The sequence below is a fragment of the Actinotignum sp. usb-actsch-213 genome, from assembly GCF_059085665.1.
The window spans coordinates 1-50,587 of record NZ_JBHNSQ010000083.1; the positions used below are offsets into that span (position 1 = coordinate 1).

The following is a 50,587-nucleotide window of genomic DNA, read 5'->3' on the forward strand; positions in this document are numbered from 1 at the left end:
TTGATTGTGTGTGGGGTGTGTTTATGTCTTTTGGTGGGGCATAGTACACACCCCACACACTTTTTAATCTCTGCGCGCCAAAATTCAATGCTCAGCGCGCGGCCGAGCTGGAGTCGGCCTAAAATAAGCACAGCATCGTGATTCTTAACAATCGAACTGCGAGGAATGAAATGTCTGACCACGAAGAGTGGAGCGAAGAGCGCTCCGAAGACGACCGCCCGAAAGGACAATGGCGGTCCGCGCGGCAACGGCGCGAACCCTCGCAGCACGATGGAGAGGGCGGCGCGACCCGCGATTCGGGTGATCCCCGCGATGCCTGGAATGACCGCCGCGGAGGCTCACGGCGGCGGGATAATCGAGAGGGAAACTGGAACCGTCACCAAGGGGATCGACGTGGTGGCCGTCGTTATGATCGCGGCCACGACCGTGACTCCTGGGAATCGCGAGATTCCCGTGGCGGGCGCGATGGTGGTTCCCGGCGCTCTTCGTGGAACCGTCAGGGTGAATTCCACGATGGTAGCGGCGAACGCGGACAGAAGGGTGGATTCCACAACCGACGTGACCGTGACAACCATCGTGGATACCGGCGCGATTGGAATGACAGGGATTCGAGTGAATCGCGCGAATCCCGAGGTTCCTGGGATCGCGGCGGTGAAGGCCGCTACGACCGGCGCGGCGGACGCGGTGGCCAGTGGCGCGATAATCGCCGGGACCAGGACAGGCGATTCGGGGGGCGGCGTGATGATCGTTATAATGAGCGTTCCGGGCGCGAAGATCGTCGTCGTACCAACGAAAATGAACCCCGCGATAATGACAACTACGGGCGCCGCGACCACTATGACGACAAGCAGAAGTTTGATCGCGGTGAGCGCCGGCGTGACGACCACCGGCAGGATGACCGGCGCCGTGATGAGCGCCGTCGCGATAGCTACAGGCGTGACGAACGCGGTGGACATCGCGAGGAAGATAAACGGCGGCGTGACGATCGCCGCAGTCGTGGCGTGAAAGATCCCTTTATTCCGGAAACGGTTAATGCTCAGGATCTCGCGGCGGAATCGCGTCGTAAACTCAAGGTTCTCGCGCCAGCGGTGTCCGAGAACGTGGCGCGGCATCTGGTTTATGCCGGATCCATGATGGATCAGAACCCGGAAATCGCCTACGAGCACGCGAAAGCAGCCTACCGGCACGCTGCGCGCATCGACATCGTGCGTGAGGCGCTGGGATTGACGTCCTACTTGACCGGCCGGTACTCCGAAGCTCTGCGTGAGCTGCGCACCTATCGGCGCATGACCGATGATTACTCGCATGTGGCCCTTGAGGCTGATTCCGAGCGCGGATTGGGGCGGCCTGAAAAGGCTCTTGCCTTTATTGCCGAAATTCCGCTCAAGCGGCTCAATACCGCCACCACGTTGGAGTTGGCGCTGGTGACGTCCGGCGCCCGCGCGGACGCAGGGGATTCCGAGGCCGGACTGGCCGTCCTGGAGAAAATCAAGGTTGAAAACCTTGATGAAGAATTACGCGCCCGCGTTGAGCTCATTAAGGCAGATCGTCTCGAAGAACTAGGACGCGTGGAGGAAGCCGAAGATCTGCGTGCGCGCTGGAATCCGGTCTACAATGCAGAAGGCGAAGTCGAGCTTTTCACCGCGGACGAGCCTGAGTCCGAGACAACGGACGTGCCCGATTTTGAAACCGAGACGAACGTAGACGCGGAAAGGGAAGCGGAACAGGCACCGGAAGTGGAGCATAAGGCCGGGGCACTAGCTGAGTCTGATACGACATCCGAGAGTGAACCGGCGTGCGCAGCCGAAGCCGGACCTGAACTGGCGCACGAAGCTGAGGCCGAGGTGCAGGTAATCTCGGAGACGGACCCGAAGCAGGAATCAGAAGAAGAGTAATAGTGAGCCTGATATCGCATTTTGACGGCGCGATTTTCGATCTGGACGGTGTAGTTTACCTCGGGACCGATCCGGCTCCTCACGCTGCCTATGCTTACGGGCGTGCCATCGCTGCTGGTATGCGCCCGCTTTTCCTCACCAATAATGCCTCGCGCACGCAGGAAGAAGTCGCAGCGCACCTCGCGACAGTGGGAATATCAGCCCCGGCAGCAACGGTGCTCACCTCCGCGATGGCGAGCACGCGGCTCGCCGCGTCGCGGGTGCCGGCCGGAGCAAAAGCGCTGGTCATCGGGGGTAACGGTCTGCATCGTGCGGTGAGTGAAACTAGCCTTGTGCCGGTATCATCCGCGGATGATAACCCCGACGTGGTCATTATGGGGTTTTACCCGACAATTGACTGGGCAGCGCTTTCAGAAGTTGCCCTGGCCATTCGCCGCGGCGCCCTTTTCGTGGCCACGAATCTCGATGCTACCCTCCCCATGGAGCGTGGATTTATGGTCGGCTGCGGATCACTCGTGGCCGCGGTAGTTAATGCCACCGGGGTGCAACCACTCTCCGCGGGCAAACCCGATCCTGCGATTTTTGCCATTGGGATGGATATGCTCGGAGCCAGCCATCCTCTCGCTATCGGTGACCGGCTCAATACCGATATTCGTGGAGCGCGTGCCGCAGGTATCGCCAGTCTCCACGTGCTTACCGGAGTGAGTTCTGCTCGCGATATTATGCTGGCTGCACCGGAAGAACGCCCCGATTATCTCGGCGATGATCTGCGGGTCCTCAACGAGGACTACCCGGAGATTCATCGGGAAGGTGAACGCTGGGTGGCAGGCACATCCTGGGCACAGGTTGATAATAGTAACGACGGCGCAGCGGTTCGCCTGGTCACCTCCGATGGATGCGGGCCACATCTGGGGCTGGATACTTACCGAGCCGCGGTGCACGCGGTATGGGAGGCCCGAGATCGCGGGCTGAAGGAGAACGTCACGCTCGGGGAGATCATCGTGGAGCGGCGATGACGGACCAGGAAAGAGCCACGGCACCTGGGGCAACGGTTCCGCTTCCGAGCGCTCCGCTCAATATTGAAGCCGCCTTGGAGAATCTCAACGAGCTCGATCTGCCCGAAAAGATTGAACAGCTGGAGGCGATTCACACCGAACTCGGTCGGCGCTTATCCCGGGCACGGGTCTAAATCAGAAAGGCGAGCCTATGGGGCGTTTAAGGCGCGTTGACGCGGAACTTGTGCGGCGTGGGCTCGCGCGCTCCCGCCAGGATGCTGCGGTGCTCATCCGTGAAGGTCAGGTATTCCTTGACGGAGCTGAGGTAACGAAACCCGCTCGGCAGATGGATCCGGCCCAGGCGCTTCTTGTGAAAGAAGCAGCTCAGGATCGTTACGTTTCCCGCGGAGCATATAAACTGCTGGGTGCCCTCGATTATCTCGGAGACGCCGGCCCACGTGTGGAAGGAGTCCGTGCCCTGGATGCGGGCGCTTCCACGGGTGGATTTACCGATGTGCTGCTGCGGCGCGGTGCTGCCCACGTGGTTGCCGTGGATGTTGGCTACGGCCAACTTGCCTGGAAGCTCCGTGAAGACCCCCGTGTCACCGTGCTGGAACGCACGAATGTGCGCACCCTGGATCCCGCGGCGGTCGCACCCGCGCCTGATCTGGTTGTGGGGGATCTATCTTTTATTTCTTTGCGGCTCCTCGTTGCCCCGCTCGCTGCGGCGAGTTCGCCAACGGCCGATTTTTTGCTTATGGTCAAGCCTCAATTCGAGGTAGGTCGGGAGAAAATCGGTGCGCACGGGGTGGTACGAAACCCGGATTACCACGTTGAGGCGGTATGCGACGTCGCCCTTTCCGCCCGTGCCGCAGGGCTGGCCCTGCAAGCGATCGCTCCTTCGCCTCTTCCCGGGCCGGCGGGGAACGTTGAATACTTTCTTTATATGAAGAAAAATGCTCTTGATCAGCTTGGCGAGAACCTCGAAGAAAGTGTCCGGGCCGCGGTGAAAGCTGGACCAGCGGGGCAAGGACGGCCAGCGCAGTAGCGGGGTAGGATACCTGGGAGAGGGGAGGCATTCGATGGCAGAACCAAAAGTCGCCCTGGTCGTCAATCGCACGTTACCACCGCAGATGGAGCGCGCCGCTCACGATGCGATTGTCGCCCTAGAAGACCGCGGCGTACGGGTGGATACCAGTGAAACTCTGGCGGGTGCCCGCAATGCGGATCTCATCCTCGTCATGGGTGGGGACGGTACGATTTTGCGCGGGGCTGAGTTAGGACGTAGTACCGGCGTGCCCATCCTCGGTATTAACTACGGGCATATGGGTTTTCTTTCCGAAGCTCAACCTGATGAGCTCCCTGCCGTCGTGGAAAGGATTGCCGCGCGCGATTGGGTTATTTCCGAACGAATGACCATTGATGTGCATGTGCAGCGCCCGGATGGCTCCTGTAACGTCCAGTGGGCCCTCAACGAAGTATCGGTGGAAAAGGCTTTTAATTCGCGTCTCATCGAAGCTTCTATCGGTGTGGACGGGCGCGAAATCTCTGCTTTCAAAGCCGACGCGGTGCTACTCTCCACGCCCACCGGTTCTACTGCCTACAATTTTTCGGCGGGTGGACCGGTGGTATGGCCCAGCGTGGAAGCACTTCTTCTCACCCCGGTGGCCGCTCACGCGCTTTTCACCCGTCCTCTGGTGGTTAGCCCCTACTCAACCTTGGAAGTACGGGTTTTGCGTGATGAGGCGATGGTTTCCTGTGATTCACGGCGCCGGCTTGTAGCACCTGAAGGAACCGTGATTACCGCGGTGCGGGGAGAACGTCCCGTCAAGCTCGCCCGACTGAATGAAACACCTTTCTCCGGGCGTCTGGTGGCGCGCTTCCACCTGCCGGTGCGCGGCTGGCGCGAGCGTGAGGTACGGGAATGATCGAACAGGTACGTATCCGCAATCTCGGTGTTATCGCGGAAGCCGAGCTTAATCTATCTCGCGGACTCACCGCACTAACGGGGGAAACCGGGGCGGGAAAAACTATGGCGGTGACCTCCCTTACGTTGCTTCTCGGAGCTAAAGCGAATCCAGCACGGGTGCGGGCCGGGGCCGCCCAAGCGGAAGTGGAAGGAACGTTTCTCGTGGACGCGACTTCCCCAGTGCTAGAACGCATCGCCGAGGCCGGGGGACGGTATGACGTTGAAGGCGATACCGCTGCTGTGATTATTGCTCGGCATATTCCAGCAAAAGGGCGTTCCCGTGCCTTTGTCGGAGGCCGGTCAGTACCCACCGCGGTGCTGACCGATATCGCGGCCGAACTTGTGAGCGTGCACGGCCAATCCGATCAGATTCGGTTGGGTAACCCCGGCCAGCAGCGCGCCGCGGTCGATGAATTCGGAGGTGAAACAATTACGCGGGCTAAAACAACATGGGAACAGGCGTGGAAAAACTACGGTGAAGCCCGCGAAGCCCGCGATACCTTTCAGGCAGGTGCACAGCGTGCTGCGCAACAGCGTTTAGCCTACCGAGCCTTGCTCGACAAAGTTGAGGCGGTCGATCCCCATCCCGGTGAAGAAGAATCTTTGCGGGCGCGCGCCCGGGTGCTTGAAAATGCGGTGGAAATGTACGGGGCATACTCCGCGGCTGCCGAAGCGCTGAGCGGGAGCGACACCGAAAACGGAGCCATATCTGCACTGGGTAGCGCGGCCGCGCAACTCGAGCGTGTTCTTGAACTCAGCGGCCCTGATGTGCCGAATACACAACTTCGGGAGCTACGCGAACGCTTGGAAAATGCCGAAGCCGATATCAACGATATTTATACCGATATCGCAGAATTAGCTCGTGGTACCCAAGCCCAACCCGAGGAGCTCTCTACGATTTATTCGCGCCGCTCCGAACTGGCCGGGCTGCGCAAACAGCTGGGAATGAGCGGCGAAGAAATCCTGCGCGCCGCCGCTGAGGCCCGAGCGGGTCTAGAGAACCTCGATGATCCAGCGGCCACTCTAGAACGTCTTGAGAAGGAGCTTTCGCACGCTCATACGGCCATGGAACAAGCCGGAGCAGCCCTACGTGCCGCGCGTGCCGCTGCCGGGGAAGAACTCGCCCGCGCTGTGGAAACGGAACTTCCCGAGCTCTCGCTGCCCGATGCCCACTTCACCGTGGCTGTCAGCGCCGCGGATCCTGGGCCAGCCGGTGCGGATTCCGTCACTTTTTTGCTTGCTGCCCACCGCGGTGCCCCACTCTCTTCGCTCGCATCGGGTGCTTCAGGTGGTGAGCTCTCGCGGGTTATGCTCGCCCTCGAAGTAGGATTAGCGGCGCGGCGGGCTCAGCGCGGCCACACTTTCCTCTTCGACGAAGTTGATGCCGGGATTGGCGGCCGTGCCGCCACCGCGGTTGGGAAAAGACTGGCGAAACTGGCTGGTAGCGCCCAGGTTATTGTTGTTACTCACCTCGCCCAGGTCGCGGCCTATGCCGAGCACCAACTCGTCGTCGTGAAACAACTTGAAGAAAGTGCCGCGCGCACGGAACTGCGTGACGTCACGGGGCCAGAACGCGAAGCAGAACTCGCCCGTATGCTTTCGGGTAGCGATACCGATGTGGCACGCGCGCACGCCGCTGAGCTACTTAAGGCCGCGAGTGTGGCACTATAAAGCTTGTGGCATCGAAGTTATGGCGAAAAAAGAAGGTCGTTGCGGAAGGCACCCTGGCCGGTCCGGCCAGGGTAGACGCACGCACCAAAAATCTCACTCGTCGTCTCCAAGCCGGCGATGTAGCGATTATTAACCACACGGATCTGGATAGGGTGGCCGCGGAAAACCTTGTCGCCGCGCAGCCCGTTGCCGTGCTCAATGCCGCGAAATCTATCTCGGGGCGCTACCCAAATCTTGGCCCGGCGATCCTGGAAGAAGCCGGTATCCCGCTCATCGATGACCTCGGCCCAGAAATTATGGATATTTCGGAGGGCCAGTGGGTCGATATTGATGGGGCACGCGTGGTGGCAGGCGGACGCGTTATTGCGGAAGGCACTTTACAAACCGCCCAGAGCATCGCGCGTGATAGCGAGGCCGCCCGCGCGGGCATGACCGTGCAACTGCGCGCTTTCGCCGCCAATACCCTCGAATATCTCAACGAAGAACAGGGACTCATCCTCGACGGGGTGGGAATTCCAGATATCCGTACGTCCATGGAGCACCGGCACGTGCTCGTGGTGGTGCGGGGCTACGACTACCGTGAAGACCTGCGCGCCCTGCGTCCCTATATTCGGGAAAATCGCCCGCTCATGATCGGGGTGGATGGCGGAGCGGATGCTCTTCTGGAACTTGGCTACACCCCGGATATTATCGTGGGTGATATGGATTCGGTTTCCGATAAAGCGTTGCGCTGCGGTGCCGAGGTGGTGGTGCACGCCTACCGCGATGGGCGCGCACCCGGCAAGAAGCGGGTGGAGGATCTGGGAGTGGATCACGTGGTCTTCCCGGCTACCGGTACTTCCGAAGACGTTGCCATGCTGCTGGCTGATTCCAAAGGCGCCAAGCTCATTGTCGCGGTGGGAACTCACAATACGATTCTGGAATTCCTCGATAAGGGCCGGGCGGGAATGGCATCAACGTTCCTCACCCGCCTGGTGGTGGGTGGCAAACTCATTGACGCGAAAGGTGTTTCACGCCTTTACCGTTCCTCGATTTCGAACTGGATGCTCGTTGCCCTTATTCTTGCGGGAGTTTTTGCACTCTTCGCGGCCCTGGCTGTTACCGGTGCGGGCCAAACCTTCCTGTCCGTGCTCACCACTCGCCTCGGGGATCTTGCCGAGTGGTTCCGTAATCTCTTCTAGGAAAGTTAGCTGATGGTTGATTTTAGGTATCATCTCGTTTCCCTGGTCTCGGTCTTTTTGGCACTGGCCATCGGAGTGATTCTCGGGGCCGGACCGCTGCAAAATTCCATCGCGCACGGACTTACCGGCCAGGTGGATTCCCTGCGTGAATCGCGTGACAAGATGCGTGTGGAACTCGATCAACGCGGGGCACAGCTTGATGCTGCGTCGACGGCGCTGCTAGGTGCCGGCGAGCAACTCAATGCCGGAACGCTGACCAACCGGCGCGTTGCTATCGTGGCGGCAGCCGGGGCCGACGGAGCTATCGTGGAGAAGACCCGGCAGAGCTTGACCGCGGCCGGGGCTCGTATTACTGGTGAAATCACCCTGGCTCCAGCTTTTACGGATACCGAATACGCTACCTACCGTTCCACCCTTTCCGGTAACCTCGGCTCTTATGTCAAGGACTTGCCGGCCGGTGGTTCCGCGGATGCGATTCTCGGGGCGGCCGTGGATACCGTGGTACGCTCTGCTGCGGAAGATGCGGGGGCGACGACGCTCATCACTCTTCTCACCTCTCCGGAAAATAAGCTGATTGACGTGGCGGTTGCTCCGAGTGAAGCCGCGGAGGTGGTTGTTTTTATCACCTCGGATCCGGCTGAGACCGCACCGGTTCCCGCCGATAAGGCGACCACTTCGCCGCATATCACGGATACCTACCAGGCTGCCTTTGCGGCTATTGCCGGGCGGGGCCCGGCCGTGGCCGTCGGTGCGGGAACAGACGGAAACTCGGTGTTGGGAGCCGTGCGTTCAGCAAAAAACGGATCCACGGTGGATTCTGCGCAAACCGCGCTTGGTGATGTCAATATTCCCATGGCGGCAGCTGCCGAATTGCATGAACGCCACGTACACCTCGGGGTAGCGCCCGGAGCTGATAGTGCGATTGGAGAGCGCCAAAGTGCCTCCGCACCCGCGCAAACAGCGCCCGCTCCGCAGCCTGAACAGGCTCCTGCTCCGGCCCCCGCACCCGCGGAAGGCGGGCAAGCTCCCGAAGGCGGGCAGGCCCCGGCTGGGCAGTAACGGTACCATGGGTGCATGACCCTTTCTGCTTTCTGGAGGAATCAAGTGCGCCTGGGCGTTGCCGCCCTGGCCGGATTCGCCGCGGCCCGCGCAGCCGAGCAGCTGCTCGCCCGGCGCGCCGCGCCCGCCTGGCAGCGTACCGCTAAGGACGGGCGTACCGTGAGTTTGCGGGAAGGTCCGGTTGCGGTAGCAGGCACGATTACCGGAAGTGCGGTGGGTGCTCTACTTTCCGGAGGCACGTGCTCGGCTGGTCCGGTGATCGCGGCACTCAGTGGAGGACTGGCCGGTTATATTGACGACTTTTACGAAGGCGCATTTTCACGTACCTCCAAAGGGTTGCGCGGCCATCTCGGTGCACTTTCCCGGGGCCATCTGACCTCCGGGGCTCTGAAAATAGTCATTATTGGGGCCGGTGCGGCCCTGGCCTCATGCTTCCCCGCTGCTGTCGATCCCTCTGGTAGTAATGCCTCGTGCGCGCGGCAGCTCGCGCTGCGCGGCGAACGCACCATTCTCATCGCTGCTACCGCGAATCTTATTAATCTCCTTGACCTCGCGCCGGGCCGGGCCTGGAAAGGAACGCTCATAGCCGCGGCTCCCTTCTCCCTGGTCAGCTACCCGCCGGCAGGTCCCATTGCCGCGGCTCTCGTGGGCACTGGCGCAGCCTGCCTGCCTGAGGACCTCGCGGGTAGGGTCATGCTCGGCGATACCGGGGCAAATGCGCTGGGAGCGGCACTGGGCTGGACGCTCGCCAGCCGTGGTCCTTGGGTGCGGCGCGGGGCGCTGGGCGTCGTCGTCGCCCTGAATATCGCGAGCGAAAAAATATCATTTTCGCGGGTTATCGCAACCCACCCGTGGCTGCGCGCTCTCGACCAGGCAGGCCGGGCATGAAAAAAGTTCTTGGAACTGCACTTGGAGCAGCCGGAACCATAGCGATTCTTACCCTGCTCTCGCGTGCCATGGGCTTCGTGCGGGCCTGGGTGCAAAATGGGGCGTTGGGAGATTCCCTCGCCGGGGAGGCGTATTCGACGGCGAATACCGTCCCTAATGTGCTTTTTGAAATCGCGGCCGGCGGTGCCTTGGCTGCCGCGGTCATCCCGTTGGTCTCCGGATTCCTAGCGAAGGCACTGGCCGCGGAAGTATCCCGCACTGCCTCGGCCTTGTTCACTTGGGTACTTGCCATCGGAATTCCGGTTGCGGGGATTGTTACCCTGGGTGCCCGGCCGATTATGGACGTGCTCCTGGGGGAGGGCTCGCCGGCAGCCAGCGTGGATTTCGCCGCCACCCTGCTCCGGATTTTCGCCTGGCAAATCCCCCTCTACGGATTGTCGGTGGTGTGCACGGGGCTGTTGCAGGCGCATAAAAAATTTGTGCTTCCCGCTCTCGCCCCACTGCTCTCGTCGGTCACGGTTATTATTACTTTCCTTATTTTCACGCAGCTCGCCGGGGGTAATCAGCACGATCCGGCACGGATTTCTCGGGCGGCCCTCTATGTGCTGGCCTGGGGTACCACGGCGGGGGTCGCGGTTTTCTCCCTACCCCAGCTTATCCCGGTGCTACGCCGCATCAGCTTGCGACCTACATTCCGTTTCCCGCCGGGGGTAGGGCGCCGTGCGCTACGGTTAAGCGCGGCGGGGCTGGCCGGCCTGCTCGCTCAACAGATCCAAATCATCGCGGTCATGCTTTTTGCCAATGCCCGCGGTGATGTGGGAACCTACCCGATTTTCACTTTCGCGAACCAGCTCTATATGGTGCCCTACGCCGTGCTGGCTGTTCCGATCGCCACCGCGGTTTTCCCACGCCTCGCAGAAGCCGCCGCGATCCCCGGGCGCCCGGGTCTGGCTCGGATCACCGCTCGCTCTTCCCGTCTCGTTTTCGATATTGGACTGCTCTGCGTGGCACTGCTGGTGGCGGTTGCAGAGCCTGCCCAGGCACTCTTCGCGGTGGCGCGTCCGGTGGCTCATATGGATATTGCCATGTTGGCTATGGCGCCCGCACTCCTCGGCTATGCCTTTATTTACCATGGGTCGCGGGTTCTCTACGCAGTGGAGGCAGCTCGTGCGGTTATTATTGTCAATTCGGCGGCGTGGCTGATGGTCGTTGTGGTTCTTATCGGGGCGGCGGGCCTGGGGGTGCACGGACGCACCGAAGTGCTCATCAGCATCGGTGTGGCGATGTCCACGGGAATGACCGTTGGAGGTATTGGCCATATTTTCGCGATCCGGCGCGCGGTAGGCCCCGGGGCGCTGCGCGGTGTCGGTTACTCCCTGCGGATCGTGCTGCCTGCCGCTGTAGTAGCTGGCACGGTCGGATATACCAGCGGGCGCGAGATACTACGCTGGTGGGGGGAAGGCGCCCTGAGTGCCCTGGGAGCAACTGCCGTGGCCGGTGCACTCACCCTCGCGATCGGGGGAGTGGCGCTCTACTTCGTTGACCGACGGGCGCTGCGGCTGGCGCGTGACGCGGAGGCGCCGTCGACCCAAGAAATGCCCGCTATTGCCGTGGCTTTCGACGAAGCGAATGCATAAAACTTGGTCTGCGGCCTGCACGCCCGCGCAGGTGGGAAAGGAAATTTTATGTACAACGGTCTGAGTGATGAGTACTGCCCCGAGCATATGCGGCTCCTGGAGCGGCGCAACGTGCTCACGTCTCCGTTCATTAACGTGTACGAGGATACGGTGGAACTGCCCAGCGTAGGAGCTCGAATGGATCGTTACTGGGTGGAGCACCGCGATGCGGTGGCCGTGCTTGCGGTACGGGGCAGTGGCGACGGCGCACCTGAGGAAGTACTGCTTATCCGGCAGTATCGGATTCCGGTTCGCTCGCTCCTGTGGGAAATTCCGGCTGGCATCCTCGATATAGAGGGTGAGGATCCGATGGAGGCCGCTCGCCGGGAACTGCGCGAAGAAACCGATTATGCCGCCGGGGAACTGGAGTTTCTTACCCGTTTCTACACCTCGCCCGGTTTCACTAACGAGCAGCTCACGGTCTATCTCACTCGTAATCCCGAGCCAGCCGCGGCAGCTTTTGCTCGCGAGGATGAAGAGGCCGAAATTGAGGTGCGGTGGGTGCCGCTAGCCCTGGTGCGGGAGGCAATTATGACCGGGCGAGTTGCTAATCCGCAACTGGTGGCAGCGGTACTTGCTTACCTGGCGCGTAGCTCTTAACGACTAGGAGGGTCCGGGCCGATCGCTGTTGCGGTTCAACGCCTGTTTAACAGCGGTTCAACGGCGGTTCTGCACCGCTCTTAGCCACGAGCGTAACTCGTGTGGGCGTGTGGACCCGCGCCGGTAACAACGGTCTTTTTTCCGTCCGGTTAGGCTGTCCAAACTAGATTACGCAACGTTGGTGTTGTTTAATTGGGAGGCGAGGTCCTAGATATGGTCGACCACCGCGTGGTAAGTGGCGGTGCTCAATTCGAAAGAACCTGCGGTCGTGGTCCGGGCGCGCATACGTGCTTGGCGAGGATGTAGAACTGTAACGGGGGTGGTGTTCCAAGTGTCCGAAGATGAAGGCGCAAAGATCCGCCCCCGTGAAGAAACAACCCGCGAAGGTATTCTGCGTCTCATTATGGAACGCGGACCCATTAGCGCCACGGAACTTGCCCGCTTAGCTATCCTTACTCCAGCTGGGGTGCGGCGCCATCTTGTGGCGCTCGAAGATGCGGGTGCTATTACCGAATGTGAGAAACCCGGGCAGCGTGAGGCGCGGGCCGGGCGGCCAGCACGCTACTACGTGGCAACGGATGCCGGGCAGAATGCCGGAGCAACCTCTTATCACACCATGGCGAATGCAGCTCTTGATTTTCTGCGTGAAAATCTGGGGGAGGCCGGAGTGGCGGAATTTGCGCGCCGCCGCGAGCGTGCTTTGGTCGCTCGTTACCGCGATGTGCTTGGGGATACGGAAAATTCGGTGGAACGGTTGCGCCGTCTGGCGCGAGCCCTCACCCAAGATGGTTATGCCGCTTCGGTTCGCGATGTTCCGGGTACCCAGGATGGGCCGCGGCAGATGATCCAGTTGTGTCAGGGGCGCTGCCCCCTGCGCGACGTCGCCACACAGAATAACTTTTTATGCGCGGCGGAAACCCGCGCTTTTCACGAACTACTCGGGGTTCCCGTGCAGCGGTTGGCAACCATTGCATCGGGGAGTCACGTGTGCACGGTGACGCTGCACGCTAACAGCGTTTAAATCGGGAGGAAACACATGGCACAAACACGGCACGAGGCAGCAATTGCGGAGGCCGTGGCGCAGCAGGAACACGTTATTGCGAACCTGTCTGGCGCCTATGAATTTGGGTGGCACGATACCGATACCGCCGGGGCTCACGCGCGCCGCGGTCTAGATGAAGGTGTCGTGCGCGCGATTAGCGCGGCGAAGGAAGAACCGGAATGGATGCTCAAACGGCGCCTGCGCGCTTTGCGCCTTTTTGAGAAACGCCCCATGCCCACGTGGGGAGCTGATCTTTCCGGTATCAACTTTGATGACTTCAAATACTTCGTGCGTGCCACCGACCGCCAGGTGACCGATTGGAACGATCTTCCCCCGGAGATCAAAAACACCTATGACCGGCTCGGCATCCCGGAAGCTGAAAAAGAACGCCTGGTGGCCGGGGTGGCTGCCCAGTACGAATCCGAGGTGGTCTACAACTCGATTCGCGCGGATTTGGAAGAACAGGGCGTTATTTTCGTGGATACCGATACCGCACTGCGTGAGCACGAGGACCTGGTGCGGGAATACTTCGGTACCGTTATTCCGGCCGGCGATAATAAATTCGCATCCCTCAATACCGCGGTATGGTCGGGTGGCTCTTTCATTTATGTCCCGAAGAATGTCCACGTGGATATTCCCTTGCAGGCGTACTTCCGTATCAACACCCAGGCAATGGGGCAGTTTGAACGTACGCTCATTATTTGTGATGAAGGCTCCTACGTGCACTACGTGGAAGGCTGTACCGCCCCGATCTACTCTGAGGACTCCCTCCACGCCGCCATCGTAGAAATCATTGTGAAAAAGAACGCCCACTGCCGTTACACCACGATCCAGAATTGGTCGAATAACGTGCTCAACCTCGTCACCCAGCGTGCGACCGTAGCAGAGGGGGCCACGATGGAATGGGTGGACGGTAATATCGGTTCACGTCTCAATATGAAATACCCGGCTTGTGTGCTCCTGGGTGAACACGCGCACGGGGAAGCGCTTTCCGCGGCTTTCTCCGGCCCCGGCCAGCATCAGGATACCGGCGCGAAAATGCAGCACCTGGCGCCGAATACCACCTCCTCGATTGTCTCGAAGTCGATTTCGCGCGGGGGCGGGCGCTCCTCCTATCGCGGTCTCGTGCAGGTTTCGGAAGATGCTCGTGGCTCGAAATCTAATGTGGTCTGCGATGCGCTGCTCGTAGACGATATTTCCCGCACGGATACCTACCCGTACGTGGACGTACGCACGGACGACGTCGAGATGGGGCACGAAGCCACCGTGACGAAGGTGAGCGAGGAACAGCTCTTCTATCTCATGCAACGTGGCCTATCCGAGCAGGAAGCCATGGGTATGATCGTGCGCGGTTTCGTAGAGCCCATCGCTCGGGAACTGCCTATGGAATACGCACTCGAACTCAATCGTCTTATTGATCTGCAAATGGAAGGGAGTGTGGGCTAATGGTCAGTACTGATCATTCCCAGGCGGTGCTGGCAGATGAAGGATTCCATACCGCGCACGCCGACCGCTCGGATCGCTTCGCCTCCTTTAATCCGGAGGAGTTCCCGATTCCGCGCGGAACCGGAGAGGAAGAAGATTGGCGTTTTACGCCGATGGATCGGGTAGCCCCGTTCATTAAGGACGTGGAGGGGGTGCGAGATGCCACCGTCACCGCCACCGTCGTGGGCGGTGCCTGTGTGGAAGAAGTGGACCGCAGCGATCCGCGCTTAGGTACAGTCGGGAAACCCGACGACCGCGCGGCGGCCCTCGCCTGGTCCGCTTTTCAGCGTGCGCATATCGTCACCCTCGATGGAAGCGAGCACGCGGACGTCGTCGCCATTATCAACGGGGAAGGAAAGCTGAGCGTTGCCCACACCCTTATTACCGCGGCCCCGGAGGCTAGCGGCACCGTAGTGCTCGAGCACACCGGTAGCGGCAACCTCACCGAAACCGTGGAAATTGAGGTGGGGGCGCATGCGGATCTCACCGTTGTTTCCGTGCAGGAACAGGAACGCTGTGCTTCCCAACATTCCGCCCAGCGGATCCGAGTGGGAGAAGGCGCAAAATTCCGGCATATCGTGGTGACCATCGGCGGGGATCTCATCCGCATGACCACCGCGTGCGAATTGGAAGGAGAGCGTTCCGATAGCGAGCTGCTGGGTGCCTATATCACCGAAAGCCACCAGCATCACGAGCACCGCATTTTCGTGGATCACGTGGCCCCGCACTGCAAATCTCGCGCTACCTACAAGGGTGCGCTCCAGGGCGATGAGGCGCATTCGGTGTGGATCGGGGATGTGCTCATCCGGGCTCAGGCCGCCCAGACGGATACCTACGAACTCAACCGCAACCTGGTACTCACCGAGGGAGCCAAGGCCGATTCGGTGCCTAACCTGGAGATTCTCACCGGAGATATCGCTGGGGCTGGGCATGCCTCAGCAACGGGCCGTTTTGATGATGAACAACTCTTCTACCTCATGGCACGGGGAATTCCCGCCGATGTGGCGCGCCGCCTGGTAGTGCGCGGTTTCTTCGCCGAATTGGTGGAGCAGATCGAAGTGGATTCGGTGCGCACCAAGCTCATGGATGCCATCGAACGGGAACTCGATTTAGCCGATGCCGGAAACGGGGAGGATGCATGAGCTGGCAGCAGGTGTGTACCACCGCGGATCTCGAGCCGGAAAGCGCCCTGAGCGTGGAAGTCCGCGCTGCTAACGGCGCCGTCGTACCGGTATGCATCGCACGCGACTGCCACGGCACCTGGCATGCCGTGGGCGATATCTGCACTCACGAAGACGTCAATCTCAGCGACGGCGAAGTTTTTGATACCACAATTGAATGTCCCAAACACGGGGCGGAATTCGACCTGTGTTCCGGGCGTGCGCTCACGCTCCCGGCGGTCACACCCGTGCCCGTCTACCCCTTGACCTGCGATAATGACGGCCGCGTTTTTATTGACGTGGACACAAGACCTGAGGAGAAGTAATGGCTACTCTCGATATTATTGATCTGCACGCCTCGGTGATCACTCCCGAAGGCCCCAAACCGATTCTGCACGGTGTCAACTTGCATATCGGTGATAATGAGATCCACGCGATTATGGGCCCGAACGGTTCGGGTAAATCGACCACGGCGTACGCGCTGGCCGGGCATCCTTCCTATGAGATCACCTCCGGTCAGGTGCTGCTCGACGGCGTGGATATTACGGATATGACCGCTGATGAACGCGCCCGCGAGGGACTTTTCCTCGCCATGCAGTACCCGGTTGAAGTACCGGGGGTATCTGTCTCGAATTTCCTGCGCACCGCGAAAACCGCGATTGACGGAGAAGCTCCGAAACTGCGTGAATGGTCCCAGGCATTGCGCAAGGTCACGGAGAAATTGCGCGTGGATGCCGATTTCATCAAGCGTGATCTCAATGTGGGCTTCTCCGGTGGGGAGAAGAAACGCACCGAAGTGCTCCAGATGGAATTACTGGAACCGAAGATCGCCGTTTTGGACGAAACGGATTCCGGCCTAGACGTAGATGCGCTGCGCGTGGTTTCTGAAGGGATCGTCGATGTGCATGAACGCACCGGTAATTCGCTGTTGCTCATCACCCACTACAACCGAATTTTGCAGTACGTCAAACCCGATTACGTCCACGTTTTCGCCGGCGGCAAGATTGTGCGCACCGGCGGACCTGATCTGGCAAGCGAACTGGAAGCTTCCGGTTACGACAGCTACATCGAAGCGGAGGCGAAGTAGGTGAGCGCCGTGCGCCCGCTGGTGGCGCGGGAAGATTTCCCGATCCTCGCCCGCCCGATGCGCGCCGGCCAGACCCTCGTGTACTTAGATTCCGGGGCGACGGCGCAGCGTCCGCGCGCCGTTCTGGACGCGATGGTGGATTTCGATACGCGCTCCAACGGAGCGGTCAAACGCGGCAGCCACCTTCTCGCGGAGGAATCTACCGTGGCTTACGAAGAAGCCCGCGCGAAAGTGGCGGTCTTCATCGGGGCGGCGCCCCAGGAAATAGTGTGGACCAGCGGGAGCACCCAGTCCCTCAATCTCCTCGCCTACGCGATCTCCAATGCCACGGCGGGACGCGGATGGGGTAATGCGGATCGTTTTCTGCTGCGTGCCGGTGACGACATTGTGGTCACCCGGGCCGAACACCACGCGAATCTGCTGCCTTGGCAAGAGCTGTGTGAACGTACCGGCGCCCGACTCACGTGGCTTGAGCTGGATAGCGAAGGACGAATTGACCCGGCTAGTCTCGGGGTTATCGGGCGGCGCACTCGTATCGTTGCTTTCACCCACGTTTCGAATGTGACCGGGGCGGTATCTCCGGTAGCGCAGATCGTGGAAGCTGCCCGCGCGGTGGGTGCTTTTACAGTTCTGGATGCCTGTCAATCGGTGCCGCACCTGCCCGTGAATGTCCGGGAGCTGGACGTGGATTTCGCTGCTTTTTCAGGACATAAAATGTACGGGCCCACCGGTGTGGGTGTGCTGTACGGGCGTGAAGAACTCCTCGCGGATCTGCCGCCTTACCAATTCGGTGGCTCGATGATCGAACGGGTGACGATGGAAAAAACGCGCTATGCGCGTCCGCCGGCGCGTTTTGAGGCGGGAAGTCAGCCGGTCACCCAGATTGTGGGCCTTGCGCGTGCGGTTGATTACCTCAGCGCTATCGGCATGGAGAAGGTGGCACGCTATGAAGATGCGCTGACGGTCCAGCTCCTCGAAGGCCTCGGGCAAATCCCGGGGATTCGGGTGCTCGGACCGCGCGGGGGAGTTGGTCGTACCGGGATCGCGGCTTTTACCGTTGACGGTGTGCACCCGCATGACGTGGGGCAATTCTTGGATGCGCGCGGTATTGCCGTGCGGGTGGGGCACCATTGTGCCCAGCCCATCCACGATTTCTTCGGGGTGCCTGCCTCGGTGCGTGCCTCCGTGGGGATATATACAACAAGCTCGGATATCGACGTGTTTCTGGAGGCGTTGAGCCAGGTCCGCGGCTATTTCCGGGCGGAAGGATAGGTACGTGAGCGAACTCGATGAGCTCTACCAGCAGATTATTCTTGACGCGGCGCGTGAACGTCACGGGGAAGGCGAGCTGGCGCCGGTGGGAGCCGGCGCGGGTGCGGCTACCGGGGGCAACGCGGCTGATGCGGCCCTGCAGGCCGGGCCGCATGGGGAGTCCACCCAGGTCAATCCCATGTGCGGGGATGAAGTGACCCTTGAGGTGCGCCTGTCCCCGGATGGGGAGAAGATCGCCGAGCTTGCTTGGCGAGGGCAGGGGTGTTCTATTTCCCAGGCCTCGATTTCCATTATGAATGACCTGGTCGCCGGGCAGTCTATCGAGCATCTCGCCGCGCTCTACACTTATTTCCGCGAGATGATGGATAGCCGCGGGGCGGAGCTGTCGGAGGCAGCCGCGGATGCGCTGGAAGATGCCGCCGCTTTTCACGGTGTCGCGCGGTTCCCCATGCGTATCAAATGCGCGCTGCTTGGCTGGATGGCGGTCCGCGAAGCAACTGACGAAGCTCTTCAGCATCTCGGCAATTCCAACGGGCAGGAGAGCATCTCCGCGACGAAGGACGTCGCGGGACATGTGTCGCAGAACACGAAGGAGACCCCGGAACAATGACGGAGAAGGACACAACCTCGCCGGTACCCGAGGCCACAGTGCCCGTAGCGGAAACCTTGAGCGCGACGAGCATTCCTCAAGCGACTCCGACGGCGGCCGAGGAACATATTGGTGAAGTTATTTACACGGATGGCGATAGCCCGGTGGATGACGTCGACCCTTACCTCGTCCTCGAGGCGATGAAAGAGGTTATCGATCCGGAGCTGGGCGTCAATATCGTCGACCTCGGCCTGGTCTACGGCGTGACCACGAACGGCCGCCACCTCCACCTCGATATGACTCTCACTTCGCCGGCCTGCCCGCTTACAGATGCCATTACTGACGGCATCATTATCGCCACGGAGGATCTTGTTGACGACGTGGATATTAACTGGGTGTGGCTACCGCCGTGGGGCCCCGAACGCATTACCGAAGACGGCCGCGATGACCTGCGCGCCCTCGGTTTCAATATTTAGTACGACGACGCCCGTGCGCCCAGAAAACTCTGGGCGCACGCCGCTTCCGCCAGCGCCCCTTTAGCGCCAGGTATTGCAGGCATGGAAATCGCCTGTTTCATAGCCGGTTGTCAGTGCATCCATCCGCTGGGCAGATGACCCATGGGAGAATTTTTCCGGGTTGACAGCCATCCCGGCGCTTTCTTGGATATGGTCATCGCCGATCGCTGCCGCGGCATCAATCGCGCTGGCGAGCTGCTCACGGGTGGGGGCTTGCAGAATCGGTATCCCGCTGGCCGGATCCACCGTGCTTGCAGCGTGATGCAGCCAGAGGCCAGCGAAGCAATCAGCTTGCAACTCCGAGCGTACCTGCGAAGAACCGGGGCCGGTATCACGCGGATTAATACGCTCGAATACCCCGGTGAGATTTTGGATATGATGCCCGAATTCGTGGGCCACCACATAGGCCTGTACCAGGGTGGTGTTCTCTGCCCCAAAATTAGCTTCTAGCTCGTCAAAAAAGGTGGTGTCGAGGTAGACGGTTCTATCGGCGGGGCAGTAGAAGGGACCCACCTTACTGGAGGCATTCCCGCACCCGGTGCTTACTCCCTCGGAAAAGAGTGCGAATCCGGGAAGCTCATAGGGGGTGCGAGCCGAGCGGGGAAGTTCACCTTCCCAAAAAGTGTCGAGGGATTGAGCTATCGCCACCATAAAACACTCGGTGGAGGCATTGGCATCCGCCCCGGTACGGCACTTGTCCGCAAAATCGGACGTGGTGGATTGCTGGGCGGAGTTTTCCTGAGGTGACCCGCCGGGGGAGAGGGCCGCCGGCGGGGGAGTGCCGGTTACTATGTACCACACCAGGGCAATAATGATGCCGGTCACGCCCATGCCACCGCCGATGAAGGCACCGCGTCCGCGGCCGCGATTTTGTACTCTCGCCCCGTCGAGGCGCACGCCGTCGTTAACACTCATGACGTCGAGCCTACCCTTCTGCTCCGCACCCCGTACCCGTTTCCGCAACCGCGGGTCAGTATTGCGCGATGGCGTACCCGAGGGGGAGCGCGGCTACGATCACACAAAGGACACAGGCGAGGAAACTCCATCCGGCTGCCCTGCGGAACCGTAGTTGTCCGGGAGTAGCGCGCTGTTCGCGCGAGAGGGTGACGGCGGTGAGTACTAGGCCTGCCACGGTGCCGAGCCAGGCGAGGAGTTGGACGAGCAGGCGACCGTGTCCGAGAAATACGCAGGCGGCAGCGCAGACGGATATCATCACGGGTAGCACATAGGCGGTGTGGTTCTCCGGCTGTTCGCCGGGATTCGGATCGGGTGCGGAAGATGCTGTCGTCACCTCTCCATTGTCTCGCGCGCGGGCTACGTGCACCAGTGGTGCCTGACCGTGACAGCATATGCAGGCCGGGTTCACCGGTGGCGCGCTGACGTGATGAGCAATGCGGCTCGGAGATGGTTTTCTCGGTAAAGTAGGCCCTTGTGATTACGGCTTCTGATCTCACGATCCGCATCGGCACGCGTGAACTTGTCCAGCACGCCAGTTTTCAGGTCCACAAGGGTATGCGCGTGGGCCTCGTGGGGCGCAATGGCGCCGGCAAAACCACGATGACTCGCCTGCTGGCGGGTGAGGGCACCACGTCGGATGCCGTTGACTACGAAGGAACCCTGCACCGCAGCGGTACCATCGCCTACCTCCCGCAAGATACCCATGATGGGGACCCGAATCAGATAGCTCGGGATCGTATCCTGGAAGCCCGCGGAATTGACGCCACGATTCGCCGGATTCGCAAAGCGGAAAAGGATATGGCGGAATGTACCGGAACGCGCCAGCAAAAAGCCATGGAACGCTACGTGCGTCTCGATCAGGAGTTCACCGCGGCTGGGGGCTGGGCTGCGAATGCGCAGGCCTCCCAGATGGCTGCCGCGCTGGGCTTGGATGAGCGGATTCTCAACCAACCGCTGGGGACACTTTCAGGTGGGCAGCGCCGGCGCGTTGATTTGGCACGGGTGCTCTTTTCCCAGGCAGATACGCTGCTTTTAGACGAACCGACCAATCACCTCGACCATGATTCTCTGCTGTGGCTGCGCGATTACCTCTCCACATATTCGGGTGGTTTCGTGGTGATTTCCCACTCGGTGGATTTGCTAGAAGAAACGGTCACGGCGGTGTGGCATTTGGATGCCAACCGTGCGGTTCTTGACCAGTACGCGATGGGTTGGTCGGCCTATCTTAAACAGCGCGAAACCGATGAACGCCGACGCCGGCAGATGCGTGCCAATGCCGAAAAGAAAGCGGATCAGCTACTGGCGCAGGCTAATAAGATGCGCGCGAAGGCCACGAAGGCGGTGGCCGCCCAAAATATGGCGAAACGCGCGGAGAAGCTGCTTGAGGGGCTGGAAGAAGAACGCGCGGATGATAAGGTCGCAGCGTTACGCTTCCCCGAGCCGTCCCCGTGCGGAAAAACACCGTTGCGGGCCCGCGGCCTGTCGAAATCCTACGGTTCGCTGGAGGTTTTCACCGGTGTTGATCTGGCAATTGATCGCGGTTCGCGCGTCGTCGTTCTGGGCCTCAACGGCGCGGGTAAAACTACACTTTTGCGTTTACTGTACGGAACGGAAACCCCGGATACCGGCGAAATAATCCCGGGGCACGGTCTCAAGCTGGGCTATTACGCACAGGAACACGATTTCATCGATACGGATAAAACTGTGGTGGATAATTTGCGCTATGTCGCCCCCGAGTTCGATGAAACAGGCTTACGTACCGTGCTCGGTTCGTTTTTGTTTTCGGGCGACGACGCCGATAAGCCCGCACGTGTCCTTTCCGGCGGTGAAAAGACCCGTTTAGCGCTGGCCATGCTGGTAGTCTCGCGCGCCAACGTGCTGTTGCTGGACGAACCGACGAATAATCTTGACCCGGCATCTCGAGAAAAAATCCTGGGTGCCCTGGGTAAATATGAGGGAGCCGTCGTGCTCGTCACGCACGACGAAGGTGCCGTGACCGCACTTGATCCCGAGCGGGTGCTTCTCCTCCCGGACGGCGATGAAGACTTGTGGAGCGACGACTATTTGGAGTTGGTCTCCCTCGCCTAGGTGCCGGTGAGCATTCGCGGAGCTGTCACGCGGGCAAATCTGGCTGCGGGTACGCCTGTGCCCGGTATCGGAAACCGATACCGGGCACAGATACTGGTTTGCGGCTAGCCGCCCAGGGTGCGTGCCGAGCAATTCACGTGCTTAGCGGCGCACCACCGCATTCTTGGGAACAACAACCACGCCGCCTTCGGAAACATAGAAACCGCGTTCGCGATCATAATCGTGATTGACACCCAGCTGCGCGCCTTCTTCGATCTGGACGTTCTTATCCACGATGGCGCGGATAACGGTGGCATTGCGGCCAACGTTCACCCCGTCCAGCAGCACCGATTCGCGCACCGAGGACCAGGAATTCACCCGCACCCCGGGGGAGAGTACCGATCCGATCACTTCGCCACCGGAGACGATCACCCCGGGGGAAACGATGGAATCCAGGGCGTGTCCGAGGCGTTCGTGATGCCCGTACACGAATTTTGCGGGCGGTAACCCGGTGTAGCCGGTCAGGATGGGCCAGCGCTCGTTGTACAGGTTGAAATCCGGGGTAACGGAAATAAGATCCATATTCGCCGCGTAGTAGGCATCAATGGTACCCACATCACGCCAGTAGTCCTTATCGCGCTCACCTTCACCGGGGATGCGGTTGTAGGTGAAATCGTAGACACCGCAATTACCGGCTTCCACGAACCTCGGAACAATGCTCCCGCCCATATCATGCGCAGAGCTGGGATCGGCGGCATCATTCTGGAGAGCTTCGACCAGTGCATCGGTGTTGAAAATGTAGTTCCCCATGGATGCCAGGAACTGGTCCGGAGCTTCTTCCAGACCCAGGCCGGTAGTATCCTGCGGTTTTTCTAGGAACCGGGAAACCTTCTGGTGGTTTTCCTCATCCACATCGATAACACCGAAGGACGGTGCCAGTTCCAGCGGCTGGCGGATACCGGCGATGGTCAGGTCAAAACCGGATTCCACGTGCTGGTCCATCATCTGGGAAAAGTCCATGCGGTAGATATTGTCGGCACCGGTCACGAGCACAACATCGGGCCGTTCATCATCAATAACGTTCATGGACTGATAGATGGCATCCGCACTTCCGGAGAACCAACCCTTACCGCGCCGCTGCTGGGCGGGAACCGGGGCTACATAATTGCCCAAGAGGTTGGACATACGCCAGGTTCTCGTAATATGGCGGTCCAGCGAATGCGACTTGTACTGGGTAAGCACGATGATCTGGAGGTATCCAGAATTCACGATGTTACTCAACGCGAAGTCGATCAACCGGTAAATGCCCCCGAAAGGAACCGCGGGTTTCGCTCGATCTTCAGTGAGCGGCATTAGACGCTTGCCTTCGCCTCCCGCAAGGACGATGGCCAGAACGCGTAAATCTCTCCTCATGCCTACAGCGTACCGTAAAACGTGAAGTTGAACACCCGCCTCTCGAGGTGCGTGTGGACAAGCTGAGCGTAGGTCCACGCTGTGGATAGATGAGCGCTACGGCTGTGTTTCCCCGTGCGGTGGGATACCCTTGAGATAGTACGCACGCATGATTCGCTTCGTGGGGAAGCGGACGGCGGCGAAGAAGCCGGAGGCAGCCATGCGCATTGATTTACTGACTCGCGAATACCCCCCGCACGTGTACGGAGGCGCGGGAGTTCACGTTACGGAGCTTTCCCGTGTTCTCGCCCAGCACGCTGATATTCACGTGCGTGCTTTTGACGGTCCGCGTGCCCCCGCGGAGAACAACGATGTTCCCGCGGGTGTGGCGCTGCAAGGCTATAACTACCTCACCGAACTCGAGGGGGCTAACGCGGCTGTGCGCACCATGGGCGTTGATCTCGCTATGGTCACGGATGTTGAGGGAGCGGATCTGGTGCACTCCCATACCTGGTACGCGAATTTCGCCGGGCATATTGCCTCGATTCTTTACGGAATTCCGCACGTGATTTCGGCTCACTCCCTCGAACCGCTGCGCCCGTGGAAGCGCGAACAGCTCGGGGGTGGCTACCACTTGAGCTCCTGGCTGGAAAAGACTGCGTACGAATCCGCGGCCGGGATCGTTGCGGTATCTCACGCGATGCGCTCTGATATTTTGCGTTGCTACCCGAATATTGCCCCCGAACGGGTGCGGGTGATCCACAACGGTATTGATTTGAACGCGTGGAAAGCTCCGCAAACCAGCGCGGATAGGGAAGAAGCCCGCCGGTATTTCGCCAGCTACGGTCTGGATCCGGACCGGCCTACCATTATGTTCGTCGGGCGTATCACCCGTCAGAAGGGGGTGCCGGGCCTGCTGCGTGCCCTCCGCCAGGTAGATAAGGGGATCCAGGTGGTACTGTGTGCCGGGGCTCCCGATACTCCTGAAATTCTGGAGGAAACAAAGGAACTCGTGGCCGAGCTGCAGGCCGAACGCGAGGGCGTGGTGTGGATTGACGATATGCTCAGTCAGGATCGTATTGTTGCCCTGGAATCATGCTGCACCACTTTCGTTACCCCCTCCATTTATGAGCCCCTCGGCATTGTCAATCTCGAGGCTATGGCGGTGGGGTTACCGGTGGTTGGCACCGAAACCGGGGGGATTCCCGATTGCATTGTCCACGGGGCTACCGGGCTCCTCGTTCCCATCGAACAAGCCCAGGACGGTACGGGTACTCCGCTCAACCCCGAGCAATTCGAGGCAGATCTGGCTGCGGCTCTCAACGAGGTGTGCTCCGATCCGGAACGGGCCGCGCAGATGGGAGCTGCGGGCAGGCGCCGGGTGGAAGATCATTTCTCCTGGGAAGCTATTGGCGAAAAAACTATGGAGTTCTACCGTGAACTCGTGGATAACTATCCGCGGCGCTAACTCGACCTGTCGTAGCAGCACGCTATTCTAGAACCATGGGTGACGTGCTGTCGTTGAAAGATGTAACGATACGCCGCGGGGCCACGGAAATTCTCCGCTCGGTATCCTGGGATGTTAATTCCGGGGAACGCTGGGTGATTTTCGGGCCGAACGGCGCCGGGAAAACCACGCTTATACAGGTGGCTGCCGCGCGACTCTTCCCCAGTTCGGGAAGCGTAGAGCTCATGGGCGAACGCCTCGGCACGGTGGACGTGCGGGAACTGCGCAGCGCCGTGGGCGTGACCTCGGCCGGGATTGATGCTCGTATTCCCGGTGGTGAAACGGTTTTCCAGGCGGTGCGCAGCGCCGCGTATGGGCACCTAGCCGCGTGGAATGAAGAGTACGACGCCGCAGATGACGCCCGCGCCCGTGCCATGTTGCGCCGGCTCGGTTTGCGTGACCTTGAGGAACGCAAGGTCACGCACCTATCCTCCGGGGAACGTAAACGCTTAGGGATTGCGCGGGCCCTCATGCCCAATCCGGAAGTCCTCATTTTGGATGAACCAACCTCGGGCCTGGATCTGGGCGGGCGCGAACGCCTGCTGGCTACCCTTTCGCGGCTGGCCGGGGAAGTATACGCCCCGGCCATGCTTCTGGTCACCCACCACGTGGAGGAAATCCCGGTTGGATTTACCCATATGCTGCTTCTTAAAGCGGGTAATGTTGTGGCGGCCGGGCCGCTAGCGGAGGTTTTAACCTCCGCGCGCCTCTCGGATACTTTTGATTACCCGTTGCAGGTGGAGGAAAACGCGGGTCGGTATACCGCGCGCGCTGCCCGCTAAGGGATCTGGCGCTCGGTATATCCGAGGCACAGTGCGTCCGGTAGCATGGCACCAGAGGACGAAGAGGCCCGGAGTCGGAGAACCGGCGGTACGGAACTCTCAGGAAAGGGAGAACAATGACGTGGCAAATTTGGGTCATCGCCGGGTTGGCACTCGCAATTGTTGAGATGTTTACCCTCGATTTCACTTTCCTTATGCTGGGACTATCTGCCCTGGCTACCGCGGGTGTGGCCCTGGGAACAGAGATTCTGTGGATTCAGATTGTGGCCTACGGGGTTTTCGCTCTTATTCTCTTGCTTTTCGCGCGCCCCTGGGCGCGCCGCCACGTCAATCCGCGCGGAGCTGCCGTCGGCAATGTGGAAGCGCAGGTGGGTCGGCGGGCATACGCGCTCACGGAAATTAACGAGCGCAGCGGGCGCGTGAAAATTGGTGGAGATGAATGGAGTGCGCGTACCGCTGCGGGGCGCATCCCGGAGGGCGGCGTCGTACTTGTACAAGCAATTGACGGTGCTACCGCAATCGTGACACCAGAATCGTAAATTGTATCTACTCAGGTATCACCGAAAAGTCACCGAGGCCGCCTAGCGGCACAAAGGAACAATCATGGATGTTGATCTCAACGCGAGCACGATTATTGGCGTGCTCCTGCTCTTACTCCTTCTCCTTGTGGTGGTGGCGGTGTTCCGTTCCGTCATCAAGGTGCAGCAAGGCTACCAGGTAGTTGTGGAACGCCTGGGACGCTACCACTCCGTGCTGCAACCGGGGCTGCACTTCTTGGTGCCGTTCTTCGACGCGGTACGCCAGCGCATCGATATGCGTGAGCAGGTGGTGCCCTTCCCACCTCAGCCGGTTATTACCTCCGATAACATCAACGTCTCCATTGATACGGTTATTTACTATCAGGTGACGAACGCGTATTCCGCAACTTACGAAATTGCCGACCCGATGACGGGTATTGAGCAGCTGGCCGTAACCACCTTGCGTAATATTATCGGCACGATGGATATGGAACAGGCCCTCACCGGCCGTGACCGTATTAATGATCAGCTCCGCAGCGTGCTGGACGATGCTACCGGGCGCTGGGGCATTCGCGTCTCGCGCGTGGAGTTGAAGGCGATTGATCCGCCGGCCACGGTCCAGGGTGCGATGGAGCAGCAGATGAAGGCGGAACGTGACCGCCGTGCCGCGATTCTCACCGCGGAAGGTATTAAGCAATCCCAGATTCTGACCGCTGAAGGTGAAAAACAATCCGCTATTCTCAAGGCCGAAGGTCAAGCTCAGGCCACTGTTCTCAAGGCTCAGGGTGAGTCCCGCGCTATCCTCCAAGTCTTCGACGCTATCCACAAGGGCAATGCTGATCCGAAGCTGCTCTCCTACGAATACATCAAGACGCTGCCGCAGATCGCTAATTCGCAGTCTTCGAAGCTGTGGATTGTTCCTACCGAGCTCACCGCCGCGCTCGATGCGGTGCAGAAGGGTTTCGGCGGCGGCCGTAGCGGCGGGGGAGACGAACCCGGCCCGACAGGGCCCACCGGGGTCGATTTTGAGAACGCGGCCGATGTAGCGGATGTTCTCAAGGAAACAACCCTCCCCGATATTGATTCGGCGCTGGCAGATGCGCGCGGAGAAGCCAATCGAGCTGTTGACGATGCGCGCGGTTCCGTTTCCGATCCCACCCAGATCCCGAAGAACTAGGCACATAAGGAGAGCTCATCCGCGGCGTAAAGTTGCGGAGCCTGCGCAGGATTACTGACCGGGGCCGCCCAGCGTGCGAAACGCGCGGGGCGGCCCCGGTGATTTGTATCCGGTACCGACGCGGTGGCACGCTTGCTATGTGTTGATTTACCTCGATAACGTTGCCGCTCCCGAACTCGATGATTATTTCCGGCTCACCGATGTGCACCTGCGCCGCTTACTCGAACCCGAGCGGGGAGTGTATATGGCCGAATCAACGAAAGTTATTGAGCGGGCTTTACAGGCCGGCCACCAGCCGCGCTCCTTTCTCACCTCCCCCCGCTGGCTCCCGGATTTGCAATCCTGCTTGGAACGCTGCGGTTGGGAGGCAGACGGAGCGGCGGCGCCCATCTACGTGGGTACCGATGAGATGCTCCAGGCAGTAACCGGCTTCAAAGTTCATCGGGGTGCCCTGGCCGCGATGCACCGCCCGGAATTGGCCGATGTGGCAACGCTGTTATCGCAGGCACGCGAGGGGCGCGGGGCACGGCGCGTCGTCGTTCTAGAAGGCCTGGTGGACCACACAAATGTGGGCGCTATTTTTCGTTCCTGCGCCGGACTCGGGGTCGATGCGGTGCTGGTGACCGATACCTGTGCCGATCCGCTGTATCGTCGCTCGGTCCGAGTATCCATGGGGACCGTGTTCCAGGTGCCGTGGACGCGGATCCACGAATGGCCGCGCAGTATCGAAAAATTGCACGGTCTCGGTTTCCTCACGGCCGCCCTAGCTTTGGAGGACGACGCCGAAACTCTGGACGATTTTGCGAACCGAGCTGATGTGTTGGCCCCGGATTCGCGGGTCGCGCTTATTCTCGGAACGGAAGGGGACGGCCTGAGCGCACGCACCGTCGCGAGCGCGGATGCCCGGGTCATTATTCCCATGGCCGGGCACGTGGACTCCCTCAATGTGGCTGCTGCGAGCGCGGTGGCCTGCTGGGCGCTGCGCACCCGCAACTGAGGCAGAAGCAAGCGGGCCCGTGCTGATACTGCCCCGGGGCGGAAGAGTCACTGAGAGAAGCGGAGCGTAACGAAGCGGCACGTAGAGCGGCTAATTGAGAAAATAATTACTGTTAATGCCGGGTATACCCGGTGGAAAGAAGGTGCTACGCACGACGAAAGTGGAAGGGTGCAGGACAGTTCCCGAATTGATTCGCTCGTCGCGTGGCGCTTGGCGAAAACAGTACGTGACCGGCGTGAAAGCCTGGGAATGTCGCAAGAAGATCTCGCTTTGCGCGCCAATCTCAACCGCACCACGTTGCAATCGCTAGAAAGTGGGCGCTCCGATCATAAAACCGGAAAGCCATCTAATCCGCAGCTGCGCACACTGCTCCAATTGGCCCGAGCGCTCGAAATGTCCGCCGGGGAACTCCTCGGTGAAGCCGAGCGCCTCTACGATCAGGCGCTTCGCGAGGAGGGCTTGTAGCCTGAGTCCCGGCCAGCGTTGGTGTGAGGTAGTTTGATATACCGGACATAAGGCGCGGGCCGTTACGCTGGGATGCGTCAGTGAAATACCTTAGGAAAATTGGGCGGCGCCGGGGTATCCGAGCTGACGCCAGGCTTCGTAAACGGCGATGGATGCCGCATTAGCAAGATTAAGAGATCGTAGGTGGGGGAGCATTGGTATGCGCACCGCCGCGGTGATACGTTCGTGGGCGACGACGCGCGCGGGCAAGCCGGTTGGTTCCGGCCCGAAAAGGAGATAGTCGTTGGGCTGGTAGGAGACTTCGGCGAAGTTATTTTGGGTGTGTCCGGTAAAAGCAAAGATGCGAGCATCGGGTGCGCTGGTGAGAAACTCCTCAAAATTCGGGTGAATAACGAGGTTGGCGAGGTCGTGGTAGTCCAAGCCGGCGCGTTTGAGATGCGCGTCAGAGAAATCGAAACCGAGGGGCTCAATCAGGTGCAAGGTGGCGCCGGTGCACGCCGCTAGGCGAATGGCCGCGCCGGTATTACCAGGAATGCGCGGCTCGAAGAAAACAATATGAAGCACCCATCTAGGGTACTAGCCTGAGAATTTCGCGCGCGATTTTTGTGTCGTATCCCTTCGGTAGAGTAAAGCCGTACCGTAAAATCGAACACGTGTTCTAGTATGTTGTGGGGGTGCTATGAGGGCGCAGAAATTAGCGGCCGCGCGGGCCGCGCTTGCCCGGGCGGAATCCGCGGTGGGATTAGCCGGCTCGCAACCGCAAGTACAACCGCAGTCGGGCGGGAAAGGCTGGGATCTTCCCCCGGAACTTTCTCCGCTTTTTCCGCGGGGCCTCGCCCCGGGAATGACGCTCGGAGTCAGCGGTTCGCGTATTGCACTGGCCTTGGTAGCCTCCCTGGTGAGCGCACAAGGCGCGTGGTGCATCTACTTGGGTATGCCTGATATGGGCTGGGAGGCCTGCGTCGGGTTAGGCAGTGATCTCAATCGGATTGTTACTATTCCCTACCTCCCGCCGGCGCGGAGCGGGGCAGTCCTTTCAGCCGCTATTGATCTTTTTGACGTGGTGATTGTGGGGAGTGCGCTGCGCCTAGATACGCGGGAGCAGCGCCGGCTTGCACAGCGGGCACGTAACCGGGAAACGCTTCTTATTGCGGAAAATTGGCAGGTTCGGGATCGGGTGAATGCGCGCTATAAATCGGTGAGGGGCCCGGCTAACGGAAGCGGGCATATAGCGTATATCACTGTGGAGCTTCGCTCCGGGCACGGTGCGCGCCTGCGTATTGAATGGGATGCTACTGGCTGGCATCCGGCCGCGGGCCTGCGTGCGGTGCCATCTGTACGCGAAGCTACTCCGGCACCCCGGGTTCCGCGCGGGCAGGTTACCGGGGGCGGGCTCCGTTTGGTACCCGTCAACGGTACGCGGGGAGGGGTGAAAATTAATGCGCCAGGCAACGGTATGGGTTCCTAACTGGCCCATCATCGCGGCGGAAATGGCAGGGATCGTTAGCAGAGAAATTCCCGTAGCTGTTGTGGAACGCCATCGGGTGGCCAGTCTCAATATCTGGGCCTGGCAGCAAGGCGCCCGGGTGGATATGTCTACCCGGCAGCTGCAATCTCTCGTACCTCAATGCCAGGTTATTCAACGTGATGGGGCGCGTGAACTGCGTTTCTTCGATCCGGTGCTGCGTGCTATCTCCACTAGAGTGGCGCGTTTTTCGCTGGTGGAACCGGGGGTGGTTATCTTTTCAGCGGCGGGGCCGGCGCGTACCGAAGGGGGAGAAGAACGCCTGTGTGAAAACCTCGTGGGAGATATTGTTGATGCCGCCGGGTGCGAAGTCCGGGTTGGAATCGCGGAAGGAACTCTTCCTAGCTTGTGGGCAGCTCGCACTTCGCGCATTATTGCTCCGGGTGCTTCGGAACAGGCGCTGGCCAGCCAACCGATCTCACTTTTTCTTCTTGCCGCGACACCAGCAACACGCCCCGCGCTTCGCGATTGTGTGGAGTTACTTCATGATCTGGGTATCACTACTATCGCTGATGCTATCGGGCTGGGGCAGCGTTCCCTTGTCACGCGTTTCGGCAATATGGGGCAATACCTGTGGGACCTGGCTACAGCGCGCACCCTACCCGCGCATAAATCAACTCCGGGTACGCGTGATATATCCGTGGTAGCCACCTTTGATCCTCCTCTCACTCACGCGGAGCATGCGGCCTTTGCCGCGCGTAATCTCGCCGGGCAGCTCGAAACAAAAATGCGTGCCGGCGCGGCCGGTTCTGCTCGCCTGGATATTCGGGCGAATGCTGCACACGGAGAAGTGAGGACACGCAGCTGGCACCTCGAACTCCTCACCCAAGAAGATGTGGTGGATCGGGTGCGGTGGCAAATCTCCGCCTGGATAGCGCAGCCTCGGGAAAACAACGAATCCTTAGCGGGAAGTCCCGGCGGTGATGGCGATGTGGAAGCCGATGCGGCCGATGTGGAAAACCGCGGAGGTATTACTCAATTAGAGCTGATAGCACGGGATATTACCCTCGTGGGCAACCATCCGGCGCCCCTCTGGGGCGCGCGCACCGCCAGCGATGCGGCGGCCGCTCGTGGGGCTCACCGCCTCCAAAGTCTCCTCGGTGAAGAATACGTGCGGGTACCCCGCAGGGTGGGCGGGCGCCTCCCCGAAGAAGATATACAAGAAATTCCCTGGGGCCAGGCGGTAGATACCTCCCGGGCTCAGCTTCCCTGGCCGGGCCGGCTGCCCGAACCCGCTCCGGTACAACTCCTGCGCACCCCCTATCCGGTGACTGTACTGTGTGCCTGCGGGCAACCACTTGCCATTGCCGCTACCACCGCGCTGCAGTGCCCGGGGGAGTGCTGGCATCCCTTTCCCGTTACTGTCTGTGCGGCTTTGCCCGCGGAACATGCCGCTCCAGGTGTCGGAAGTGCTGCTGTATTCGGCGGTGCCACCTCAGCTACGGGTAGCACCAGACCTCCCACCGCATCGCTCCACCCTCTTTTCGGTGCGGAAGGTTTCCTCAGGGTGCTCGACTACGCCGGCCCCTGGGTTAGTGAACAGCGCTGGTGGGCACGCGCTACCCGGCGTGCCTATATCCAGGCGGTCACCACCGCCGGGTCTGTACTTCTCTACGCAGAACAGGAGTGCTGGTATCTTGCTGCCAGCTACATCTAGCCATGACCACTTTTATTCGCAGCTCTCCCTATGTGCCATACGCGGAACTGCACGCTCACTCAGCTTTTAGTTTTCTCGACGGAGCTAGCTTGCCCGAAGATCTCGTGCACCGTTGCTTAGATCTGCGTATCGAAGCCCTAGCTCTTACCGATCACGATGGTTTTCCAGGTGTCATGCAGCTCGCGCAAGCTGGGCGGGATACCGGCCTTCCCACCATCACCGGCACCGAAATAACGTTGAACAGTACTCAGATGCGCGAAGGTCCGGATCCGGATGGTGACCATCTTGTTTTCCTTTCCCGAACCCCGGCCGGATACCAGCATCTCTCCCGCAGTATCGGAAACGCTATGCTCGCCAGCGGTGCGAAAGGAATCGCGCACCATACTCTAACTCAGCTTGCGCGTAATAATGGCGATATTCTTGTTCTCACCGGTGGCTGCCGGAAAAGCGCACTCCGCCGAATCCTTGATACCCAGCGAGGCAGCTGGGCTCGCAGCGCGGCCCGGCAGGAACTATCCCTACTTATCGATACCTTCGGGAAAGATAACGTCGTTGTGGAACTTACCTCCCATGCCGGGCCTCTTGATGCGCAGCGGTGTGATTTTCTCGAAGATCTGGCCCGGGAAGCTGGGATTCGCGCGGCGGTCACCGGAAACATCCACTATGCACGTCCCGCGGACCGTCCGATTGCCGATATATTCGCGGCCACCCGGGCCCGCCGCACTCTCGATGAGATAGATCCCTACCTGCCCGCCGCCGGAAGCTATCTGCGCTCCGGCCAGGACTTGCGTATTCTGCACCGCGGGCGTGAACGTTACCTAGAAGCCGCGGCTCGCATCGCAGCGGAATGTGCCTTTGACCTCTCCCTCGTCGCGCCGAATCTTCCACCTTTCCCAGTCCCGGAAGGATATACCGAAGCCACATGGCTGAGGGAACTGGTGATGCGTAAAGCCCGCGAACGCTACGGAACACCCGCGCAATACCCGCGGGCTTGGGAAGTGATTGAGCACGAACTTGAGGTCATCACCACCTTAGGGTTCCCCGGATACTTTCTCATCGTTGAAGAAATAGTTTCCTTTTGCCATTCTCGTGATATTTGGTGTCAAGGTCGCGGTTCCGCAGCTAATTCTGCCGTGTGTTTTGCCCTGGGAATCACCGCCGTAGATGCCGTGAAATACTCCATGCTTTTTGAACGATTTTTATCTCCGGGGCGTTCGGGGCCACCCGATATCGATATAGATATCGAATCCTCACGCCGCGAAGAAGTCATCCAGCATGTGTACGAACGGTACGGACGCTCCCGCGCTGCCCAGGTTGCCAATGTTATCTCCTATCGGCCCCGCTCTGCTCTCCGCGATGTGGCTCGGGCTTTCGGATATCCGGAGGGCCATATCGACCAGTGGGCATCAGCATTCCACCATCGCAGTATCAGCTCGGGCAGTGGCGCACAGCTCCAGCCAGCCGGGCTGCCCGAACGCGTTGCCACGTTGGCTACTCGGATACAGCGGCTCCCGCGGCATCTTAGTATTCATTCCTCCGGAATGGTGCTCTGTGACCGCCCGGTCATTGACGTTTGCCCGGTAGGTTGGGCCTCCAAGGCCGGAAGAACAGTACTGCAATGGGATAAAGATGATTGCGCTACCGCCGGGCTCGTGAAATTCGATCTTCTCGGGCTCGGAATGCTCACCGCCTTGCGTATCAGCTTCACCGAACTCGCGCACCGCGGAATTCTGGCTCCTAATGGCCACCCCCTCAGCTTGCACAATGTGCCGGCAGAAGATCCGGACGTTTATAAGCTCCTCCAAGCAGCCGATACCGTCGGAGTGTTCCAGGTGGAATCTCGCGCGCAAATCGCTACCCTGCCGCGCCTGAAACCCGAATGCTTCTATGACCTTGTTATCGAGGTGGCTCTCATCCGACCCGGACCTATCCAAGGTGGATCCGTCAACCCGTATATTCGGCGTAAACAAGGCAAAGAAAAAGTTACCTATCCCCATCCACTCCTGAAAAACGCGCTGGAAAAAACCCTGGGGGTGCCGCTTTTCCAAGAACAGCTCATGCATATTGCCATTGACGCCGCGGGCTTCACCCCCGCGCAGGCCGATCAACTCCGCAAAGCCATGGGCTCCAAACGCTCAGCTGCCCGCATGGAACGCCTGCGCGGCCAACTCATGGAAGGCATGGAAAAACAGGGGATAGCTGATCCGGTGGTGCGCGCAGAAATCTATGAGAAACTCGCCGCCTTCGCCGAATTCGGTTTCCCCGAATCACACGCCTTTTCCTTCGCCTACCTCGTTTATGCTTCCGCCTGGCTCAAAGTTCACCACCCGGAAGAGTTCTATATGGGTTTGCTGAATGCGCAACCGATGGGCTTTTACTCCCCGCAATCCCTCGTTGCCGATGCGCGGCGGCATCACCTCGTGGTGCGGCGGGCGGATGTCACGCGTTCGCAAGAACACGCAAGTGTGGAAAAACTGTGCGATACGGAGCCGCATCCGAAACGGGAACACCCGCGTGTCCACGTGGATAGCCAGCGCTACCTCCAGCTCGGGCTCACGAGCATCAAGGGCCTCGGGAATGCAGCAGTCCAGCGAATTCTCGCGGCCCGCTCCCACGCGCCTTTCCGTGACCTCGCGGATCTGGCGCAGCGAGCCCGGCTGAAAACAGCGGATATCGAAATTCTCTCCCGCGCCGGAGCCACGGATAGTCTGGGGCTGAGCCGACGGGCAGGTGTCTGGATTGCCCAAGCCGTGAGCAATGCTGATATCGCACGGGGCACCACATATCAGCCCGCGATTCCCGGAACCGAACCTTTCGGAGCGGTACCGGAGTTCCCGGAACTCACCGCCGTGGAACAAGCTCATGCGGATCTGCGCGCTACCGGTATTTCTCCCGACTCCTACCCGACGGAATTTATTCGCCCGGCTCTTAGCGCGCGTGGAATTCTTACGGTTGCCGCAGCGTCCACGCATCCGGAAAAAAGCCGGTGCAAAGTGGCCGGGCTTGTTACTCACCGCCAGCGTCCCCATACCGCGAAAGGCATCACCTTCCTCAACCTTGAGGACGAAACCGGGATGCTCAACGTCCTCATTACCCCGCAGCTGTGGGAACGATACCGGGAGATTGCGCGCACCTCGAACGCCCTGGTCATCCGCGGAATGGTTGAACGTGATGGCGGAGCCGCAGTGTTCCACGCGGATGGAATCACAGCGATCCCGCTGGGGATCAACCTTCCCTCCCGGGATTTCCGCTAGCCGCAGCGGCGAAGCTGGCAGCGAAAACGTATCGGCGTCGTCGCTTAAAACCTCTTAGCGAAAAGAACGCAACCGGCCGTGAACAATCGATACGATAACTGAAGTTGCTCCCTACCCGGAGCATCACCCGCACAGAATCTGGAGGCACAAGGTAATGGGTAAATATCGGGCACTGTTGCGGCTTGCGCGTCGGATCGGCCCCGCCATCGTTTTCGTGATCACGCGCTACGGACCGCAACTACGCGCCCTCATCCGCGAGAATCCGCAAATTGTGTCCAAACTCCAGAATCGTATGCATCAGCTTGCCGGGAAAAACCCAAACGAGCGGGAATCGCACAGTCTGGCAGGCCGCATCGAGATCCTCAAGGAGCACGTTACCTATCTCTACGCCTCGGCTAACACTCCGGAAATTGCCGAAAAAGCTGCGGCCTGGCGTGCAGAACTCGACTCTATTGAACGGGCTATTCCCGTCCTTGACGCGATGGCTCGCCCCCAGCGACTCACCGAACGGCGCAAGATTTCCAAGCGGATCGACGTGCTATCTCAAAATATTCTCTCCGCCAGCCTCAGCGATTACATTGAAGACGCCATTATTGACGACGACGCAGCTAGCCCCGAGCAGGGTGCTCCGGAAGAGAATACTGCGCCCGGAGCGAGACAACCGCACGTACCGGGAACCACCGAAACTGATACCTCAGGAGCGAATCTCGATTAGCGCGAGTTCTCCGAGGAATTGCGCGGAGACAGCCCCAAAACACGCGGGATATCCGGATTGAAGAAATTCGGGCCTTTGAGAACTTTGCCGTCCTCCCGATAGATCGGCCGGCCGTCCGCCCCCAGTTTTGATAGATTCGAAGCCTGCACCTCGGCAAGCACATCCGCCATCGGAATACCCAGTTCTAAAGCCATCCCGTAGATGACATACACCAAATCCGCGAGCGCATCAGAAATTTCAACGATATCGCGGCTCTCGTCATCAAGAGCAACAGCGCGCGCAAAAGCTGTGCTGATCTGTTCACCAGCCGCCCTACCGTAGGCCGCTGTCACCAATTCGGTAAATTCCTCGGCGATAAGGGACATACGCATCGGCAGGCGCGGCCGATCCGCATTCGGCCCGTCGGTGACGATAGGAAGAGCGTATGTTTCGTGGAACTGCCGTACCAGATCCTCCGGCCGGCGTGGATCGGAAAAAGCCGGATGCTTCTCGCTGGGACCAAACCAGGCATGCGCAGGCTCCATGGCCTCCCCACGCTGGAGAGTTGCCTGGAATAAACCATGGACCTCGCCCTTATTCACCGTGGCCGCCGGGCGAATACCAACGAAGGAAAAACCGAGCTTCCACGCGATCTTCGCCGACGCCCAATTAATATCCGAGCCTTGCACTTCACAATCCCAATGCATGGCGGCAAGATCAGTCTTATCGAAGAAGTATTCCAATACTGCGCGAACGGCCTCCGTCACCATCCCGGTATTACGGGCCTCTTTGGCGGCCCAAAAACCGAGCCGACCGATGCGTCCGTTCCCTGCTACATCCACCTGAACACATCCCAGCGGTATTGATGCACAGTTGTGGCGGATCAACCACACCGGTGAACCTTCTGCCCATTTTTGCGGCGCGAACTCCGTGACGAAAGTTTCGGCATCAGAGCGCGAATACCCGGCCGGAATCGTGGTCCAGCGTTGAATATCCGGATCTGCGCATATCGTGGCCAGCGCGGGAACATCCGCGGGGCGCGGAGCGCTGAGAAAGTACGACGGCGTGGTTAGTGTGAACTCCTGCATGGCTTTAGTGTACGCAGGCCAGCAAGCCTACAAAAACGCGAGGCCCGAACCGCCAGACAGTTCGGGCCTCGCGCCAGTTCCCGACGCTCCTCACGGAATCCTAGAAGCACCGCGAGAAGCAGCCGATCTCAGAGCTTAGGCTTCCACCAGGCCGTGCCGCTTGAGCAGGGCGGTGGCATCGACATCCCGCCCGAGGAGCGCCGCGAAAGACTCCTTCGGATCACGTGAATTACCCCGCGAGAGAACCTCGCGACGCAACTTTTCGCCAGCCTCCCGATTGAGGCCGAGATCGCCTTCCCGTGCGGCATCGTTCTGGAACCACGCCACCGTATCCGCGTCCAGGGCTTCACACCAGGTGTACGAGTAGTACCCGGCAGAATAGCCACCGGAGAAAACGTGGTTAAAGTAGGCGCTACGGTACCGCGGGGGCACCAGCTCATGCTGGACGCCCGTGGCTCGCAAAGCCTTCTCTTCGAAAGCTTCGAAGTCCGCGGGGCTTGCGGGGACTTCGGCTTCACTGAGCCGATGCCAGGCCTGATCCAGGAGCACCGCCTGCTCGATTTCGCACATGCGGAAGCCTGCACCGTAGCCGCGCGAGGCAACGAGTGCCTCAGTTTGGGCGGCGGGAAGAACCTCCCCGGTCTGGTAGTGGCGAGCGTAGCGCGAGAGTACCTCCGGATGCCGCGCCCAAATCTCGTTGACTTGGGAGGGGTATTCCACGAAATCGCGCGGAACATTCGTTCCGGCCACCGAGGGCCAACGCACGTCGGAGAGGAATCCATGCAGGGCGTGCCCGAATTCGTGGAAGGCGGTTTCCACTTCGTCCCAGCTCAGCAAGGTGGGCTCGCCGGGAGCCGGCTTGGTGATATTGAGGTTATTGCAGATAACCGAAGCCGGGGCGCCCTCCGCGGACTTCTGCACGATAGCGTGCATCCACGCGCCCCCGCGCTTACCGGGCCGCGCGTAGTAATCACCGAGGAAGTAGCCGAGGAAGGTGCCATCTTCTTCAGTGACCTTCCAGACGACCACGTCATCGGTATACCCGTGTTCTTCGGTGCGGGTGAAAGTCAGGCCATAAAGCTTATTCGCCGCGTAGAAAACACCCTTTTCCAACACATTATCGAGCTCGAGATACGGGGTGAGGGCCTCGTCATCAATGCTGAACTTTTCGGCACGCGCCTGGTTCTGGGCCCGCACCCAATCGCTAGCGGTGAAGCTATCCTTCGCCCAGCGTTCCTTGACGAAAGCGGCCAGCTCCTCAGCTTCGGCAGCAACATTGCGGGCAATGGGGGCCATCATGGGGGAGAGGAGCGCATCGATATTCTCCAGCGTCCCGGCCGAAGAATTCGCGGCCACGTAGGCGGCATGGTTCGGGTAGCCGAGCAGCTTGGCCGCCCGGGCCCGCAGTCGCACCAGTTCCAGAATGGACTCGCGGGTATCGGTAGCCGCGTCATGGCCATCACAGCGCCGCAGGGAAGCATCCAGGAGGCGGGTACGGGCTGCGGCGTCGTCCAAATTATCGAGCAGGGGCTGCTGGGTGGGAAGACGCAGCGTGGCAAGATAAGCGGCCGAGCTATCCGCCGCGGCGGCCTCCCCGGCCAAGCCTTCGCGCTGCGAAGCCGAAAGTCCGCTCAGCTCTGCTTCGGTGAATTCCACCGCATCATCCAGGCCGGCCTGCACGATGCGCTGACCGATCTCGGTAGAAAGTTTGGCCATGCGGTTATTGATAGTCGCCAGTTCGCCCCGGGCCGCTTCATCGAGCCCGGCACCGGACTGCTGGCAGCGCTTGAGGTGCTCGCGGGCGGTATACGCGGTTTCCGGATCCAGATCCGCCTGGCACAGCTGTTCAAAACGCCGGTACAACCGCGGATCCATATACAGCGCGTCCTCGTGTGCGGTCATTTTCGGGCTGAGCTCGGCCTCAACACGATCCCACTCCGCCCCGCCAATCGAGGAACAATAGGTGTAGAAAATCGAGGCTTCCACCTCGAGTTGCGCGCCGGAAAGCTCAAAGGGGCGCAGGAAATTATCAACGGTGGGCGCATCTGTAACCTCGAGAAGAGAGGCGACGACGCCGCGCTGGTGCTCCATCAAATCAAGGACCGTGGCAAGTTGAGATGCCGGGATCACATGCGAAAAATCAGGTAAGAGAGTACTCATAGGCTTAACGGTAGCGGGCCGGGCCGAACAAGTACTAGCGTGGCCCGCGTACAAGTACCGGCGGGGCCCGCACCAGAACCCGCACCAGGGTGCGTAAGTGGAATCACACCATGTCCCGGCCCTAGGATTTGAAAAAACGGGCGCGGGCCTGGTAGATTCTTCTCTGTTGCTCAGCACGGTGTGCTGAATGGCAATCACCGCGCGGGTGGCGGAATAGGCAGACGCGCTAGCTTGAGGTGCTAGTCCTCGTATAGAGGGTGGGGGTTCAAGTCCCCCTCCGCGCACGGTGAGAAAGCCCTGGAAAATACCAACTTCCGGGGCTTTTCGCATGCCCGGTGTTTTGCCGGCCTACTCTGTGGAGAGACCCGGTGCCGAAGAGGTTAGCTAATCGCGTGCCTTTCGGGGTATTCTAGGGCCATGGCTACGAATCCGCGCGCTGCGCTTGACCGTCTCATCGGTGCTTTCGAGGATTTCCACCAGGCGGCTACTACCGCTGATGACCCGGAAGCTCCCGCGGTGCTGGAAGCCGCCGATAAGCTGGCGGATGCTTACACCATTTACGATGACGTCATCTTCACGAATTTTGATGTCGAAACACCGCTGGATGTTTTCGATAACGATAGTGACGATTTCTACGATGATGATGACGATTCCGGGGACTACCTCTACGACACCGATGATTACGACGATCTGGACGACGATGATGACGATTCGGACGTTGATTACGATGACGACGAGGATGATGACGACGAGGATGATGAGGACGATTATCCCGGTCTCGATGATGAAGAGGATGAGGACTCGGCAGGGTCTCGCTCCTAAGAAATATCGTTGAGTGCCTCGATCACCAGATCGGGCAGTTCCTCACCACCCGCTAGGTTTCCCCCGAGCAGACTTGTTAATTGGCTGGCGGTACGTGCGCCCACCAGAGCTGCGCTCACCGGGGTGGCTAGGAGCCATCCCAGCGCAACTTCGGCGGGATTCCAGTTCAGCCCGTCAGCAGCTTTAGCTACTGCCTCCACGATCCGGCGCGGCCTTTCAGCCAAATAGGGGGCGATGAAGGCAGCAAGGTGATCGGAGGCAGCCCGCGAGGTGGCGGGAATGGAGTGCCGGTATTTCCCGGTGAGCACGCCTCGCCCGAGGGCTGAGGTGGCGAGCAGCCCGATCCCCATAGCTTCACACATGGGGAGCGTGGATTTTTCTACACTCCGCTCCACAAGCGAATACTCTTCTTCTACCACGGTCAGCGGAGGCAGGTGGCGTTCGCGCAAGAGGGTGTGCATCGCCGCTACCCGCCAGGGTTCATAACCCGATACTCCGATGTAGCGAGCTTTACCGTGCGTTACCAGCCCGGCCAGGGCCATAGCAGTTTCCTCATCCGGGGTCACGCCATCGGGGCCGCCTGCCACCGCGATATCTACTGTTTCGATACCGAGCCGGGAGAGAGATGCCTCGAGGGAACGTTCAATACCGGCCCGCGATACGCTATAGGCGGGACCGCTTGGATTATCGAGGAAACCTACCCGGGTGCAGATAGCGAGCTGGGAGCGAGCGGCGGCGTCGCCAAAAAAAGAGCTAAGCAAGGAGCCGAGCAGTGCTTCTGCCGCGCCATCACCGAAAGCCGGTGACGTATCCACGAGGGTGCCGCCCGCGTCGAGGAAAGCACGCAACTGCCCGCGGGCCTCGTCCTCATCGGTATCACGACCCCACGTGAGCGTTCCCAAGCCGAGAGCGGATACAAGAAGTCCGCTGGTACCAACCGCACGATAATCCATGGCTCCACTCTAAACCACCGCACTGTACAGCGCCGCCGCGCTCTGCTGGTCGCGACGACAGTAGCGGCTATCGAGGCACGCGGCCGACAGTGCCCGGACACTTCCCCGTGCCCGCGCGCCCCGCCCGCTATGCTTAGGCCCCGTGGGTTATCTAGAAGCAGCCATTCTTGGCATTGTGCAAGCGCTTACGGAATTCTTGCCGATTTCGTCCTCGGCGCATATCCGTATTATCGGTGATCTTTTCGGCTGGGGAGATCCGGGTGCGGCTTTCACCGCGATTATTCAACTGGGCACCGAAGCAGCGGTCCTCTGCTATTTCTGGAAAGATATTGTGCGCATCATCCGGAAGTGGTTGTGTTCGTGGACCGGGCGGGTGGCACGGACGGACGCGGATGTACGGATGGGCTGGGTGGTCATTATTGGTACGCTTCCGATTGGCATTCTCGGCCTCCTTTTCGCGGATACCATCGAGACGTCGCTGCGTAATCTCTATATCACCGCGGCTGTGTTGGCGCTGTTCGCAATTTTCCTCGGGCTGGCAGATCGATGGGCGAGCCAGCGTAAAGAGCTGCGCGATATGAGCTACCGTGACGGTTTGCTTCTCGGTTTCGGGCAGGCTCTCGCGCTTATTCCGGGAGTGTCCCGTTCGGGCGGAACGATTACCACCGGGCTACTCCTCGGCTATACGCGCGAAGCTGCGGCACGGGTATCTTTCCTCATGGCGGTGCCCGCGGTGCTGCTCTCCGGTTTCTACCAGTTGGTCAAATACGCCGGAGACGCCTCGATTCCGGCCGGGCCCACGATTCTTGCCACGGTAATTTCTTTCGTTTTGGGGTACGCGGTGATCGTGTGGTTCTTGCGTTTGGTGTCCACGCGTTCGTACCTGCCATTCGTGATCTATCGTCTTGGATTGGCGGTACTCGTGGTGGTGCTGCTGGGCACCGGTACGCTTTCTGTTTTTTAACGACGACGCCGTGACGGCTCGCCTCGCACGGCTGTTCTCTGAGAGCTAGCGGCGTACTGGGTAGACTGTGCGTGGGTTCCTCGCGGGGAGGACCTGTGAAGTAGGAGACTAACGGATAACCAGATGGAGACTTGGACACGCCCGGAGGTACCACCACTGGGATTCACCCCGGACCTCAACCTTTACGATTCTGATAATGAGGACATTTGCCGGGTAGAAACGCGGCACCCTACCCTCTATACCTGCGGAATCACACCCTACGATGCCACCCACTTGGGCCATGCTTTTACTTACGTGAGCGCCGACACCCTGGTGCGGTATTGGCTGGCGGCCGGACTTCCGGTTCGCTATGCCCAAAACATCACGGATATCGACGATCCGCTTTTCGAACGCGCCGAGCAAACGCAGGTGGATTGGCGTGAACTTGCCGATTCTCAGATAGCGCTTTTCCGTTCCGATATGGATGCCCTCCGGGTTGTCCCGCCCGGTAACTGGGTTGCGGTGTCCGAGGTGCTGGACGAGGTGGAGGCGGTCGTCCGCGATTTTGAGGCTCGCGGTCTCACGTACCGACTTCCCAATGGGGATGGCTCGGAAGATATCTATGTTGATCTCACCCGCGATCCGAGTTTTGCCGCCGCGCCGGTATTTGAGTATTTGGATCTCGAGCAGATTTTTGACGAGCACGGTGGCGACTCAACTCGCCCCGGCAAACGCCGCACCCTGGACCCGCTGGTGTGGAAGGGTGTGCGTGGCAATGACTTCAGGCCCGCGGGGGAGAAGCCCGGGTTCTGGCGGCCGGGCTGGCATGTGGAATGCGCGCTGATAGCCCGTACCTACCTGGGGGAACATATCACCGTGCAGGCCGGCGGGCGTGATCTGCTGTTCCCGCACCATGAAATGAGCGAGAGTCATCTGCGGGAGATGACCGATGATCGCGGCCGGGTAGATATCCACTTCCACGTGGGTATGGTGGCCTACCAGGGTGAAAAAATGTCCAAGTCGCTGGGCAATCTGGTTCGAGTTTCGGAGTTGACCGCGGCAGGTGCGCACCCGAATGCCATTCGGCTGGTTCTTTTGGCGAATCACTATCGCTCGGATTGGGAATACGAGGCGAGTGCGCTCCGGGATGCCGAAGCACGTTTGGAATCCTGGCAGCAGGCAGCCCGTAACGCGCTTGGAAAGTCCGTGGCCGCCGAGCCGGGCGATATGCCCGCGGAGCCTGAGCTGGCTCCCACCTGCCGGGCAGTCATTGAGGCTATTTCCGATGATCTGGACACTCCGCAAGCCCTGCGCATCCTGGATGACTGGGCGGCATCCGGAGCGCCCGATGCGGGGCAGGTAGTGCGCGCGGTCGATGCCCTTCTGGGTATCCAGTTGCTTGCTGGCTAGCTAGCGACCCCAGTTCCCTGCGTGGCTAATTGCCGAATCCAGCTCCACGCTATTTAGCTATGTGCCGTGCGCATGTGCTCCACCCCCTCTGTGCTGAGCGGCGGGGGAGTTCCACCGTAGGCCGGGCAGATCTGCTGGAAATAGCACCAATCGCACAGCCGGGAGGTACGCGGTTCGAATTCCCCGGAATCCAGGCGCGCGGCGATAGCCCGCCAGGTTTCCTCCAGATCCAAGGCGATACGCCGGGTATCTTCCGGGAGCGGATCATAGGTGAGGGTGCGCCCATCTTTGAGGTAGACAAGCTGGGTACGGGCTGGGCGCTGCCCTTCCGTCAGCTCCAAAATCAGCGCATAAAAGCGCATCTGGTACAGTGCTTCGTTCTGGTAGCGCGGGTGCGGTGACTTCCCGGTTTTATAATCCACCACCCGCAAGGCGCCATCGGGAGCAGCATCGATACGATCAACGATTCCGCGTAGGGCCAAACCGGAAGGCAGGCGGGCATTGATGAACTTCTCCCGATCCCGCGGTGCCAAAAACTGCGGATTCTCCATGTGGAAATAATTGCTAATAAGAGCGCGGGCCTGCTCCAGCCACTCCGAAAGCGCATCCGCGGACTCAAAAAGATCGGCATCCTGCGGGGACTTTTCCAGGTGGGCTTCCCAGCGCGGGAGAAGGAGGGACTGAGCGTATTCTTCGGTGCGTTCTTGCTGCGGAGCGGCGTACAGGTACTCCAAAACCGAATGCACGAGAGTGCCGCGTAGCGCGGCGAGGGAAGGGGCTTCGGGCAGGCGATCAACGCTCCGGAAACGGAAGAGCAGCGGGCACTGCTTGAAATCTTTGGCACGTGATGGTGATAGTGCGGCGTGACGAGTCATGCTTCCACTTTAACAACTCGCTGCGACAGAAAAATCTATCGCAAGGACAAACTACACTGGAGGAATGACATTACGACGAGGCCCCTTCCGCCCCGGTGAACGCGTGCAACTCACCGATCCTAAAGGGCGGCATTACACCATCAATCTCACGCTTGATGGCTATTTCCAGTCCACGCGGGGCTCTTTCCGCCACAGCGAACTTATTGGACAAGAGGAAGGTAGCCTCATTACCACTGAGGAAGGCCGTGAATTCCTCGCTTTGCGCCCGCTGCTGAGCGATTACGTGCTTTCCATGCCGCGTGGGGCCACCATTGTGTACCCGAAAGATGCGGCGCAAATCATCCACGCCGCGGATATCTACCCCGGGTCGCGAGTTTTTGAAGCCGGGGTGGGTTCCGGTGCTCTCTCCGTTTCTCTGCTCCAAGCGGTAGGAGCCGAAGGATTTCTTCTGAGCGCGGAACGACGCCCGGAATTCGCGGAGATTGCGCAGGCCAACCTGGTGTCCTGGTGGGGTAAGCGGCCAGATAATTGGCGGGTGGAATGCGGGGAAGCCGCTGATATTTTGGCTGATCACCCGGCCGGTTTTGATCGCGTTATTCTCGATATGCTCGCTCCCTGGGAAATCATTCCGGCGGCCGCGCAGGCTCTGGTACCCGGCGGCGTTTTCCTCTCCTACGTTGCAACCACAACGCAGCTCTCCCGCTGCGCCGAAGATCTCAAAGCCACCGGACTTTTCACCGGCCCTGAGGCCAGTGAAACCCTGGTGCGCACCTGGCACCTAGAGGGACTCGCGGTGCGCCCCGACCACCGCATGGTCGCGCATACCGGTTTCCTCATTGTGGCGCGCCGGCTAGCGGGGCCCACCCGGCTTTCTCCGGCATCCCGACCTGCTAAGGGTGCCTACGCCGAACCCATGCCCTGGGAAAACCCAGAAGCTGAACCACTTCAAGAACGCACTATTGCGGAAAAGAAACTTCGTAAGGTCCGCCGCGATCTCGCACACCGGGCGGATGTAGAAGAAAGCGGGGTCTCCACTCCGGGAGAACATTCCCGCGAGATAGCGGAGAAAATCGCGGCGGAAATCGCGCACCGCGAAGCGGAAAAGCAACGGCACGCGAAGGAATCACGGGAAGTGGCCAAGCGACGGGATGTGGAGCACGCACAGCACGTCGAGGACTAGTGACCTAACCGTGCGGGCACCCGGGATGCTATCTCCCGGGGTGGGCGGTAAGGTAGGCCTGTCCTAGAATAAAGGGACGATCAGAAAGGAAGCCATGAGCACACCGGAGTCGAGCGCGGCTCTTGCCGAAATCGCGTCCTTGCGTGAGAAAAATGAACGGCTCTCCACCTCGCTGGTCGCCGCCCGCAAACGCATCCAGGAATTGGGGGAGAAACTCGATTCCCTCTCCCGGCCTCCGGCTACCTTCGCCACCTTTATTCGTGGGCATTCCTCCGATCATTCCATTGATGCCCTCGTGGGCGGCCGGAAAATGAATGTGGCCGTGTCCCCGTATGTTGCTTTGGAACAATTGCGCCCCGGCCAAGAAGTACGCCTCAATGAAGAACTCGTAGTGGTCGGCATCGGAGGCTACGAAAATATCGGGCAACTCGTTGCTGTTGAACTCGTGCTGGACCCCCAGCGGGTACTCGTGCGGGTGCACGCGGATGAAACAAAAGTGCTGCGCATCGGCGGGAAGCTTTCGGCTGCGCAACTGCGGGTCGGGGATACCTGCATGGCGGATCTAAAAACCGGATTTCTGGTAGAAAAAGTGGAACGCCCGGATGTTGAGCACCTCTTACTCGAAGAAGTCCCGGATGTTTCCTACGCGGATATTGGTGGCTTGGATGCTCAGATTGAGGAAATTCGCGACAGTATCGAATTGCCTTTCCAGCAACCCGACCTCTATCGGGAGCACGGCCTGCGCCCACCCAAGGGAATTTTGCTGTACGGGCCTCCGGGAACCGGGAAAACCATGATCGCGAAAGCGGTGGCCACCTCTCTCGCGGAGAATGCTGCGCGTGCCCAAGGAGTGGCGAAAGCCTCCTCGTACTTCCTCAATATCAAGGGCCCGCAGCTCCTCGATAAATACGTGGGGGAAACCGAACGCCAGATCCGCGAAATCTTTTCGCGGGCCCGCGATCGGGCCTCCTCGGGTATTCCCGTTGTTATTTTCTTCGACGAAATGGAAGCCCTGTTCCGCACCCGCGGTTCCGGGATTTCTTCCGATGTGGAAACAACCGTGGTACCCCAGCTGCTGGCCGAAATTGACGGGGTGGAACAACTCTCCAACGTTATCGTTATTGGCGCCTCCAACCGGGAAGATATGATCGACCCGGCTATTTTGCGGCCCGGCCGGCTCGACGTGAAAATCCGGGTAGAACGCCCCGATTACGCGGGGAGTGTGGATATTCTCTCCAAGTACCTCACGCCTGATCTGCCCTATACACCAGCCGATGTGGAGGCCTACGGTGGTGGGGCGGGAGCCGCCGCACATCTGGCCCGCCTCATCGCGGATAAGGTTTTCGAGGCATCACCGGAGAACCGCTTCGTGGATGTCACCTATGCATCGGGTCGGAAAGAAACTCTCTATCTTGCCGATTTTGTTTCCGGGGCCCTCCTGGCCGGCATCGTTGATCGCGCGAAAAAGGCAGCTATCAAAACGTATTTGACAACCGGGGCGCGCGGAATTACCGCGCAGCACGCTATCGCCGCCGTGCATGCCGAAGCCCGTGATAGCTCGGAACTGGACCAGATCTCCAACCCGGATGAATGGGCCAAAGTCAACGGTAAAAACCGCGGGGAGCGGATCGTGGCGGTGCGGCCACGCCAGAGTGATCAGGCACGCCAGGCACGTGCGTCCGGCCATGCCCAACCAAGTGTGCCGCCCGCGCAGAACACAACAGGGGAGGAACCACGGTGACAGCACGTCGAGTCATCGGCCTGGAAACAGAATTCGGGATTATGGAACCCGCTGATCTGCGGGCAAATCCTGTGGTGCTCTCGGCTGATTTTGTAGAAACCTACGGGCATGCCGGGGAAGGGGCCGGCACGCACGGCCCGGTGGCCTGGGATTACACCGGAGAAGATCCCCTCAATGACGCCCGCGGTTTCCGGATGAGCCGGGAGGAGGCGGACCCTTCTCAGCTCACCGATGATCCTGAAAATCCTGCCCCGCCAGCTGGCGTCGTCGTCGCACCTCTAACGGAAGATGAGGCAGAACTGCGCCGCCCGCGCGCCGCGAACGCGGTTCTTACTAACGGCGGGCGTCTCTACGTGGATCATGCCCACCCGGAATATTCTTCGCCGGAAACCTCCACCCCGCGCGAAGCCGTGCTCTGGGACCGCGCCGGAGAGCTTATCGCGCGGCGTGGAATCGAGCTGTTGCGCAAAAACGGCCGCGAATTTGCCATCTACAAAAACAACGTGGACGGAAAAGGAGCGGCGTACGGCTCCCACGAAAACTACCTGGTTGATCGCTCCCTGCCCTTCACGGAGATCATCCGCTACCTCATTCCTTTTTTCGTGACCCGGCCGATTCTGTGCGGCACCGGCCGCGTGGGGCTCGGCCCGCGCTCGGAACAGCCCGGATTCCAAATTTCACAACGCGCCGATTACGTGGAAAATGACATCGGGTTGGAAACTACTTTCAACCGGCCCATTATCAATACCCGCGATGAACCCCACGCGGCGGCGCAACGCTTCCGGCGCCTTCACGTCATCGGGGGAGATGCCAACCAATTTGACGTGTCTATCCTGCTCAAGGTGGGGACCACCTCGCTGGTGCTGTGGATGCTAGAACGTGACGCTGTGCCTCTCGGGCTGGAATCGGTCATCATGGATAATCCCGTGCCGCTCACGTGGACGGTATCCCAAGATCCCACTCTCTCCACCAAACTCGAAGTGCACGAAGGCGAACCGCGCACCGCGCTGGAGATTCAACAGATATACCTCGATGCGGTGCGCGATGCGCTGGCCGAACACGGTGAGGTGGACGCGGATACCGCCGAGATCCTCGAGCGGTGGCAAAATGTTCTTGATCTGCTGTCCCGTGATATTTTTTCCGCCGCATCCCAGGTGGAATGGGTAGCGAAATACCAGGTTCTCAACGAATTACGTGAACGCGGTGGGGGAAGCTGGGATTCGGATAAGCTGCGCGCCCTCGATGTGCAATGGCATGATGTGCGCCCCGAACGCTCCATCGTAGCGAAACTACGGGCCGCGGGGCGGGTAGAGGAGCTGTTCTCGGAGGCGGAGATAGCCAAGGCTACCCGGCAGGCCCCGGGCTCCACCCGCGCCTACCTACGCGGGCAGCTCATTTCCCGCTTTTCCGATCAGGTGGCCGCGGCCAGCTGGTCAAGCGTGCTGCTACGCGATAGCGCCGGCCAGCTTCATCGTCTCAACTTGCCCGATCCGAATGCCGCGAACGAAGCAAGGCTGGGAGCTACCCTGACCGCCGCACACACGATAGACGATGTTATTGCCGCGCTCACCGCGGCGGGTTCCTAGGGGACACCTTGCCGACGCGTCCGGTCCGGCATCCTGCCTCGGCCGCAAACTCGGCCGGCAGCATCCGGACACCCGTGAACATCACTACCAGAGAAGAGGAAGGAAGAAATGTCCAGTCAAGAATTCCTGCAGCCCCAACGCCGGCAGGAAGAACATACCGAAGTGGACGCCCCGCAGGCGCAAAATCAAGATTTTGGTATCGATGCGCTGCTCGACGATATTGACGCCGTGCTAGAAAGCAACGCGTCCTCCTTCGTACAGGGCTTCGTACAGAAAGGCGGACAGTGATACCCCGTCGCGTTATGGGCATTGAGACCGAGTACGGGATTACCTGCGCGGCGCAACGCGGCACACGCCCACCGCTGGATGCCGAAGAATCCGCGCAGCGGCTATTCGCGCCGGTACTGGCCCTGCATCGGTCAACGAACACCTTCCTAGAAAACGGGTCACGCCTCTACCTGGACGTGGGTGCCCACCCGGAATACGCCACCGCTGAATGCGATAATATCGACGACCTCCTCGCCCACGACCGCGCCGGAGAACTCATTTTTGCGCGACTTGCGAAAGGCGCCAATGAAAAATTACAGGACGACGGCGTACCTGGGGCCATCCACCTCCTGAAAAACAATGTTGATTCAGAAGGGCACTCTTTCGGGTGCCACGAAAACTACATGGTGCACCGGCGCCCTGACTACCGCCAGCGCATTGCCAGGCTCATCCCCTTCTTCGTGACCAGGCAGATCGTAGCGGGAGCCGGTAGCCTGCACCGCGGGGAAGACGGGCAGGTACGCTACGAATTTTCCCAACGCTCCCACCAAATGTGGGAGGCTATCTCTTCGGCATCCACGCGGTCCCGGCCCATGATCAATACCCGCGATGAACCCCACGCTGATGCGGAACTCTACCGGCGCATGCATGTTATCGTGGGGGATTCCAATATTTCCCAGGCAACAACCGGCCTCAAAGTCGCGGCCACCGAAGCTCTCCTTACCCTCGTGGAAGAAGGCGCAATCCTTCCGGACCTGGAACTCGCCGACCCCATGCACGCTATCCGGATCACGGGCGCGGACCTATCGGGGCGAGCTAATTTGGAACTGGCCAGCGGCGGATTGACCGATCCGATTTCAGTACAGCGGCGAATGTATGAAGCCGCGATGAACCACCTGGATCGGAAAGGATACCTAGCGGAGCTCGATCCCACCCGGCGCTATCTCCTCGAGCTGTGGGAGCGCGCCATTGACGCGGTGGAACGCCGCGATCCGAGCACTATTGCCACCGAAATCGACTGGGCTGCCAAACTCGCCCTCCTCACCCGCTACCGGGAACGCACCGGGGCGAAACTCTGCGATGCCCGAGTGGCACGCCTGGATTTGGCATATCACGATATCACCGCGGGCGGTTTGCGCGACCGGATGGAAGAATCCGGGCTCCTACACCGTGTTATCGCGCCCGAACGCGCTGCCAGAGCCATCACGGTTCCGCCGCAAACCACCCGGGCCGCGCTACGGGGGCGCTTCCTGGCCGCGGCGCGGCGAGCCCGGCGCGATGTGGCGGTGGACTGGTCCACCCTGCGCCTCATGGAGGCCAATGGGAATTCCAGCGTGGTCCTCAACGACCCACTCGCCACTGAAAACCCCGAGGTCGAAGCACTTATCGAGGAGATCACCGCGTGAGGCACCCCGTGAGATACCGAACGATCCTGGCGGGCATCGCGGTGGCCGCTACCGCGCTGGCGGGCTGTAGCGGCCACCGC

General features: G+C 60.2%; 47 protein-coding genes and 1 tRNA gene. 40 read left to right on the forward strand and 8 right to left on the reverse strand.

Annotated elements, in window-relative coordinates:
• Positions 1 to 321 precede the first annotated feature (321 nt).
• The 20 genes from AC5RK6_RS08745 (at position 322) to AC5RK6_RS08840 (ending at position 19,045) form a co-directional block, all read left to right on the forward strand.
• Entirely contained in the window at positions 322 to 1,005 is a 684-nt protein-coding gene (locus AC5RK6_RS08745; RefSeq protein ID WP_320757213.1) for a hypothetical protein, read from the forward strand.
• The gene (locus AC5RK6_RS08750; RefSeq protein WP_320757212.1) at positions 1,002 to 1,895 is read left to right on the forward strand and encodes a hypothetical protein; all 894 of its coding nucleotides are present in this window, start codon (positions 1,002 to 1,004) and stop codon (positions 1,893 to 1,895) included. The genes AC5RK6_RS08745 and AC5RK6_RS08750 overlap by 4 nt, the downstream gene beginning before the upstream one ends.
• 2 nt (positions 1,896 to 1,897) lie before the next feature.
• Positions 1,898 to 2,911 (forward strand): HAD-IIA family hydrolase, encoded by a 1,014-nt coding sequence (locus AC5RK6_RS08755; protein WP_320757211.1) that lies wholly within the window; start codon positions 1,898 to 1,900, stop codon positions 2,909 to 2,911.
• The gene (locus AC5RK6_RS08760) at positions 2,908 to 3,084 is read left to right on the forward strand and encodes a hypothetical protein (RefSeq protein WP_320757210.1); all 177 of its coding nucleotides are present in this window, start codon (positions 2,908 to 2,910) and stop codon (positions 3,082 to 3,084) included. The genes AC5RK6_RS08755 and AC5RK6_RS08760 overlap by 4 nt, the downstream gene beginning before the upstream one ends.
• A 17-nt stretch (positions 3,085 to 3,101) precedes the next feature.
• The gene (locus AC5RK6_RS08765; RefSeq protein ID WP_320757209.1) at positions 3,102 to 3,938 is read left to right on the forward strand and encodes a TlyA family RNA methyltransferase; all 837 of its coding nucleotides are present in this window, start codon (positions 3,102 to 3,104) and stop codon (positions 3,936 to 3,938) included.
• Positions 3,939 to 3,972: 34 nt separating this feature from the next.
• Complete coding sequence (locus tag AC5RK6_RS08770; RefSeq protein ID WP_016442696.1) at positions 3,973 to 4,818, forward strand: NAD kinase; 846 nt, start codon at positions 3,973 to 3,975, stop codon at positions 4,816 to 4,818.
• Positions 4,815 to 6,530 (forward strand): DNA repair protein RecN, encoded by a 1,716-nt coding sequence (gene recN / locus AC5RK6_RS08775; protein WP_320757208.1) that lies wholly within the window; start codon positions 4,815 to 4,817, stop codon positions 6,528 to 6,530. Before AC5RK6_RS08770 ends, recN begins: the two co-directional genes overlap by 4 nt.
• Positions 6,531 to 6,535: 5 nt before the next feature.
• Positions 6,536 to 7,711, forward strand: coding sequence for a putative cytokinetic ring protein SteA (gene steA / locus AC5RK6_RS08780; protein ID WP_016442698.1), 1,176 nt, complete (start codon positions 6,536 to 6,538; stop codon positions 7,709 to 7,711).
• 12 nt (positions 7,712 to 7,723) lie between these two features.
• Positions 7,724 to 8,770, forward strand: coding sequence for a copper transporter (locus AC5RK6_RS08785; protein WP_320757207.1), 1,047 nt, complete (start codon positions 7,724 to 7,726; stop codon positions 8,768 to 8,770).
• A gap of 15 nt (positions 8,771 to 8,785) precedes the next feature.
• Positions 8,786 to 9,658, forward strand: a complete 873-nt coding sequence (locus AC5RK6_RS08790; RefSeq protein WP_320757206.1) for a hypothetical protein — start codon at positions 8,786 to 8,788, stop codon at positions 9,656 to 9,658.
• On the forward strand, positions 9,655 to 11,295 hold the full coding sequence (gene murJ / locus AC5RK6_RS08795; protein ID WP_320757205.1) for a murein biosynthesis integral membrane protein MurJ: 1,641 nt from the start codon (positions 9,655 to 9,657) through the stop codon (positions 11,293 to 11,295). The genes AC5RK6_RS08790 and murJ overlap by 4 nt, the downstream gene beginning before the upstream one ends.
• A 48-nt stretch (positions 11,296 to 11,343) precedes the next feature.
• A complete protein-coding gene (locus AC5RK6_RS08800) occupies positions 11,344 to 11,934 on the forward strand; it encodes an NUDIX domain-containing protein (RefSeq protein WP_016442702.1) in 591 nt (196 codons plus the stop codon).
• Positions 11,935 to 12,253: 319 nt separating this feature from the next.
• Positions 12,254 to 12,955: a helix-turn-helix transcriptional regulator gene (locus AC5RK6_RS08805; RefSeq protein ID WP_435730852.1), complete on the forward strand. Its 702-nt coding sequence runs from the start codon at positions 12,254 to 12,256 to the stop codon at positions 12,953 to 12,955.
• A gap of 15 nt (positions 12,956 to 12,970) precedes the next feature.
• Positions 12,971 to 14,422: a Fe-S cluster assembly protein SufB gene (sufB, locus tag AC5RK6_RS08810; RefSeq protein ID WP_016442704.1), complete on the forward strand. Its 1,452-nt coding sequence runs from the start codon at positions 12,971 to 12,973 to the stop codon at positions 14,420 to 14,422.
• Entirely contained in the window at positions 14,422 to 15,603 is a 1,182-nt protein-coding gene (sufD, locus tag AC5RK6_RS08815; RefSeq protein WP_320757204.1) for a Fe-S cluster assembly protein SufD, read from the forward strand. The genes sufB and sufD overlap by 1 nt, the downstream gene beginning before the upstream one ends.
• Positions 15,600 to 15,947, forward strand: a complete 348-nt coding sequence (locus AC5RK6_RS08820) for a Rieske (2Fe-2S) protein (protein WP_274735466.1) — start codon at positions 15,600 to 15,602, stop codon at positions 15,945 to 15,947. Before sufD ends, AC5RK6_RS08820 begins: the two co-directional genes overlap by 4 nt.
• Positions 15,947 to 16,708 carry a Fe-S cluster assembly ATPase SufC gene (gene sufC / locus AC5RK6_RS08825; RefSeq protein ID WP_016442707.1) on the forward strand — a complete coding sequence of 254 codons (762 nt, stop codon included), beginning with the start codon at positions 15,947 to 15,949 and terminating at the stop codon, positions 16,706 to 16,708. Before AC5RK6_RS08820 ends, sufC begins: the two co-directional genes overlap by 1 nt.
• Positions 16,709 to 17,980, forward strand: a complete 1,272-nt coding sequence (locus tag AC5RK6_RS08830; protein ID WP_320757203.1) for a SufS family cysteine desulfurase — start codon at positions 16,709 to 16,711, stop codon at positions 17,978 to 17,980. It begins immediately after the preceding gene.
• Between the two features lie 4 nt (positions 17,981 to 17,984).
• Positions 17,985 to 18,590 (forward strand): Fe-S cluster assembly sulfur transfer protein SufU, encoded by a 606-nt coding sequence (sufU, locus tag AC5RK6_RS08835; protein WP_320757202.1) that lies wholly within the window; start codon positions 17,985 to 17,987, stop codon positions 18,588 to 18,590.
• The gene (locus tag AC5RK6_RS08840) at positions 18,587 to 19,045 is read left to right on the forward strand and encodes a metal-sulfur cluster assembly factor (RefSeq protein ID WP_320757201.1); all 459 of its coding nucleotides are present in this window, start codon (positions 18,587 to 18,589) and stop codon (positions 19,043 to 19,045) included. The genes sufU and AC5RK6_RS08840 overlap by 4 nt, the downstream gene beginning before the upstream one ends.
• 60 nt (positions 19,046 to 19,105) lie before the next feature.
• Here AC5RK6_RS08840 and ypfJ read toward each other — a convergent pair whose 3' ends face one another.
• Both ypfJ and AC5RK6_RS08850 read right to left on the reverse strand, forming a co-directional pair.
• A complete protein-coding gene (gene ypfJ / locus AC5RK6_RS08845) occupies positions 19,106 to 19,999 on the reverse strand; it encodes a KPN_02809 family neutral zinc metallopeptidase (RefSeq protein ID WP_435730856.1) in 894 nt (297 codons plus the stop codon).
• 55 nt (positions 20,000 to 20,054) lie between these two features.
• Positions 20,055 to 20,375: a hypothetical protein gene (locus tag AC5RK6_RS08850; protein ID WP_320757199.1), complete on the reverse strand. Its 321-nt coding sequence runs from the start codon at positions 20,373 to 20,375 to the stop codon at positions 20,055 to 20,057.
• Positions 20,376 to 20,515: 140 nt separating this feature from the next.
• On the opposite strand from AC5RK6_RS08850, the gene AC5RK6_RS08855 reads away from it, so the two are divergent.
• Positions 20,516 to 22,129, forward strand: a complete 1,614-nt coding sequence (locus AC5RK6_RS08855) for an ABC-F family ATP-binding cassette domain-containing protein (protein WP_320757198.1) — start codon at positions 20,516 to 20,518, stop codon at positions 22,127 to 22,129.
• Between the two features lie 141 nt (positions 22,130 to 22,270).
• On the opposite strand, the gene glgC is transcribed toward AC5RK6_RS08855, so the two are convergent.
• Complete coding sequence (glgC, locus tag AC5RK6_RS08860; protein ID WP_320757197.1) at positions 22,271 to 23,521, reverse strand: glucose-1-phosphate adenylyltransferase; 1,251 nt, start codon at positions 23,519 to 23,521, stop codon at positions 22,271 to 22,273.
• 199 nt (positions 23,522 to 23,720) lie between these two features.
• Here glgC and glgA point away from each other — a divergent pair, with 199 nt between their 5' ends.
• The 6 genes from glgA (at position 23,721) to AC5RK6_RS08890 (ending at position 28,946) form a co-directional block, all read left to right on the forward strand.
• Positions 23,721 to 24,968 (forward strand): glycogen synthase, encoded by a 1,248-nt coding sequence (gene glgA / locus AC5RK6_RS08865; protein ID WP_320757217.1) that lies wholly within the window; start codon positions 23,721 to 23,723, stop codon positions 24,966 to 24,968.
• Between the two features lie 35 nt (positions 24,969 to 25,003).
• Complete coding sequence (locus tag AC5RK6_RS08870; protein WP_320757196.1) at positions 25,004 to 25,789, forward strand: ABC transporter ATP-binding protein; 786 nt, start codon at positions 25,004 to 25,006, stop codon at positions 25,787 to 25,789.
• Between the two features lie 116 nt (positions 25,790 to 25,905).
• Entirely contained in the window at positions 25,906 to 26,328 is a 423-nt protein-coding gene (locus AC5RK6_RS08875; RefSeq protein ID WP_016442717.1) for an NfeD family protein, read from the forward strand.
• Positions 26,329 to 26,392: 64 nt separating this feature from the next.
• Positions 26,393 to 27,484, forward strand: a complete 1,092-nt coding sequence (locus AC5RK6_RS08880; protein ID WP_320757195.1) for an SPFH domain-containing protein — start codon at positions 26,393 to 26,395, stop codon at positions 27,482 to 27,484.
• A gap of 139 nt (positions 27,485 to 27,623) precedes the next feature.
• Positions 27,624 to 28,481 (forward strand): TrmH family RNA methyltransferase, encoded by an 858-nt coding sequence (locus tag AC5RK6_RS08885; protein WP_320757194.1) that lies wholly within the window; start codon positions 27,624 to 27,626, stop codon positions 28,479 to 28,481.
• A gap of 168 nt (positions 28,482 to 28,649) precedes the next feature.
• Positions 28,650 to 28,946 (forward strand): helix-turn-helix transcriptional regulator, encoded by a 297-nt coding sequence (locus tag AC5RK6_RS08890; RefSeq protein WP_016442720.1) that lies wholly within the window; start codon positions 28,650 to 28,652, stop codon positions 28,944 to 28,946.
• 90 nt (positions 28,947 to 29,036) lie between these two features.
• Here the strand turns inward: AC5RK6_RS08890 and AC5RK6_RS08895 are convergent, their stop codons facing one another.
• Positions 29,037 to 29,510, reverse strand: a complete 474-nt coding sequence (locus AC5RK6_RS08895) for a tRNA (cytidine(34)-2'-O)-methyltransferase (RefSeq protein ID WP_320757193.1) — start codon at positions 29,508 to 29,510, stop codon at positions 29,037 to 29,039.
• Positions 29,511 to 29,625: 115 nt separating this feature from the next.
• On the opposite strand from AC5RK6_RS08895, the gene imuA' reads away from it, so the two are divergent.
• The 4 genes from imuA' to AC5RK6_RS08915 all read left to right on the forward strand — a co-directional run bounded on the left by imuA' (position 29,626) and on the right by AC5RK6_RS08915 (position 36,097).
• Positions 29,626 to 30,414 (forward strand): DnaE2-dependent mutagenesis accessory factor ImuA', encoded by a 789-nt coding sequence (gene imuA' / locus AC5RK6_RS08900; protein ID WP_320757192.1) that lies wholly within the window; start codon positions 29,626 to 29,628, stop codon positions 30,412 to 30,414.
• Entirely contained in the window at positions 30,386 to 32,128 is a 1,743-nt protein-coding gene (locus tag AC5RK6_RS08905; protein ID WP_320757191.1) for a DNA polymerase Y family protein, read from the forward strand. The genes imuA' and AC5RK6_RS08905 overlap by 29 nt, the downstream gene beginning before the upstream one ends.
• 2 nt (positions 32,129 to 32,130) lie before the next feature.
• Positions 32,131 to 35,382: an error-prone DNA polymerase gene (locus AC5RK6_RS08910; RefSeq protein ID WP_320757190.1), complete on the forward strand. Its 3,252-nt coding sequence runs from the start codon at positions 32,131 to 32,133 to the stop codon at positions 35,380 to 35,382.
• Between the two features lie 154 nt (positions 35,383 to 35,536).
• Complete coding sequence (locus AC5RK6_RS08915) at positions 35,537 to 36,097, forward strand: hypothetical protein (protein WP_320757189.1); 561 nt, start codon at positions 35,537 to 35,539, stop codon at positions 36,095 to 36,097.
• On the opposite strand, the gene AC5RK6_RS08920 is transcribed toward AC5RK6_RS08915, so the two are convergent.
• Both AC5RK6_RS08920 and AC5RK6_RS08925 read right to left on the reverse strand, forming a co-directional pair.
• Positions 36,094 to 37,164 (reverse strand): GNAT family N-acetyltransferase, encoded by a 1,071-nt coding sequence (locus tag AC5RK6_RS08920; RefSeq protein ID WP_320757188.1) that lies wholly within the window; start codon positions 37,162 to 37,164, stop codon positions 36,094 to 36,096. The genes AC5RK6_RS08915 and AC5RK6_RS08920 overlap by 4 nt on opposite strands.
• A gap of 135 nt (positions 37,165 to 37,299) precedes the next feature.
• Positions 37,300 to 39,324, reverse strand: coding sequence for a M3 family metallopeptidase (locus AC5RK6_RS08925; RefSeq protein ID WP_320757187.1), 2,025 nt, complete (start codon positions 39,322 to 39,324; stop codon positions 37,300 to 37,302).
• Positions 39,325 to 39,523: 199 nt separating this feature from the next.
• Here AC5RK6_RS08925 and AC5RK6_RS08930 point away from each other — a divergent pair.
• Positions 39,524 to 39,608: transfer RNA gene (locus AC5RK6_RS08930), tRNA-Leu, on the forward strand.
• Between the two features lie 133 nt (positions 39,609 to 39,741).
• Positions 39,742 to 40,146: a hypothetical protein gene (locus AC5RK6_RS08935; protein WP_320757186.1), complete on the forward strand. Its 405-nt coding sequence runs from the start codon at positions 39,742 to 39,744 to the stop codon at positions 40,144 to 40,146.
• Here the strand turns inward: AC5RK6_RS08935 and AC5RK6_RS08940 are convergent.
• A complete protein-coding gene (locus AC5RK6_RS08940; RefSeq protein WP_320757185.1) occupies positions 40,143 to 41,099 on the reverse strand; it encodes an aldo/keto reductase in 957 nt (318 codons plus the stop codon). The two genes, AC5RK6_RS08935 and AC5RK6_RS08940, sit on opposite strands and share 4 nt — an antisense overlap.
• 142 nt (positions 41,100 to 41,241) lie before the next feature.
• Here AC5RK6_RS08940 and AC5RK6_RS08945 point away from each other — a divergent pair, with 142 nt between their 5' ends.
• Together AC5RK6_RS08945 and AC5RK6_RS08950 are read left to right on the forward strand one after the other, a co-directional pair.
• Positions 41,242 to 42,063 (forward strand): undecaprenyl-diphosphate phosphatase, encoded by an 822-nt coding sequence (locus AC5RK6_RS08945; RefSeq protein ID WP_016442730.1) that lies wholly within the window; start codon positions 41,242 to 41,244, stop codon positions 42,061 to 42,063.
• Positions 42,064 to 42,186: 123 nt separating this feature from the next.
• The gene (locus AC5RK6_RS08950) at positions 42,187 to 43,452 is read left to right on the forward strand and encodes a hypothetical protein (protein ID WP_320757184.1); all 1,266 of its coding nucleotides are present in this window, start codon (positions 42,187 to 42,189) and stop codon (positions 43,450 to 43,452) included.
• 53 nt (positions 43,453 to 43,505) lie between these two features.
• On the opposite strand, the gene AC5RK6_RS08955 is transcribed toward AC5RK6_RS08950, so the two are convergent.
• Positions 43,506 to 44,327 carry a RecB family exonuclease gene (locus AC5RK6_RS08955; RefSeq protein ID WP_320757183.1) on the reverse strand — a complete coding sequence of 274 codons (822 nt, stop codon included), beginning with the start codon at positions 44,325 to 44,327 and terminating at the stop codon, positions 43,506 to 43,508.
• Positions 44,328 to 44,391: 64 nt separating this feature from the next.
• Here AC5RK6_RS08955 and AC5RK6_RS08960 point away from each other — a divergent pair, with 64 nt between their 5' ends.
• From AC5RK6_RS08960 to pafA, 5 genes are all read left to right on the forward strand, one after another.
• Positions 44,392 to 45,507, forward strand: a complete 1,116-nt coding sequence (locus AC5RK6_RS08960) for a tRNA (adenine-N1)-methyltransferase (RefSeq protein WP_435730863.1) — start codon at positions 44,392 to 44,394, stop codon at positions 45,505 to 45,507.
• A 94-nt stretch (positions 45,508 to 45,601) separates the two neighbouring features.
• The gene (gene arc, locus AC5RK6_RS08965) at positions 45,602 to 47,248 is read left to right on the forward strand and encodes a proteasome ATPase (RefSeq protein WP_320757181.1); all 1,647 of its coding nucleotides are present in this window, start codon (positions 45,602 to 45,604) and stop codon (positions 47,246 to 47,248) included.
• Positions 47,245 to 48,834 (forward strand): depupylase/deamidase Dop, encoded by a 1,590-nt coding sequence (dop, locus tag AC5RK6_RS08970; RefSeq protein ID WP_320757180.1) that lies wholly within the window; start codon positions 47,245 to 47,247, stop codon positions 48,832 to 48,834. Before arc ends, dop begins: the two co-directional genes overlap by 4 nt.
• Before the next feature lie 108 nt (positions 48,835 to 48,942).
• The gene (locus AC5RK6_RS08975) at positions 48,943 to 49,122 is read left to right on the forward strand and encodes a ubiquitin-like protein Pup (protein ID WP_320757179.1); all 180 of its coding nucleotides are present in this window, start codon (positions 48,943 to 48,945) and stop codon (positions 49,120 to 49,122) included.
• Between the two features lie 14 nt (positions 49,123 to 49,136).
• Positions 49,137 to 50,507: a Pup--protein ligase gene (pafA, locus tag AC5RK6_RS08980; protein ID WP_320757216.1), complete on the forward strand. Its 1,371-nt coding sequence runs from the start codon at positions 49,137 to 49,139 to the stop codon at positions 50,505 to 50,507.
• Positions 50,508 to 50,587 lie beyond the last annotated feature (80 nt).

Coding starts and splice junctions, on each gene's coding strand:
- murJ (WP_320757205.1), top strand. CDS start 9,655: ATGAAAAAAGTTCTTGGAACTGCACTTGGAGCAGCCGGAACCATAGCG.
- pafA (WP_320757216.1), top strand. CDS start 49,137: ATGGGCATTGAGACCGAGTACGGGATTACCTGCGCGGCGCAACGCGGC.
- AC5RK6_RS08870 (WP_320757196.1), top strand. CDS start 25,004: ATGGGTGACGTGCTGTCGTTGAAAGATGTAACGATACGCCGCGGGGCC.
- AC5RK6_RS08820 (WP_274735466.1), top strand. CDS start 15,600: ATGAGCTGGCAGCAGGTGTGTACCACCGCGGATCTCGAGCCGGAAAGC.
- AC5RK6_RS08975 (WP_320757179.1), top strand. CDS start 48,943: ATGTCCAGTCAAGAATTCCTGCAGCCCCAACGCCGGCAGGAAGAACAT.
- AC5RK6_RS08940 (WP_320757185.1), bottom strand. CDS start 41,099: ATGGATTATCGTGCGGTTGGTACCAGCGGACTTCTTGTATCCGCTCTC.
- AC5RK6_RS08935 (WP_320757186.1), top strand. CDS start 39,742: ATGGCTACGAATCCGCGCGCTGCGCTTGACCGTCTCATCGGTGCTTTC.
- AC5RK6_RS08950 (WP_320757184.1), top strand. CDS start 42,187: ATGGAGACTTGGACACGCCCGGAGGTACCACCACTGGGATTCACCCCG.
- sufD (WP_320757204.1), top strand. CDS start 14,422: ATGGTCAGTACTGATCATTCCCAGGCGGTGCTGGCAGATGAAGGATTC.
- sufB (WP_016442704.1), top strand. CDS start 12,971: ATGGCACAAACACGGCACGAGGCAGCAATTGCGGAGGCCGTGGCGCAG.
- ypfJ (WP_435730856.1), bottom strand. CDS start 19,999: ATGAGTGTTAACGACGGCGTGCGCCTCGACGGGGCGAGAGTACAAAAT.
- AC5RK6_RS08955 (WP_320757183.1), bottom strand. CDS start 44,327: ATGACTCGTCACGCCGCACTATCACCATCACGTGCCAAAGATTTCAAG.
- AC5RK6_RS08800 (WP_016442702.1), top strand. CDS start 11,344: ATGTACAACGGTCTGAGTGATGAGTACTGCCCCGAGCATATGCGGCTC.
- arc (WP_320757181.1), top strand. CDS start 45,602: ATGAGCACACCGGAGTCGAGCGCGGCTCTTGCCGAAATCGCGTCCTTG.
- AC5RK6_RS08770 (WP_016442696.1), top strand. CDS start 3,973: ATGGCAGAACCAAAAGTCGCCCTGGTCGTCAATCGCACGTTACCACCG.
- imuA' (WP_320757192.1), top strand. CDS start 29,626: ATGAGGGCGCAGAAATTAGCGGCCGCGCGGGCCGCGCTTGCCCGGGCG.
- AC5RK6_RS08925 (WP_320757187.1), bottom strand. CDS start 39,324: ATGAGTACTCTCTTACCTGATTTTTCGCATGTGATCCCGGCATCTCAA.
- AC5RK6_RS08915 (WP_320757189.1), top strand. CDS start 35,537: ATGGGTAAATATCGGGCACTGTTGCGGCTTGCGCGTCGGATCGGCCCC.
- AC5RK6_RS08785 (WP_320757207.1), top strand. CDS start 7,724: ATGGTTGATTTTAGGTATCATCTCGTTTCCCTGGTCTCGGTCTTTTTG.
- AC5RK6_RS08760 (WP_320757210.1), top strand. CDS start 2,908: ATGACGGACCAGGAAAGAGCCACGGCACCTGGGGCAACGGTTCCGCTT.
- glgC (WP_320757197.1), bottom strand. CDS start 23,521: ATGAGGAGAGATTTACGCGTTCTGGCCATCGTCCTTGCGGGAGGCGAA.
- sufC (WP_016442707.1), top strand. CDS start 15,947: ATGGCTACTCTCGATATTATTGATCTGCACGCCTCGGTGATCACTCCC.
- recN (WP_320757208.1), top strand. CDS start 4,815: ATGATCGAACAGGTACGTATCCGCAATCTCGGTGTTATCGCGGAAGCC.
- AC5RK6_RS08880 (WP_320757195.1), top strand. CDS start 26,393: ATGGATGTTGATCTCAACGCGAGCACGATTATTGGCGTGCTCCTGCTC.
- AC5RK6_RS08745 (WP_320757213.1), top strand. CDS start 322: ATGACCGCCGCGGAGGCTCACGGCGGCGGGATAATCGAGAGGGAAACT.
- AC5RK6_RS08905 (WP_320757191.1), top strand. CDS start 30,386: ATGCGCCAGGCAACGGTATGGGTTCCTAACTGGCCCATCATCGCGGCG.
- AC5RK6_RS08765 (WP_320757209.1), top strand. CDS start 3,102: ATGGGGCGTTTAAGGCGCGTTGACGCGGAACTTGTGCGGCGTGGGCTC.
- glgA (WP_320757217.1), top strand. CDS start 23,721: ATGCGCATTGATTTACTGACTCGCGAATACCCCCCGCACGTGTACGGA.
- AC5RK6_RS08920 (WP_320757188.1), bottom strand. CDS start 37,164: ATGCAGGAGTTCACACTAACCACGCCGTCGTACTTTCTCAGCGCTCCG.
- AC5RK6_RS08875 (WP_016442717.1), top strand. CDS start 25,906: ATGACGTGGCAAATTTGGGTCATCGCCGGGTTGGCACTCGCAATTGTT.
- AC5RK6_RS08910 (WP_320757190.1), top strand. CDS start 32,131: ATGACCACTTTTATTCGCAGCTCTCCCTATGTGCCATACGCGGAACTG.
- AC5RK6_RS08840 (WP_320757201.1), top strand. CDS start 18,587: ATGACGGAGAAGGACACAACCTCGCCGGTACCCGAGGCCACAGTGCCC.
- AC5RK6_RS08960 (WP_435730863.1), top strand. CDS start 44,392: ATGACATTACGACGAGGCCCCTTCCGCCCCGGTGAACGCGTGCAACTC.
- AC5RK6_RS08790 (WP_320757206.1), top strand. CDS start 8,786: ATGACCCTTTCTGCTTTCTGGAGGAATCAAGTGCGCCTGGGCGTTGCC.